Source organism: Vitreimonas sp., from assembly GCF_036392335.1.
Taxonomy (GTDB): domain Bacteria; phylum Pseudomonadota; class Alphaproteobacteria; order Caulobacterales; family Aquidulcibacteraceae; genus Vitreimonas.
In genome coordinates this window covers 1-54,690 of sequence record NZ_DASVYD010000053.1, presented here as the reverse complement: position 1 = coordinate 54,690, position 54,690 = coordinate 1, and the positions used below count along the sequence as shown (strand labels likewise).

The window sequence follows — 54,690 nt, the reverse complement described above, 5'->3', positions numbered from 1 at the left end:
GGAAATCCGACGCGAGCTGGATCGCCAACATCGCAAACAGCCAGCTCCACGGTATGGAAGGCGGCGACCTTCGCTCCGCCGTGTACGAGACAAGCGTCGTCGCTTCTCAGGCATTCACCACCCTCCTGGCAGGTCGGACGTTCGAGCGCTGGCAATCCCCGATCTCTTCCTTGCTGATGATTGAAGAGACATCCGAGGGCGTTGCCGGCATCGATCTGGGCGATAGCCGTTTGTTTGCTTTGGACGCGACCGGGATAGTGCATGTGACTGGCGGGCCAAAAACGGGGCGCGAAGCAGAGACGCGCGCGGCGGCGCAGCAGACCGATGCGGATAAGCCATTATTGGAACGCACGGCGACGATTGAGATGTTGCGGCGGGGGCGCGCGGCGCTGAACCAAGACGGCGCGCACTGGACGTTTGGGATTGATCCCAAATGCGCCGATCATGCGCGGGCATGGTCATTCAAACTCGCGCGGCCGGCGCATGTGCTTTTGATGACGGATGGGTTCGCGGCGCTGACGGATCAATATGGCGCGTATGATGCGGCCGGCTTGGTGCGCGCGGCCTTGGATAAGGGTCTGCAGGAACTTGGGCGGGAGCTTCGCGCGATCGAAGCTCAAGATTCGGGCGGGACGCTGCATCCGCGGTTCAAGAAGAGCGATGATGCGACAGCGTTGCTGATGCGTCTGTCGTAAGGGTGTTGACGCCGGCTTGGGGCTTCCCCGAACTGGCGGGCATGAATAGACGTGAACTTCTCCAAGCCAGCGCCGCGCTGCCGGCGCTTGCCCTTCTCCCCGCTTGCGCAAGTACGGATGCCGCAATGACCCTGACGCCCCCGATCGCCCGCCGCGAGCCCAAGCGCATCGAACAATTGGGGCGCGTGCGCACCGACGATTATGCCTGGATGAAGGACGACAATTGGCAGGAGGTGATGCGCGATCCATCGCTGCTGCGCGCCGATATTCGCGCGCACCTGGATGCGGAGAACGCCCATCGCGAACAGGTGATGGCGCCGACGGCTGAATTGCAGGAGCGGCTCTATCAAGAGATGCGCGGGCGCGTGAAGGAAGACGATTCCACCGTGCCGGCCGCGGACGGGCCATGGGAATATTATCGCCGCTTCGAGACGGGCGCGCAGCACCCGATCCATGCGCGGCGCCCGCGCGGCGGCGGCGCCGAGCAAATTCTAATCAATGTCGATGAGCAGGCGCGCGGCAAGACGTTCTACAAAGTCATCGCCGGCGAGCATTCGCCGGATCACGCGCTCTATGCCTATGCGGTCGATGAGCAAGGCTCGGAAATCTACACGGTGTTTGTGAAAGATCTGGCGAGCGGCGAGACGCTGGCGGGGCCGATCACCAATTGCACCGGCGATTTTAGCTGGTCGCCGGATTCGCAATTCATCTTCTGGACGTTCCGTGATGATAACGGCCGCCCTTCCCGCATCTTCCGCAGGCCAGCGCGCGGTGGCGAGGACACGCTTGTTTATGACGAGCCGGATGACGGCTTCTTCTTGAGCGTTGGCAATACGGAAAGCGACGAATTCATCGTCATTTACGCTGGCAATGGCAGCCAATCGGAAATCTATACGATCCCGGCGGCGACACCGACCGCGGCGCCGACACTGTTCGCGGCGCGCGAAGAGGACATGCTCTACACGCCGACCCATTGGAACGGACGTTGGTACGTCCTGACCAATGCCGATGGCGCGGTGGACTTCAAGGTGATGATCGCCGAGCCCGGCCGCACGGCGCGGGCGCACTGGCGTGATTTCATCCCGCACGAGGCGGGCCGCTACATTCTGGGCTTGGGCGCGACCAAGGATTATCTCGTGCGCGCCGAGCGCATTAACGCGCTGCCGCGGATCGTCGTGCGCCACAAGGCGGGCGAAGAGCACACGATCGCGATGGCGGAAGAGGCCTACAATCTCGAACTCGTCGGCGGCTACGAGTACGACACGACCAATCAGCGCTTCGTCTATGATTCGCCGACGACGCCGCTGCAGACCTACGATTACGATCTGGCGGCGCGCACACGGGTGTTGCGCAAGACGCAGGAAATCCCGAGCGGCCACGATCCGGCGGCGTATGAGGCGCGGCGCTTCTTCGCCACCGCGAGCGACGGCAAGCGCGTGCCGATCACGGTGCTGATGAAGCGCGGCACGCCGCTCGACGGCTCGGCCCCGCTCTATCTTTATGGCTATGGCTCGTACGGCATTTCGATGGACGCGGATTTCTCGATCCGGCGTCTGAGCTTGGTCGATCGCGGCTGGGTCTATGCGATCGCGCACGTGCGCGGGGGTTCGGAAATGGGCTTCGGCTGGTTTCAGGACGGGCGGCGTTTCGCGAAGAAGAATTCGTTCAGCGATTTCGTGGCGTGCGCGGAAGAGCTGATTTCGCGTGGCTACGGTCGCGCGGGCAACATCGTCTGCGAAGGCCGCTCGGCCGGCGGGCTGCTGATGGGCGCGATCACCAATATGCGGCCTGATCTGTGGGCCGGCGTGATTGGCGGCGTGCCGTTCGTGGATGTGTTGAACACGATGAGCGACACCTCGCTGCCGCTGACGCCGCCGGAATGGCCCGAATGGGGCAATCCGCTGGAGAGCACGGAAGCCTACGATTACATCGCCTCGTACTGCCCGTACTCGAACATTACGCATAAACCCTACCCGGCTGTGTTGGCGACGGGAGGTCTGACCGATCCGCGCGTGACCTATTGGGAGCCGATGAAGTGGGTGGCGAAGCTACGCCCGCACACGACGAGCGGACGGCCTGTGTTGCTGAAGATGAACATGGGCGCGGGCCACGCAGGCGCGGCGGGGCGGTTCGAGTTCTTGCGTGAACTGGCGCACGATTACGCGTTCGCGATCAAGGCGATTGGTGCGGAAGAAGCGGGCGGCGCGTTCTAGCGCTTTGTGCTCCCCCGTTTACGGGGGAGCTGTCGCGAAGCGACTGAGGGGGCGAGAGGCGCGCGCAAGCGTCTACCGGACTTACCCCTCCGGCTCGCTTCGCTCGCCACCTCCCCCGCTTGCGGGGGAGGAGTTAGGTGCGGATGCCGAACCAGCGGGCGCGGTGATAATCGTTGATGTTGTCTTCGTAGCCGGTGAGGTCCGGGTGCACGAGATTGGTCGAGTTGATGAACACGCTCATGCAAATGGGCGCTTCATCAAGCGCGAGCTGCTCGGCCGCCGACATGATCTCGCCGCGGCGCGCGGCGTCCATCTCGAAATCGGACGCATGCACCAGACGATCATATTCGGGGTTTGAATAGCCCGGATAGTTTTGCGGCCCGGTGCGGGTTTCCAGCAGATAGAGATAGATTTTCGCGTCGTTATAGTCGGCGATCCAGCCGCCGTCGCCGACGTCGAAATTCTTGGCGCGCAGATTGGCGTAATGCACCTGCGTTTCCGTGCCGCGCAGCTCCACACTCACCCAGGGCGCGATCTGGCGCCAATTGCTTTGCACGATGACGGCGACGCGGGGATTGTCGCTGGTGTTGCGGTGCGAGAATTCGAAACGCAGCGGATTGTTCGGACCGTATCCAGCGGCCGTGAGCAGACGGCGCGCTTCTTCGCGACGTTGCTCGATCGGTTGATCGGCCCAGCGATAGCGCGCCGTGCCCGGATAATTCGCGATGCCCGGCGGCACGAATTTGTAAGCCGCCTGCTCGCCGGTGCGATAAATATTGGCAGCCACCCAGTCGCGGTCATAGGCCATGCATAAGGCTTGGCGCACGCGTTGATCATTGAACGGCGGCTTGGTCATGTTGAACGAAAAATAATTGCAGGTGAGGTACGGCGCGACGCGCACATAGCCTGGCAGCGCGCGGCGCAATTCGTTGACTTGGTTGGAAGGAAAGCGGGTCGACCAGCCCGCCTCGCCGCTCATCACCTTCCGCGCCGCCGCGTTCACGTCGTTCGAGGGATAGAAATAGAGATTCTCCATCGCCACGTTGGCGGCGTCGAAGAAATTCGGATTGCGCTGCAGGTGGACAATGTAGTTCGACCACCATTTCACCAGCGTGAAGGCGCCGTTGACGGCGATGTTGTCGGGGTGAACCCATGAATCGCCATGGCGTTCGACGATGTGCTTCGGCACCGGGTACGCCGTGTAGTGCATGAGCAATTCAGGCAGGTACGGCGCCGGGTGTTCGAGTTGAATCTCGAAGGTGAGATCATCGAGCGCGCGCACGCCGACATTGTCCGGGCTCATCTCGCCCGCGTTCACCGCCTGCGCATTCTTGATCGGATAGAGGATCGCCGCGTACTCGGCGAGATTGTTAGGATCGAGGATGCGCTTGATCGCGAATTCGAAATCGTGTGCGTCGCAGGGTTCGCCGTCAGACCACTGCGCCTGACGCAGGAAGAAGGTCCAGGTGCGCCCGTCTTCGCTCACTTCCCAGCGTTCGGCCATGCCGGGGATCGGTTCGGCCTTGGCGTTTTCGGTGGTGAGGCCGACGAACATGTTGCCGATGATGTTGTTCTCCCACGACCCAGAGGCTTTGTGGGGATCGAGCGACAGCGGCTCGCCTTGATTGCAGATATCGAGCGAGCGATTGGCTTTATCGAAGCCGATCACGCGGCCATTGCTGCAGGCGCCCAGCGAGGCGGCGGCGGTCAAACCGCCCGCGCCGGCCAGCAAGGCGCGGCGACTGGTCCAAAACGGTTGGTTACTCATCACCGCTCCTTCGGGTCGAGCGCATCACGCAGACCGTCGCCCAGGAAATTCAGCGCCAGCAGCGTGATCAACATGGTCACGGCGGGCGCAATCAGCATCCACGGCGCCTGCATCTGCCCCATGCCGCGCGCCAGGAGGCTGCCCAACGAACTCAACGGTTCCTGCACGCCGAGACCGATGAAGGACAAAAAGCTCTCCGCCAGGATAATCACTGGAATGTTGAGTGTGGCGAAAACCACCACCGGCCCCAGCACATTGGGCACGATGTGGCGCAACACGATTTGAATGGGCTTGGCGCCCGAGGCGCGCGCGGCTTCAACGAATTCCTTTCGCCGGAGCGCAATGGTTTGACCGCGCACGATACGCGACATGGTGAGCCATTCCACCGCGCCAATGGCGCAGAAGACAAGCACCAGATTGAGCTCAGGACTATCGAGCTGCACGACGGTCATCAGCACGATGACGAAAAACACGAACGGGATGGAATACATCACATCCACAAATCGCATCATCAGGTCGTCAACAATGCCGCCCGCGAAGCCCGCGATAGCGCCGTAAAGGACACCAATGGTCAGCGACACGGCCGTCGCGCACGCGCCGACCAAGAGCGAAATCCCAAGCCCAGCGATCACGCGCGCGACCATGTCGCGACCTTCGGTGTCGGTGCCGAGCAGATGCATGTTCTCGAAAGTGGGCGCGATGCCGACGCTATCGCGGAAAATCTCGTCGTACTTGTGCACCCACAGCATTGGGCCAAAAATCGCGATCAGCACCAGCAGCGCCACGACGTAGAGGCTGACCACAGCCGCAGGATTGCGCATCAGGCGACGGCGGGCGTCCTCCCACAGCGAGCGGCCTTTGATCGCGCGCGGCGCTTGTGCGTCTTCGATAAGAAAATCGGTCATGTGCGGGACCTCGGATCGAGCACGCGGTAGAGAAGATCGGACACGAGGTTCAACACGATGATCAGGAAGGAATATATCAGCACCACGCCCATCACCATCGTGTAGTCGCGCTGCTGGGCGGCGATGACGAATTGCTTGCCGATGCCCGGCAGCTGAAACACCGTCTCGATCACGAACGACCCGGCCATGACGCCGGCGAGCGCGGGGCCCGCATAAGAGACAATTGGCAGCAGCGCGACCGGCAGCGCGTGCTTCAGGATGACCTGCATCTCGGGCAGGCCCTTGGCGCGGGCGGTGCGGATGGCATTGGAGCGCAGCGCTTCGATCATCGAGGCGCGCATCAGACGCGAGATCACCGCGATGAGCGGCAGTGACAGCGTCAGCACCGGCAGAAAGAGGTATTGGAGCGCGTATTGGTCGCGGTAGAGGCCGGCGGTCGGCAGCCATTGCAGCTGCACGCCGAGGATGAGCTGCAAGACGGGGCCAACCACAAGGGGCGGCAGACACACCCCAGCGATGGCAATGGCCATGACGGCGTAGTCCTGCACCTTATTTTGCCGCAACGCCGCCAGCACGCCGAGGCCGCCGCCGACGAATAGCGCCAAGAACATCGCGCTCAGTCCCAGCACCGCGCTGGTGGGGGCGCCTTCGGCGATGATGTCGATGACGTCCTTGTCCTTGTAGGCCATCGACGGGCCTAGATCCCCGCGAACCAAACCGGCGATGTAATGGCCCAGCTGCTCGTGGATCGGCAGATCGAGCTTGTACTCCGCCAGCAGACGCCGCTCGATCTCGGCGGGCATCTGCCGCTCCTTCGTGAACGGTCCGCCCGGCGCTAAGTGCATGAGCACGAACGCCGCGGCGACAATTGCGAGGAGCGTGGGGATCGCGAACAGAAGGCGCCTGACGGCTTGTGCGAGCATCCCTAGGTCCTGACAACGCCGAAGCAGCGGCTACGTGAATTGTGCGAAACCTTGCTTCCCGGGCAAGCCGTGTCAACTTGTGTGCGACATGTCTGAGTTCCATCGCGTCACACCGCACTTCGCCGTCGCCGGACAGGTGACCTTGGACGATATCGCCCGCGCCAGCGCCGAGGGTTTCAAGGTGCTGGTGATCAACCGGCCAGAAGGCGAGGACCCGGATCAGCCCAGACTGACCGATGTGAAAGCCGCGGCCGAGGCGGCGGGGCTCCAATTCCACGCCCTCCCCTTCACCGGGCCGCCCCCGCCGGCCGCCGTGGCGGAAACGGCGGAAATCATTGAACAAGCCCCCGGGCCTGTGCTGGCCTATTGCCGAACCGGCCGCCGCTCAATAATGGCGTGGGCGATGGCGGAGGCTCTGGCCGGGAACAAGACGCCCGACCAGATTATCGCCTTGGCGGCAAAGGCAGGGTACGACTTGGCTGGGGCGCGGGGGGCGCTCGATACATTAGCGCCGAAACCTTAAGCGGGCGGCGGCGTAAGCATAACCCAGGCAAGTTTCATCAATACGATCAGGGACAGGGCGAGCAGCACAGTGCGCACGCGATCTAATGCGAACAGGCACAAGGCGATGGCTGCTTCCATAGCGCCCGTCCAAGCAAAGCACGGGCCGCGCGCGTGACCGACGCCACGCCACGCGTCTTCCAGACCTCCGGCAAGGTTTGGCTGAAGGACTTCGAGTTCGGGTTAACCGGCTTGAAGGTGCGCAAGACGGGCGCACTCGTACCCTATTCACCCTCTGTGATCGCGCAGGTTACGGCGTGGTTTCGCTATTTCTTCGCCGCCCAGCGCATCGAACCGATGCAGCCGCGCTTCAAAATCTTCTTCGCGCCGGAGCGCGCACGTCCCTGGTATCTGATTTGGGCTGTTTCGCGCGCCGCGGGCGCCAAACTCGCCAAGGAGGCCGCCGACGCCGACGTGGTGATGCATTTCGAAGACGCGACTTACAGCCCCAACGATCCGCCCGCCAAACTGAAGCCAGGCGTGAAATTGGTGAATTTCGGCTGCCGCGATGTCTCAAAAACGAACGTCGCCCGCGCCTGCAAAGCCGCCTTCGGCAATGAATTAGCGGTCGATCCGCTCCAATATTCCGGACTCGCGGTCGAGAAATCTGAGATCAATGCGGCGCATGACGGCCGCATCGTGCAATGTCCCACCACGCCCGTGCCGGGGCGGGTTTACCAGCGTGTGGTCGACAACCGGATGCCGTCGGACCTCAATCTTGTGGAGGACCTGCGCACCTCGACCGTCGGCGGCAAGCCGGTCGTGGTGTTCATCAAGCGCCGCGAAGTAACCAAGCGCTTCCTCAATACGAACGTGGACGTGCAGTTACGCACTCCGGAGGAAATGTTCACGGCCGAAGAACTCGAGCAGATTTCCGCGTTTACGCGCGAGATCGGTTTGGAATGGGGCGGCGTGGACGTGCTCCGCGACCGAACTGACGGCAAGCTCTATATCGTCGATGCGAACAAGACGGATATGGGCCCGCCGATCGGCTTGAACTTGCCGGACAAGATCGTAGCTACGCGTAGGTTATCCAAGGCGTTCCGCGAATTTGTGCGGGGCGCTGGCAATTGAGGTGATGCATACATGGCGGCCAAGATCCCTTTTGTCCGCGAGATGGAATTCACCTACGAAGAGCCGCAGCAAGTTAGCCCGCTGATCCGGCGCTTGGTGGCCAACAATCCCGGCCCCTTCACCTATTTGGGCACGGGCGTTTACATCATCGGCCGCGGCGATGTGGCGATCATCGACCCTGGCCCTGATAAACCCGAGCACATCGAAGCCTTATTGCGCGCCGTTGAGGGCGAACGCGTCACGCATATCTTCGTCACGCATCGCCACATGGACCACAGCCCCGCCGCACATCCGCTGGCGCGCGCCACGGGCGCGAAAGTGTATGCAAGCACGGAGCCGCCCAAGCCGAGCGATTGCGATGAATTGCGCTTGGAGGCTGGCGATGATCACATCTTCACGCCAGACCTTGATGTGAGCGACGGCGATCGTTTCAGCGGTCCGGGTTGGACGATTGAAGCGGTTTCGACGCCCGGCCATACGTCGAACCACATGGCGTATGCGTTGCTCGAAGAGAACGCCCTCTTTCCCGGCGATCACATCATGGGTTGGTCGACAACGGTGATTGGTCCGCCCGATGGCGACATGAGCGCGTATTTCGCGAGCCTCGAGAAAGTGCGCGACCGCAATTACGATACGCTGTGGCCCACCCACGGCCCGCCGGTGCGCGAGGTGCGGCCGTTCGTCGAAGCGTATTTGGCGCATCGCTTGGCGCGCGAGGCGCAGGTGCTGGCGCAGCTCGAAAGCGGCAAGCGCCTGATCAAGGATATGGTCAACGAGATGTACGCCGACGTGGACAAGCGATTGCATCCGGCGGCGTGCCATTCGGTGCTGGCGCACATGATCCGCCTGGTGGAGCTGGGCCGCGTGGCGACGGAAGGCCCGCCTTGTGTCGATAACGAATATTGGCTGAAGCGCGCCTAGTGGACGCGCGGCGCGGCGTCGTCGAACAATTCGACGCTGACGATACGACCGTTCTTGCTGAGATCGCGGATTTGCCAAGCGCGCGCGCCGTGCGCCGTCTGCGCCTGTTCAGACCACGCCTGCGCTTGGAACTCAGCCAATCGAAGATCGTGCGCTTCCGGTTCGCGCGTGAGGCACACGGACTCCTCATCGCTGGGCCGGCGGAGAAACTCGATTTGGTAGCGCATTGCAGCCTCCCTGCTGCAAAACATGCGCCACGCTCGGAACGCCGAAAATCGCCAAGGCGCGCTAGGCGAAAGGACCTAGGAACCTTCGCTTTTGTTGGGAACGAATGCGCGGCTCAGCCGTTAACTTCAAACCTGAGCAAAAGGCAGCAATGCCCGCCGCGAAGGTAAGGAACGGCGCCGAGCGATCGGCGCCGTTTTTTTCTTACTCGGCCGCTTGGGCGCTCGGGAGCTTGTAGTCCTTGAACGTCTCACGCAGCGCCAGCTTGTTGATCTTGCCGGTGGCGCCGAGCGGAATTTTCTCCACAAACACGACATCGTCCGGCGTCCACCATTTGGCGATTTTGCCTTCCAGGAACGCGAGCAATTGCTCGCGCGTCGGCTGCGCGCCGGGCTTCGGCTCGATGATCAGCAGCGGACGCTCGTCCCATTTCGGATGCAGCACGCCGATCACGGCCGCGTTCGCCACGCCCTCGGCGCCGACCGCGATGTTTTCGATATCGATCGAACTGATCCATTCGCCACCGGACTTGATGACGTCCTTGGCGCGATCGGTGATCTGCATGATGCCGAGCTCATCGATGGTGGCGACATCGCCCGTATCGAAGAAGCCGCACGGCTCCAGGCACTCGCCCTTCTCGTTCTTGGCGCCGGCATTCTTGAAATAGGCGCGCGCGATAGAAGGACCGCGCACGAGCAAGCGTCCAAACGCCTTGCCGTCGTGCGGCTTCAGCTTGCCGTCGTCGTCGACGATTTTCATCTCGACGGTAAAGGGCGGACGGCCTTGCTTCAGCTTGGTCTTAATCTGCGCTTCGTGATCCATGGCGGCGTGCTCAGGCAGCAATTTGCCGACAGAGCCCATCGGGCTCATCTCGGTCATGCCCCAACCATGCAGCACTTCGATGCCGTAATCTTCCTCGAAGGCGCGCAGCACCGCTTCCGGCACTGCGGACCCGCCAATGACGACGCGCTTCAGTGTGGTCGGCCTCAGATTGTTCTCGCGCAGGAAGGCCAGCAAGCCGAGCCAAACCGTTGGCACGGCGGCGGTGAAGGTGACGCCCTCCGTCTCGAGCAATTCATACACGCTCGGCCCGTCAAGCTTTGCCCCGGGCATGACGAGCTTTGCGCCACACATCGGACCGACGAAGGAAATCGCCCAGGCGTTGGCGTGGAACATGGGCACGATTGGCATGACCACGTCGCTTGCGCCGCAGCCGAACACATCGGTCTGGTTGGCCGCCATCGCGTGCAGCACGTTGGAGCGGTGCGAGTAGAGGACGCCCTTCGGATCGCCCGTGGTGCCCGAGGTGTAGCAGAGGCCCGCGGCCGTATGCTCGTCGAAGCCGCCCCAAGCCGCCTCCTGGGCGTGGCCGTGGATGAAATCCTCATACGCGACGAAATGAGTCACCGAGGATTTCGGCGTGTGCTCGCGATCTGTGAACGCGACATAGGTTTGCACCGTTTTCAGCAGCGGCGCGATTTTCTCCACGATGGGGGTGAAGGTCGTGTCGAAGAAGAGGATCTTGTCCTCGGCGTGGTTGATGATCCAGGCGATCTGCTCTGGGAAAAGACGCGGGTTCACGGTGTGCAGGATCGCGCCCATGCCCATGGCGCCGTACCAGGCCTCGATGTGACGTTCGGTGTTCCAGGCCAAGGTCGCGACACGGTCGCCAAGACCCACGCCGCGCTCCTGCAGCGCGTTGGTGACTTGCTTGGCCCGACGCCAGATGTTCGCGTAGGTTGTACGGGAGATCGGGCCTTCGACGCTGCGCGTGACCACCTCGCGGCGTGGGAAATTGGCCTTCGCATGGTCGAGGATACGATCGACCGTCAGCGGCCAGTCCTGCATGAGCCCGAGCATTGCCGTCACGCCTCCCTACACTTCTGTTTGGAGGCAAATAAAGCAAGCCGACGCGGACAAGGCAAACGCGGCGTCAGGCCGCCTTGGCGGTTTCTGCCGCTGGCGGCGCTTTTGCCGCGCCAAAGGCCGCGTCGAGACGGGCCTGCAAGGCGCGCGCATCGACCCGCTGCGGCGCGCCGAAGCGAAAGATCAGGCCGAAGGTCGCCGGTGCGGCGAATTGCATGAAGACGGGCGGGGCGATGCATTGGCGCGTGGGTTCGGGCCAGAGCGAGGCGATGAGCGCGGCGCGTTGCTGCGAGATGGCGGCGCGGTCGAGTTGGGCTTGGCGTGCGTCGTCAAGGGCGGGCACGAGGCGCTTCTCATGCGCCGGCGGTTTCGTCGGCATCGCCCTCAGCGCAAGCGCCGCTACCGCACGATCGAACGCCCGCACCAATGCGCCTCCTTGAGTCCCCACCAAGACTCAAACTCGGCGCGTGGCGTTGAAAGAAGCGTTAAGGGTAGAGGCGAGATTTTGACCAGGCGCTGTGCGCGGCGTCACGCGTGAACACGAGCCGATCGTGCAAGCGAAACGGCCGGTCCCGCCAAAACTCGATCGCCAGCGGAATGAGCCGGTAACCGCCCCAATGCTCCGGACGCGGCACCTCGCCCAGGCCGTACTTGGCGGCGAACTCGGCGATGCGCTTTTCAAGCGCGAGGCGATCTTCGAGTGGGCGCGATTGTTGGCTGGCCCACGCGCCGAGACGGGCGCCGCGGTCGCGACTCTGGAAGTAGGCGTCCGCCTCCTCCGCCGGCACGCGTTCAATCAGACCGCGCACGCGAACTTGGCGGCGCAAGCTCTTCCAGTGAAAGACCACCGCCGCGCGCGGGTTCGCTTCAAGTTGGCGGCCTTTGGCGCTTTCGGCGTTGGAGTAGAAGGCAAAGCCGCGGGCGTCGAAATCCTTGAGCAGGACCATGCGCACGTCAGGAAAGCCTGAGGCGTCGGCGGTGGCGAGCGCCATGGCGTTCGGGTCGTTGGGCTCCTTCTCCTTGGCGTCCTTGAACCAACGGCCGAAGAGCTCAAGCGGCTCGCCCTCCGCGAACAGCGCCGCATCGTCCGGGGGCGGCTGGGCGGCGGGATCGTATTTTGGCGAGGGCGGGATCAGATCGTTGGACAAGGCGGCGGCTCCAGCGCGAGCGCATAGCACATCCGCATCCAGACGCGCGACCGGCTGCATCCTCTGGGCCACAGGGGCTCGGAAATTCGGCAGCTATCATGCTTGTGACTTGAACAAATCTGCCGGCTCCCGATTTGGCTAGCACAGCGACCGGCCCCGCTTGGGCCTCATGAGACCATTATGATTGTTTATTCCTTGCACGGCGAACGGGTCGCCGAAATCAGCCATCGCGGCGCGGCGCTCGAGAGCGAGCGCGACGCGACCGATTTGATCGCCGAGGCGCTGAGTTCGGATGCGCGGTTTGTCGCCATTCCGGCGGAGCGGCTGAGTTCGGATTTCTTCCAGCTCAGCACGCGCAAGGCCGGCCATTTCATCCAGAAATTCATGAATTACCGGTTGCGCGTGGCGATCCTGGGCGACATCAGCGCGCATGTCGAAGCGTCTGAGCCGCTGGCGGATTTCGTACGCGAATCCAATCGGGGTCAAAATGTTTGGTTTGTGCGTGACAGCGCGGAATTAGGCATGCGGCTCGCGCCGGCGAAGTGAGCAGCGTTGCCCGCGCAAGCGGCTTGTGTCACTGACGGGACACGATGTCCCACAACACGTTTGGCCACCTTTTCCGCGTCACCACCTGGGGCGAAAGCCACGGGCCGGCGCTGGGCTGCGTGATCGATGGCTGCCCGCCCGGGCTGCCCTTGTCGGTTGCGGACATTCAATACTGGCTGAACCGACGCAAACCCGGCACCAGCCGCTTCGTGACGCAGCGCCAAGAAGCGGACGAAGTGAAAATCCTCTCCGGCGTGTTCGAAGATGATCGCACCGAAGGCCCCGTCACGACTGGCACGCCGATCTCGCTGCTGATCGAAAACACCGATCAACGCAGCAAGGATTACGGCGACATTCGCGACACCTATCGGCCGGGCCACGCGGACTATGTGTATGATGCGAAATACGGCGTGCGCGATTATCGCGGCGGCGGCAGATCGTCCGCGCGCGAAACAGCGGCGCGCGTGGCTGCCGGGGCGGTGGCGCGGCGCATCCTCGGCGATGAGGTCGTCATCCGCGCGGCGCTGGTGCAGATCGGCAAGGTGAAGATCGACCGCACGCGCTGGGATTGGAACGAGGTCGAAAACAATCCTTTCTGGTCGCCCGACGCGGAAGCCGCGAAACAATGGGAAGCCCTGCTCGATGCGACCCGCAAGGACGGCAATTCGGTCGGCGCAGTTCTCGAGGTCGAAGCGACGGGCGTGCCCGCCGGCTGGGGCGCCCCGATCTATGGCAAAATCGACGCCGAGATCGCCGGCGCGATGATGAGCATCAACGCGGTGAAGGGCGTCGAGATTGGCGCGGGCTTTGAAGCTGCGGAGCTCACTGGCGTTGAAAACGCCGACGAAATGCGCGCGGGCAATGATGGAACGCCAATCTTTCTCTCGAACCGCGCTGGCGGCGTGCTCGGCGGCATCTCGACCGGCCAGCCGATCGTCGCGCGTATCGCGATCAAGCCCACCTCGTCCATACTTACGCCGCGCCTGTCGATCACGAAGGACGGCGCGAACACGGAAGTGATGACCAAGGGCCGCCATGATCCGTGCGTGGGCATTCGCGCCGCGCCGGTGGCGGAGGCCATGCTGGCCTGTGTGCTGGCGGACGCGAAGCTGCGCCATCGCGGCCAGACGGGACGATAATCGGGCTTCCGGCTTGCCAGCCCCAGGTTTTGCCGCCAATTCCTACCCCCAAAGAAGAGCTGAGCGCACGGCGCTCGCTTGTGGGAGAGGTTCAGCGACATGGCGGAAGCGACGCAGGAACGACAGAAGGGCATTCTTGGCCTGATCGAGCGCGCGGGCAACAAATTGCCCGATCCGGTTTTCATCTTCTTCTGGCTCATCGGCATTTTGATCGCCGGCTCCGCGATCGCGGCGGCGTTTGGCTATTCCGCACAACATCCCACGCAATTGGACGAGAGCGGCCAGCCGGTGATCATCACTGCCGCCAGCATGCTCTCGCCTGAAAACATCCGCCGCCTCTGGGTGGAGATGCCGGCGACATTCACGCACTTCCACCCGCTGGGCTATGTGCTTGTGGTGATGCTGGGCGCGGGCGTTGCCGAGCGCTCGGGCTTGTTCGCGAGCGCCATGCGCGCGGGCGTGAAGGATGCGCCGAAATTTCTGCTAACCCCCGCGGTGGCGTTCGTCGGCATGATGGGCAATCTCGCCGCGGACGCCGCTTACGTGGTGCTGATCCCGCTGGCGGGCGTTTTGTACGCTGCGGCCGGGCGTCATCCGATCGCGGGTATTGCAGCGGCGTTCGCGGGCGTTTCGGGCGGCTTTTCCGCCAATTTGTTGCCGGGCCAACTCGACGCGCTGCTGTTCGGCATCACGGAAACCGCCGCCGAGCAATTGGCGCCCGGCTGGGACGCCAACATCGCTGGCAATTGGTTCTTCATCGCCGCGATGCTGTTCGTGTTCTTGCCGGTGATCTGGTTCGTTACGGACGCCATCATCGAGCCGCGCCTGAAACGCTACGCAACCCCGGACGGCGAAGCCATGCAGAATCTGGGTGACGCCAATGCGCCGCTGACAGCCGACGAAAAGAAGGGGCTTGGCCGCGCGGGTCTCGCGGCGTTGCTGGTCGTGGCGCTGTGGGCCGCGTTCGTGTTCATGCCTGGGACGCCGCTGATCGACGAAGAAGCGGCGATCCCCGAGGCGCGACTGACGCCCTTCTATCAATCGCTGGTGGCGGGCTTCTTCGTGCTCTTCCTTGCGGCGGGCTGGGCTTATGGCGCGGCCGTCGGCACGGTGAAAAACCATCGCGACGCGGTGAAGATGATGGCGGGCGCCATGGGCGACCTCTCCTATTATCTCGTGCTTGCGTTCGCGGCCGCGCACTTCGTCGCCATGTTCAATTGGTCGAACCTCGGCCTCATCTTCGCCGTGCAGGGCGCTGCGGCGATTGAGCATTCAGGCTTGCCCCTGCCGGCGCTGCTCGTGCTGATCGTAGCGTTCACGGCGCTCATCAATCTGTTCGTGGGCTCGGCCAGCGCAAAATGGGCGTTGATGGCGCCGGTGTTGGTGCCGATGATGATGCTGCTGGGCGTCAGCCCGGAAATGACCACAGCCGCCTATCGCGTCGGCGACGGCGCCACCAACATCATCACCCCGCTCATGGTCTATTTCCCGCTCGTGCTGACGTTCTGCCAACGCTGGCGCACCGATTTCGGCCTGGGCAGCCTGACGGCGACGATGCTGCCCTATTCGATGTGGATTCTGATCGTGGGCGTCGGCCTCACCTTTGCCTGGGTCTATGTCGACCTGCCGCTCGGCCCGGGCGCCGTGGTCGATTACACGCTCCCGCAAACGCCGGCGCAGTAAGCCCCAAACGGTGCGTTCGCCACCAAGCGAACGCACCGTTACAGGGACATAATTCCGCGCTTCTTGGCTTGGCGCGCGAATGGGCGTAAGAAAAATCACGCGCCGCGCGAAATGCGTACGGCGCCGAAACGGTTTGAGCCGCCGGAGCAATCCATGTTCGAGCGCATCAGCGTCCCACGCAAACCGCTTGTGCGAGCCCGCGCGGTCGCCCGGCAATTGCGTCGCCAAGCTCGCGCATTCTGGGCCGTGCCGGCGAACCAGGAGCGCACCAAGAGCTCGGCGGTCTTTGCCGCGATCTTTGCCTTCACGCTCGTGGGCGTCGATTACGTCGTCACTGGCGGCCCGGATGTGAGCCCGGGCGGCGTCGCGTATGCAATGGAAATTCCGCAGGCCGCTCCGCGCGCCGAGCATGTGGTGCGCGCAGGCCCGCTGCCGCCCACTCGACTGGAGCAAGAAGACGCCGCTGCGCTGGCGGAACCCGTGGACTATAGCTTCACTACCGAGGTTCTCCTCGGCGGTCCCGACACCGTGCTGGCGGCCTACGAGCCTTTCGCGGGCGGGGTGACGCGCGTCGGCGACAAGCCGGACGTTCAGCCGGGGGCGCTTGAAGCGGACGACGCGGTGAAGAGCAAGGCCTCGTAGACGCCGCGCGCAGCTCGACGCGGAACCCCAGGGCGACAGCTTGGTTACACGGGCGGAGGCTCGCGCCCATGCTCGATGATCGCCCCGTTTTGAAAGAACGCCTGCTCGCCTGCGCTGTATTTGGCGCCATCGCCGTGGGCGTTGTCGCCGCGTCCGATCTGATGATCACCGGGGGTTTTGACTTTCCGTCTGCAGAGCGCGACGCGCTTGCCGACACGCCGAACTATTTCCAAATCGCGGCCGAGGCGTGGTCGGAGAATTGGACCCCGGAAGCCCAAGTACGGCCCGCCGCATGGACTGGTGCTGCGCCGCCAGAGGCGCATTACACCTCTTATGATTATGAGCCCCAGACCCTGGTGGGCGCAGCGGACGAGCAGGCCCTCCAATTCGACCGATACCAAGCGCCGAGCGAGGAGGAACTGCGCCGCGAAATCGCCGAACTATACGCCGCGCTGCCGAGCAACGACGAGACGAACGCCGACGACGCAGAGGTCCATGAGCCAGGGTACGGCGATGAGAGCTATGTGGAAGCGGCGCCCACGAATGAAAAAGGCGAATTTAGCGCTTCCGGAAACGCGTCACCTTGGTGAGGAAGGCGGTCTCGACCTCCTCCACGTCAAAGCCGTGCTCGCCAAAGATCGCGGCGAAATCCTCGTTGAGATAGCTCCCATAATAAGGCTCGTGAAAGCCGATCGGGAAATATTCGAGCATCTGATCAAGATCGGCAGTGTCGCCAGTCTGAATTGAATCCGCCAGCACAAACACGCCGCCCGGCTTCACGATACGGGCAATCTCACGCGCGGCGTCGCGGCGAATGCGCGGCGGCAATTCGTGGAAGAGATAGACGCAGGTGGCGGCGTCAAAGCTCGCGTCTTCAAACGGCGCCTGCTCCACCGCGCCATTGATCACTTCGACCTGGCGCCAATCGCTCAACCGCTTGCGCGCCTCCTCGCAATAGGCCGGAGATAGATCCAGCCCGGTCGCATTGATGCGCGGATACGCTGCCAGAATCTGGCGCAGGAAGCGACCGTTACCGCAGGCGAGGTCGATGAGCTTCACGCGCCGCTGGTCCGTACCGCGAATGGCGCGCGCCAGTGAACCCATGGCGATGCGGCGCATCGCGTCGGCCGCGCCGCCAAACAAGATTTCGACCTGTGTGTCGTAAAGCTTGGCGCTGTCGGCGCTCAGCCAGCCGTCGGTCTGGTAATGGAAGTTCTGCAAATAATAGGTCGGGTAGCGGCCCTCGCCCTTGGCTTGCTCGCGCACTTCCGTGCCGTCGCGTTCGAGCCGGCGCTGATCGACCTTGGGCAGATCGCGGAAGAAATTCGCGGAATTGCGCAGCGCGCTGATGGCGCGCTCAAGGCGCACGTCCTGTGGGGCGGGATAGAGCCCCGCTTCGATATTGGCCCGATCCTTGGCGAAGAGATCGAGAAAGGCGGCGCGGATGCGGGCGGGATCACCGCTCTCGGCTTGCGGTTTGAATTTGGGCTCGCCCGGCCGATCGAACGGCCCGGATATGCGGCGCGCCAGCAGATACTGGCTGAGATACCAAGCCACGCGCGCGCCTTGAGCGGCGGCGTAACGCGCACGGCCAATGTCGCGCATCAAGCTCATGATCGCGATATTATTCGCTCGCGCCGCCGCGTCGAGGCGACGTTTTGGCCTTGCGCCAGCCTTTCGGCGGTTGCTCCAGAGGTTCGGGCCAATTGATGATGCGCTTCATCAGGCCCGCCATTTTCAGCCGGCCTTCGGGGCGGGTTTTGTTCTTGGCCGACGCGTTGGCGATATGCACGCTTTCGAACGTGCCCGAGATCAAAGGGTGCCACCAATAGAGGTCGCGGCCTTCGGCGACGAGGCGATAGGCGCAGGTGCCAGGCAGCCAATCGAGCTTTGGCACATTTTTCGGCGTGAGCTGCACGCAATCGGGGACGTATTGCTTCCGCTCGGCGTAGTTGCTGCATTGGCAGGCGGCGGTGTCGAAAAGCTTGCACGAGACGTCGGTGCGATAGAGCACGCCAGTATCGGCGTCCTCTAAGCTTATGACGCAGCATTTGGAGCAGCGATCACAAAGCGCCTCCCACTCAGCCTTATTCATTTCCTTGAGCGATTTGGTGCGCCAGAAATTCGGCGCGATCGTCTCCGGCTCTTTCGGCTTTGCGCGGCGATCGAGCAGCGTGATCTTTTTCATCGCTCGAACGCCCCCACGACTTCAGTGTGCGGGCTCCAGCGGAACTGATCGACAGGCGTGACGTGTGTGAGCGTGAAGCCGTGCTCGATCAGCACTTTGATGTCGCGCGCGAATGAAGCCGGATCGCACGAGACATACGCCAGCTTGCGGATCGGCGCGCGGGCGATCTGTTCGGCTTGCAGGCGCGCGCCCGAGCGCGGCGGGTCGATGATCGCGCCATCGAATTTCTTCATTTCAAGCGCGGAGATCGGCGTGCGCAGCAGATCGCGGCGCAGCGTGCTCACCTCTTTCAGCGCGCCGCCCGCGCCGTCGGCGGCCTTCTTCAAAGCGATCAGCATTTCGTTGTCTGTTTCGGCGGCGACGACTTCCGCATGCTCGGCGGCGCGCAGCGCGAAGGTGCCGATTCCCGAAAAGAGATCGATGACGCGGTTCGAACCCTTGACGGCGTCCAGCGCGAGGCGTGCGAGCGTCTCTTCGCCAGCGGCGGTGGGTTGCAGGAAAGCGCCCGGCGGCGGCGCGACCATCGCCTTGCCCATACGTAGCAGCGGCTTTTTGCGTTCGACGATCGGTTCGCCGTCGATGGATAGACGCGCGAGGTCGAGATCGTTGGCGATGGCGCTGAGCGCTTCCAGGGCGGCGCGATGCAAAAGCTCAGCGCGGCCAGCGCCCTTCACGGCGACATCAATGCCAGTATCAGTGAGCAAGCAATGGATCGTGATCTCCCCGCGCTGCGGCAGTGTCATCTCCGCAAGCGGGGCGAGCTTGAGCGCCAATGCTTCAAGCGGGGGCGCGAGCACGGGGCATTGGCTGATCGGCGTAAGCTTGGCGCCGCCGCGTTCGATAAAGCCAATGCGCACTTGGCCGCCCAAACGGGCGGCATGAAAGGCGGCGCGACGCCGGCCTGCGCCCCAGGCCGCGATGGTGGGCTCCACTTGCACGGCGCCGAAGCCGCGCTTGTTGAGCGCGTCTTGCACCTGGGCGCGCTTCCACTCCAAGTACGGCGCGTCTTGCCAATGCTGCAGCTGGCAGCCGCCGCAGCGGCCGAAATGGCGGCATGCCGGCGCTTGGCGCTCGGCGCTGGGCGCCAGCACTTCCAGCACCTCGGCGCGGTCGCCGATGACGCGGGCGCGGATTTTCTCCCCAGGCAGCGCGAACGGCGCATAGATGAGCCCCGCCCCGCCCTCGGCGGTGGCGTCGCCGCGCGCGCCGACGGCCGTCACCTCCAGGATTCGCTCCTCGGGCGCAGGCGGCGCACGGCCCCCGGCCTGGTTCGGCCGGCTCCTCGACATGCGGTTCACTCGCTTCATGCGCCGTTCAGGTTGCCTCTGCTTTGTTCCGGGCCGACAGACAGGAGCGCATCATGCGAGGTCAAGCTTTCTTCGCCGCAACGGCCATGGCGGTCGCCCTCGTGGGCGCAGTCCAGCCCGCCGCCGCGCAGCAATACCCCACCTACCACGATGCGCACGTCGCCAACCAGCAACAGTGCCAGCAATCTCGCAATAACCGCACCGTCACCGGCGCGCTGATCGGCGGTATCGCCGGCGCCCTGCTTGGCCGCGAAGTCGCGGATCGCGGCGTACGCGGCGAAGGCGCACTTCTGGGTGCGGTCGTCGGCGCAACAGCCGGTGGCGCGATCGGCCGGACCTCGGCGCAATGCGGACAGGTCCCGCAAGGCTCCTACGATCCGTATTACGGCCAATCCTACCAATACAATCAGGACGACCCCTATCGTTCCAGCGACGACAGCGGCCTCTATGGCGGCCCGTATCGCGAGTCGAACTATCGCGGCGATTACAACCGCGACTGCCGCATGGGCGAACAAATCACGCGCGACCCGTACGGGCGCGAGTATCGCGAGCAAGTCATGATGTGCCGCGGCTCCGACGGCGTGTGGCGCCCGGACTATTAAGCTCCATAGTACGAACCCTCGTACAAATGACTGGCCCCGGTGTGCAAACGCCGGGGTCAATTTTTTGCTCTTCGGACCGCCGGCTTCCAGCCGGCAACGGTCCTTGATCCTGCACCTTGCGTGCAAATCTGAACAAAGATGCCGGCTGGAAGCCGGCGGTCCGAAGGGTTTAGCGGCGCGCGTGCGCGAGCAGTTCGAGATTCCCGTCGCCGCCGCGGATCGGGGAATCCATCACGCCTTTGATGCGAAAACCGCTGAGACCATCGAGCGCTTCGATCGCGGTATTCGCCGCGGCGCGGGCGATGTCTTCGCTAGGCAAACCGCCATGGCCGGGGCCGGTTTCGAATTGGGGTTTGATCAGCGTGACAAGATCCGCATGCTTCGCGGCCAATGCGAGTGGCGCGGCGAGCACTTTGGCGGCGCCGATGAAACTGGCGTCGCACACGATAAGCGTGGGCGGCTCGGGGATGAGTTCACGCGTCAGCGTGCGCGCATCGGTGCGTTCGAGATTCACGACGCGCGGATCGTCGCGCAAGCTCGCATGCAATTGGCCTTGGCCGACATCGACAGCATATACTTTGGCTGCGCCGCGCGAGAGCAGCACATGCGTGAAGCCGCCGGTCGAAGCGCCGACATCAAGACAGATGCGGCCCTCGGGATTTATGCCGAAGGCCTCTAGCGCCGCCGCCAATTTCACGCCGCCGCGAGACACCCACGGGTGCGGCGGAATAAGTGCGAGCGCGGCGTCCTCGGCGATCAGGTCGGCCGGCTTATCCACAGGCGCGCCGTTGGCCGTCACCCCACCCGCTTCAATTGCGGCGCGCGCCTTGGCGCGGCTCTCGGCGAGGCCGCGCGCGACAAGCAGGAGGTCGGCGCGCATCCGGGTCATCGCGCTCTCGTGACGCGCGCTTGCCGTCGAGGCAAGCCTTGATCGTCGGCGCCGTACGGGCAAGTGTCCCCTCGAAGCCGCGCCGGGACGAGCACGGCCAAGGGGAGCACGCTCATGGGATTTTCACGTCGCGCCTTAATGGCGAACGCCGTCGCGCTGACCGCCATGGTCGCCGGCTGCGCCAGCAGCGAGACCCCCGCACCTTCTTCCACGAACACCGACGCGCTGGGTGATCACGACGCCACCGGCGTCGCAGCGCGCATTCGCTCTGGCGAGATCACGGCGGCCGAAGCCCTAGAAGCGGCGATCGCACGTAGTGAACGCGTGAATGGGCAGCTGAATTTCATCGCCACGCCGATGTTGGACTACGGCCGTGCGCGCGCCGCCGCGCGGCTGAGCGGACCGTTTGCGGGCGTGCCCACTCTGATCAAGGACTTGATGCCGATGGTCGGCCAGCCGACCAAGTACGGCAGCCGCGCGTTCGCGAATTTCGTGCCGACCGAGCAGCCGCCCTACATGGATGCGCTGCTGGCCGCCGGCCTCGTGCCCTTCGGCAAATCGACCACGCCCGAGTTTGGTTTGACGGCGACGACCGAAACCTTGATCAGCGGCGACACGCATAATCCGTGGGACGTCACGCGCTCTTCCGGCGGCTCCTCCGGCGGCGCGGCCGTGGCGGTGGCGGCGCGCGTGGTACCGATCGCGCATGCGAGCGATGGCGGCGGCTCGATCCGCATTCCCGCCTCCTGCAACGGCTTGTTCGGCCTCAAGGCGTCACGCGGGCGTAGCGTATTGGGCGGGCGGCCCGACAGCGGCATCGACATCTCCGTAAACGGCTGCGAGAGCATCAGCGTGCGCGATACCGCGGCTTGGATTGCAGCGACGGAGCAGACCGGCGCGGGCGCGGCGTTTGCTCCCGTGGGGTTGGTGTCTGGCCCGAGCACGCAAAGGCTGCGCATCATCGTCGATATTCCGAACGCGCTTGGCAACGATCCCGACCCGGAAGTGCGCGCCGCAATTGAAGGCGTGGCGGAGCTTTGCCGCTCGCTCGGCCACCACGTGCGCGAGCAACGTGTGGCCATCAATGGCCGTCAGTTTAGCGACGACTTCACGCTGCTCTGGGCGGCTGGCGCGGCGGAGGTTGTGGCGATGGTGCAAAGCCAAGCGCCGAATGTGCCGCTGGAGCATTTGCTTGAGCCGCTGACGATTGATTTGGCGCGGCATGCACAACAGCAAGGCGAAGCGGCGCTTGGCGCCGCCGTCGGCCGCCTGCGCGCGATCGAAGCGCAATACGCGGCTTTGTTCGAGAGCGTGGACGTGATGCTGACGCCCGTGTTGGGCAAGCCGCCGGTGCCGCTTGGCCAAATCGGCGGCCCGCGCGGCATCGCCGTGTTTGAGACGCTGCCGGATTATGTCGGCTACACGCCGCTGCAGAACGTGGCCGGCGCGCCGGCGATGAGCGTGCCGCTGGCGTGGTCCGCGGCCGGATTGCCGATCGGGGCGCATTTCTCGGCCGCCAAGGGCCAGGAGCGGCGGCTTTTGGAACTGGCGTATGAATTGGAACAGGCTAGACCGTGGGCCAGCCGTCGGCCCGGGGTGAACGCCGGCTGAGTTTTCGTTCCATACTCCCGCCCCGTTTGGATTTTACCGGGAAGCCCATGAAGCTCCGTTCTCTTGCTTGCGCAGCCGTGCTTGCCGCCGCCCTGGCTGCGCCCGCCTTCGCGCAACAACAGCCGGCGCAACCGCGCCAGGGCGAACCGGTGCGCGGCGAGGATTGGTATCGCGGGCAGCTGGTTGAGCTCTCCGAGGTGCTGGGCGGCGCGCACTATCTGCGCATCCTGTGCGACGGACGCGGTGATCAGCGATGGCGCGATTACATGCGCGGCGTCATTGAACGTGAGCCGACCTACAACGCCCTGCTCGTGGAAGGCTTCAACCGCGGCTATCGCAACGAAGAAGCGCGCTTCCCGACCTGCGATCAGACCACACGGCAGATGGAGGCCGAATTGCGCGCGCGCGGCCTGCGCGTGGCGCAGGGCTTGAGCGCACGGCACGCCAACTGATGGCCGAGCATGATCCAGATAAGAAGGGCCGCGCGCTGGCGCTGATCCTTGATGCGTGGGAGGCGGCGCTTGCCGAAGGCGCAGAGCCCGAAGTGATCGCGTCCGTGGCGATCTATGCTGCGTTGGCGGATATGGTCGATCGGCACGGCGCGGAAGCGGTCGCGGATTTTTGCGAAACGCTGCCGGCGCGCGCGCGCGCGGGCGAATTCACTTTGAAATGAACCCTCTCCCTTGCGGAGAAGGGGAATCAGCGCGAAGCCCACACATCTTCCAGCCAGGCACTCTCCGGCATGCCCGGCTCGCGATAGCCGTTGCGCGCGAGATAGAGGTGACGCGCGATTTCGGCTTGGCGTTCGATGTTGTACTTCGCGAGTTTCTGCGGCAGCGGTTTGTAGCGATAGGCGCGTTTGCCGAGTGCGCGCAATTTGGCGCCGGCGAGCACGACGCCTTTTGCGGCCTGCCAGACGTGCGTGAGTTCGTGCACGAACCAGCCCTGCTCATCAATCGAAGCGCTCGAGAAGTCGCGACGCGCGCGCCAGCGCGAAAACACAATCGTATGGCCGCGCGGCACCATCGCGCCGAATCCCAGCGCGCGCGGCGCTTGGAGCACGCGCACACGCGGCCAATCGATCTCGTCGCCGAACATCGTGCGGCCGAGTTTGATTTCGCCAGGCGTCAGCGCGCGCCGGCCCCAGGTGGGCATGAAGTCCGCCATGGGCGTGATTGTGCGCGCAAGCATGGCGAAAAAGAAGCGGCCCGGCGGTGGGGCCGGGCCGCTCGAAGGCGCGCGTGTGGGAGCGGGAGGCGCGCGCCGGGGCAAGACTTACGGTTCGCGGGTGACCTGATATTCCCCAGTTTGTGTGCGGGTTTCGCCGTTGCGGCCGGTGATGGTGCGCGAGACGACGCCCGTGCCGTCGCCATTGCCGACGCGTTCTTGATCGACTGAGCGGCTCGTGCCGTCGGCGTAGGTCACATCGCGGGACCGCGTGGCGCCGTTCTCGGTGCGGGTGCGGGTTTGATCCCAGCTGGTTTGGCCGCCGCTCCGGTTGGTGACGGCGCCCGAAGAAGAGCACGAACCATCCGCACAGGATGCGCTGGATGAACGGTTGATCGATGTGCCGTCCTCAAATGTGGCTGAGGAATTCACGCTACGCACGCCGTCTTGGCGGCTGACATCGCGCTGATAATCGACTTGGCCGGCGTGCGTGGTGTTGATGTCGCCGCTGATGGTGCGACCGGTTTCGGTTTGTGTCGCGGTGAATTCGCCCGTTTGGATACGGGTCTCGCCGTTGCGGCCGGTGACTTCGCGCGAGGCGGAATACGTGCCCTCGCCCGTGCGCAGCACGTCGGTATCGACGCTGCGTTGTGAGCCGTTGGCGTAAGTCGCGGTGCGATCACGCGTGTATGTGCCGTCCTCGCGGCTCCAAGCGCGGTCGTCTTGCGTCGAGCGGGCACGGCCGTTCGGGCCGGTGACGCTGCTATCGCGCGAGCGTGAGCCGCGTTCGCGTACGGTTTCGGCGGCGCCTGTGAACGTACCACGTTGCGTGGCGACTTGGCCCTGCGCGCGGCGCGTACGGGCGTCGGCATAATCAAACGCGGCCGAAACGGTCAGCGTCGCCATGGCGATGGCGGCGACGGCCGCAAAATTCTTCAGGAGCATCTGTCCCTCTCCGGTAAGCAATGTCCTCGCTGCTTCTCAAACGGGAGACGTCGCCAAACCCGTCGCGACTTTTTGGGTTAAAGCGGCTAACCTTGCGGACATGAGTGCGCCGTTCGAAATCATGGTGGGCCGTATCGAGACCCTGGCGGTGGACGCCGTGGTCAACGCCGCCAATCGCCAGCTCATGCCGGGCAGCGGCGTCGATGGCGCATTGCGCCAAGCGGCTGGCCCCGAGCTCACCCGCTACACCGCGACCCTTCCGCCGCTCGATGTGGGCGATGCCGTGCTAACGCCGGGCTTCGGGCTCCCCGCCAAATACGTGATCCACACAGCCGCACCAGTCTGGACCAATCCGGGGCCTGAAGGTGAGAAGGTCGCAGGGCTAGCGCGGTGTTATATGAAATCGATCGAGCTTGCGGCGGCGCGGTCGTTCACATCGATGGCGTTTCCCTGCCTCGGCACCGGCAATTATGGTTGGCCGCGCGGTTTTGCTTGCGGCATCGCCATTGCGGCGTGCGAGCAAGCGTTGCCGCAGGCGCCCTCACTCACGCGCGTGATCTTCTGCTGCTTCACTGAAAGCGACGCGTCGCTCTATCGCGCGGCGTTTGAAGGCTGAAGACGCCACGCGAGCGTAGCGCCTGCGTGGAACGGCACAATCTCGGTTCCGCCGGCGCTGATCCGGTCGGGGACGGATTGAGCCTCGCGCACGAGCGTGATGCGCTCTTCGTTGAGCGGCAGCCCATAGAAACGCGGGCCGTTCTCCGAGGCGAAAGCCTCAAAGCGATCCATCGCGCCTTCTTCGTCGAACACCTTGGCATAACTTTCGAGCGCGTGCGGCGCACAGAAGACGCCGGCGCAGCCGCAAGCCGCCTCCTTGGCGTGGACAGCGTGCGGCGCTGAATCGGTGCCGAGGAAAAACTTAGGCGAGCCGGAAATTGCGGCTTTGCGCAGCGCCAAGCGGTGATGCTCGCGTTTGGCGACGGGCAGGCAATAAAAGTGCGGGCGGATGCCGCCCTCGAACATGGCGTTGCGATTGTAGTCTAAATGATGCGGCGTGATCGTCGCCGCGAGCGTAGCCGGGCCTTCGGCGACAAAATTCGCCGCCTCCTCCGTGGTGATGTGCTCAAGCACGATCTTGAGCGCGGGAAAATCGCGCACGAGCTTGGACAAGATGCGATCGATGAACACGGCTTCGCGGTCGAAGATATCGACGTGCTTATCCGTGACCTCGCCGTGCAGCAGCAACGGCATGCCGATGCGCTGCATCGTTTCCAGGGCGGCATGGATATTCTTGATGTCCGTCACGCCGTGGCTGGAATTGGTCGTCGCGTGCGCGGGATAGAGTTTGCACGCGGTGAAGACGCCAGCGGCGAACCCGCGCTCGATCTCGCCGGCGTCGATATTGTCCGTCAGATAGCACGTCATCAACGGCGTGAAGGAAAGCCCCGGCTCAAGTGCTGCTAGAATGCGCGATCTGTAGGCCTCGGCCGCCGCGACCGTGGTGACGGGCGGATTGAGGTTGGGCATCACGATGGCGCGCGCGAATTGCCGGGCGGTGAAGTTCACGACACCAGCGAGCATCGGCCCGTCTCTGAGATGGACGTGCCAATCGTCAGGCCGGCGCATCATGAATGTGCTCATCTTAAGCCCCCGGCATGCAGCAGATCGAGCGCGGCGGCTTCCACCGCGTCGATGCTGACATCCTCCATTGCGCCGCGCCCGTCTAGCTCCGGCTGCGCGGCGATTTGCTCCAAAGAACGGCCGCGCAGCGTGCGCGTACGCGGGCCATAGGGCGCGCGGACACGTTCGTCCGTCGGGCCGAACAGCGTGAGCGTCGGCGCGCCGACGGCGGCGGCGATGTGGGTCAGCGCATTGTCGTTGCCAAGGCAAAGCGTGGCGCGCTCCATGAGGGCGGCGGCGGCGAGCAGATCAACGCCCGCGCCGAGATCGGTGGCGGGTACGCCGTCGGCGTCCAGGCTTGAGGTGATCAAGCGCGTGATCTCCGCGTCGCGCGGGGCGGCGCCCATGCTGAGCACACGCGCGTTGGCGATGGCGCCGGTGGCGAGACGACGCGCGACAGCCGCGAAGCGCTCGTGCGGCCAGCGTTTGGCGCTTGAGACGCCGCCGGGCGCGAGGATGATGAGCGGCGCGGCGTCCGGCGCGATCTCGGCGGCGCGCTGACGCGCGGTTTCATCAAGCCAAAGTTTCGGCTCCAGCCCACGTTCGGCGCCGACGAGTTCGGCCCAATCCTCCACGCGGTGGCGCAAGCGTTCGGGCGGCTTAAGCGTGAGACGGCGCGCTGCGGCAAGCGTGCGCCCGAGCAGGCCGTTCCGTGCATCGATCAGGACGTCGAAGCGTGTGCGCATCAGGCTGAGCCATAACGTGAGACCCTCCGTCTGGTGCAGCGCGATGAGACCCGGCGCAGCGCGGAAGAGTGGCGCGGCGTCGGGGGCGCAGACGACAGTAAGCTTGTCCCCGTCGTGCAGCTCATGCGCCAAAGCGCCCGTGGCGAGCACGGTTTCGCCGAGATCGGCGGGGGCGAGGAAGAGCACGTTGGCCATAGCTATGCGGGGGTTAGGGGCGCCCCTCGTAAAAGCCAAGTCAACAAGCCGAAGGGTTGCAGCGGCTGGGCCGGCGGGCCAAGTGGTCGCCATGACCGGCCCCACCCGCCTCGACCGCACCCTGATCCGCATTTCTGGACCGGATGCGCGCAAATTCCTGAACAACGTGCTGACGCAGGAACTCGACCGGCTGGAGCAGGCGCCGGTGGTTTACGCTGCCCTGCTTAGCCCTCAGGGCAAGGTGCTGGCCGATATGTTCGTTTGGGCCGACCCGGATGGCGTGCTGCTGGATGTCGATCCAGCGCGCGGCGAGGACCTCTTCCGCCGCCTCTCGATGTATAAGCTCCGCGCCGAGGCGAAGCTGGAAGATGTGAGTACGCAGTTCGACGTGCTGGTGAACGACGCGCCGTTTGAGGCCGCCGTCGCTGATCCGCGCTTGGCGGCGTTGGGCTGGCGCAAGATTGGGGCGAAAGACACGACAATCACGGATGGCGCGGCAGCGTACGAAGCGCGGCGCATCGCGCTTGGCGTGCCGGATTTGGCGCGGGATGCGGGGCCGGATGAGGTGTTCGCACTCGAAGCCTTGCTCGATGAGCTGAACGGCGTCGATTTCCACAAAGGCTGCTTCGTCGGCCAGGAGAACGTCAGCCGAATGAAGCGGCGGGCGACGACGCGGAAGAAATTCTGCCCGATCGTGTTCGAAGGTGAGCCGCCGGCCTACGGGACGCCGGTGCTGGCGGGCGCGGCGGAGCTCGGCAGCGTGCGGACGGGCGCGAACGGCCGGGCTTTGGCCCTGCTCCGGCTCGACCGGGCGCTGGCGGCCGAGGCGCCGCTGACCGCCGGCGGCAAGGAAATCAGGCTCGATCCCCCGGATTGGCTGCTTCTACCCCCTGCCGCTGGGGCGGGTGATTGACGGAACTTGCCCCCAGGGTCTAACCGCGTGGACCGCAGGCGGCTGGGGGCCGCGCCAGGGGACAGAGCGCTTTGACCGTCGTCATCTCCGCAACCGGCCTCTACACGCCGCCCTTCTCGATTTCGAACGCCGAATTGGTGGCCTCGTTCAACACCTATGTTGAGCGCTTCAACGCCGAGCACGCCGCAGCGATCGCCACTGGCGCGAAGCAGGCGCTGTTGCCGTCGAGCGTGGAATTCATCGAGAAGGCCTCCGGCATCAAGCATCGCTTCGTGCTCGAAAAAGACGGCATGCTCGATGTCGACCGCATGGTGCCGATCATTCCCGAGCGGCCGAACGAGGCGCTCTCGCTGCAAGCCGAAGTCTCCGTTGCCGCCGCGAAGCAAGCCTTGGAGCGCGCCGGCCGCGATCCGGCGGACGTGGACGCTGTGATCTGCTCGTGTTCGTCGCTGCAACGGCCTTATCCGGCGTTGGCGATCGAAGTGCAGAACGCTTTGGGCGCGGGCGGCTTTGGCTATGACATGAATGTCGCCTGTTCATCGGCGACATTCGCCATCCAAAATGCGAGCGACATCATTCGCGCCGGCCATGCGCGTTCGGTGCTGGTGGTGAACCCGGAGCTCTGCACCGGCCATTTGAATTTGCGTGACCGCGATACGCATTTCATTTTCGGCGACGCGGCGGTGGCGATCCTGGTGGAGCGCGCCGATATGGCGCCGCCGGGGGCGTGGGCGATCCTAGGGTCGAAGCTGCAGACGCGCTTTTCCAACAACATCCGCAACAATTTCGGCTTCCTCAATCGCGGCGACGAAGCCCATCGCGATGATCCCGACAAACTGATCACGCAACAGGGCCGCAAAGTGTTCAAGGAAGTGGTGCCGATGGTGTCGGAGATGATCCTCCAGCACATGGCCGAGCTTGATCTGAAGCCCAGCGATCTGAAGCGGCTCTGGCTGCACCAGGCCAATTCAAACATGAACCGGCTGATCGCCGAGCGGGTGTTGGGTCACGAAGCCAGCCAGGAGGAAGCGCCGACCGTGCTCGACACCTATGGCAACACCGCCGGCGCCGGCTCGATCATCGCGTTCCATCTGCACTCAAACGATTTCAAGGCCGGCGACCGCGGCCTCATCTGCTCGTTTGGCGCCGGCTACAGCGCGGGTTCGATCTTCGTGCAGCGCGCCGCTTAGCAGCGCTGGGAAATGCCGACCGAGCCGTCCGGGTTGCCGATCAGGATCTGATTCTGATTCAGCACCTGCGCGCGCAGTGGGAAAGAGCCAGCCGCGCCCGACATAGTGATGATGTCGCCGGCAAGCGTCCAACGGCCCGGCGCGCCGCCGATCTGGTAGGTGCCATCCGCATTGAACACGACCGCAGCGTTACAATCGCCATTGTCGCCCCAACGGCCGACAAGAAACTCCCGCGTCAGCGGGATGGCGCCGGCTTGCTCACCGACGGGCGCCGCCGCGGCCGGCGCAGCGGCTTGAGGGGCCGCCGGCGCCTCGGCGGCAGGCGAACAGGCGGCGATCACCAACGCAGCCGCAACAACACTCAAACGCTTCATAGCTTCCCCCAAATACAAAACGGGCGCTCCGAAGAGCGCCCGCTTCTCTTATCACCAGCCGCAATCTTGGCCGCGATTTTGTTCTTCCATGTAGGTCATCAGCGGCTGGAAATAGCGGACCATTGAGCCGCCGTCCATTTGACGCGTGCCGGTGAAGGCTTCCAGCGCATCCGGCCAGGGTTGCGACGAACCCATTTCCAGCATGCGGTTGAAGCGTTCGCCGACTTCGCGATTGCCATACACGGTGCAGCGATGCAGCGGGCCTTCCCAGCCAGCTTGCTGGCAAGCCGCTTCGTAGAATTGGAATTGCAGGACGTACGAGAGGAAATAGCGCAGGTACGGCACGTTGTTGGCGATGTGATATTTGGCGCCAGGGTCGAAGCCCGCCGCCGAACGCTCAACCGGCGGACGGATGCCCTGATAGCGCTCACGCAGCTCCCACCAGGCAGTGTTGTATTGATCCGGCGTGATGCGGCCGTCGAACACTTGCCAGCGCCATTGGTCCATCGCCAGAGCGAACGGCAGGAACGAGATCTTGCCGAGCGCTTGCTCGAGCAAGAGGTTCGTGTCGGCCGCGGCGGACGGCACTTGGTTGCGGCGCAAGAGGCCGATCTCGACCAGATATTCCGGCGTGATGTTCAGCGCGATGAAATCGCCAATGGCTTCGTGGAAGCCATCGTGCGCGCCGTCACGGAAGAGGAACGGCTGCTGATTGTAGGCGCGCTGATAGAAATTGTGACCGAGCTCGTGGTGGATGGTCTGGAAGTGTTCGGCGTTGATCTGGATGCATTGCTTCACGCGTAGATCGTCGACGTTGTCGACATTCCAAGCTGACGCGTGGCAGACGACATCGCGATCGCGCGGACGCGTCAGCAGCGAGCGTTCCCAGAACGTATCCGGCAGCTCTTCCATGCCGAGCGAGGTGTAGAAGCGCTCAGCCGCTTCCGTCATCGTCACCGGCGTGTAGCCGGCGCGGGTGAGCAGCTGCGTGGTGTCGTAGGTTTGCGCGCTGCCGCGCGGGCGGACGATCGGCATCAGCGCCGTCCAATCTTGCGCCCACATATTGCCCAACAGGTCAGCGCGGATCGGCTCGCCCAACGGCACGACGGAATCGCCGTAGCGCGCGTTCAAGCGGGTGCGGACGAAGCAATGCAGCTGCTCGTAGAAGGGCTGCATCTGGCCCCAAAGCCGCTCGACTTCGCGCTCCATGTCGTCAGCGGGCATGTCGTATTTCGACAGCCACATCTGCGCGACGTTCTCGTAACCCAGATCGCGTGCGCCTTCGTTTGCGATGGCGACCATGCGGGCGTAATCCTCGCGCATCGGGGCCGCGACGTCGTGCCATTCGGTCCACATCTCTTGCAGACGCGCCGGGTCACGTTCCGTGCCCATGAGCGTTTCGAGCTCGTCGAGCGTGACTTCGCGGCCTTGGTAATCGATCCGGCCAGTGGAGTAGATCGAGGCAAGGCGCGTGGTGATTTGCGAGAGTTCAGTGGCGGCGCCTTCGCGTTGCGGCGCGGGCAACGTGAGGCCCAAGCGCAGCATGTTAAGCTTGCGCTGCGTTTCCGCTGGCAGATCGAGGCCCTGATAGCGTGCGGCTTCGCTGGCGATGCGCACGCGGGCCTCGGTGCCCTCGGCGTCGGCGCGCTGGAGCAGCCATTCGGTGTCGTAATTGATGTTCGTGCTGTACACCCAGGCGACGCGGCCTTCGTACTCGGAGCGCGCCATCAATTCGCGTTCCGAATTGTCCACGAATTCTTGCGCGGCTTCCGGCGTAGCGGCAGGCGTCGCGGCGCCCTGTTGCGTCGGCGTGGTCGCGCACGCTGCCGCGAATGCAGCGATGGCGACCCAGGACGCCGCCGCCTTCAACAACGGTTTGGCGATCATTTTATCCCCTCTCGTAACTCAAAGACCTTCAGCAGCCAGCCATTCGATGCCGTCAGCCGACATCATGAACACCGCCGCTTGGCGCGGATGCGCCCCTATGGCGGCGAAGAAGCGCTGCGCGACTTCGTTTTCAACCCCTGTTGTGATCGCCAGCTCCCGCGCGCCCAGATCGCGCGCCCGGCGCGCCACCGCCGACATCATCTTGCGGGCGAGCCCCGAGCGGCGGAACTCCGGTGCGACGTACAGCTCACATAGCACGATGCTTGGGCAGCCGCGGCGCATGTCGTAGCTCTTGGTGATCACCGCATGCGCCACCAACGGACTGTTGTGCCGCTCCTGCGCCACCCAGGCTTCAAACAACGCGCTTGAACCAAACGCATGCGCCTTGATGCGATCCGCATCGAGCACCGAGACCGCGCCCTCCTCAGCCGCCGCCGCCGCCGCCAGTTTGGCGATCGCATCGGCGTCGCGGGAAACGGCGCGGCGGATTTGGAGGGGCGAATTCATGCGTCTTGGTCATGTAAGACGCCCGAATACCTTGGTGGCAAGCGAAACGTGAGCCGACAGCTAGTGATCCGTCCACGGCCCCATCGGTCCATCGTCGCCCCAGCCGCTGTCGCGGCGCGCCAAGAAGGCGCCAATCAAGGTGAGGCCGACGACAATGCCAACCGCGACAAGGAACCAAAAGAACATCTCTTGCTCCAGGCGGCGGGCTCCAGGACCCGCCAGGGGCTAACGCGCCTCCCCTATGAGGATGTCGGCCTTGGTAGCACGGACGTCCACCCCCTTCGAGGGCAAACCGATCCAAACGCGCAGCCAAGGAACTCGGCGCCCCAAATCGAAGAAAAGCCAGCAGCCCAAAGCGGTGGTTCCGATCAGCACTGGCGCTTCGATCCAAAGCGGCAATTGCAGATCATCGAGATAGAAGCCGGTGACGACGATGATGGTCTGGTGGATCAGATAAAAGGGGAAGATCGCTTGTGTGAGCAGGCGCCGCATGGGGCCGTCCGCATCGCGCAGATGGTGATGGGCAAAACCGATGCACGCCACGATCGCACACCAGGCGTCCAGTTCGCGTACGGCGCGGAATATCGTGTGCATCCATTCGGGCGGCACGGCGTCTTCAGCCGAATAGGCGTTGAAATACACCATCAGGGCCGCCCAGGAGGTGAGCGCGAGCGCGAGCGCGATCCAACGCAGCCTCACGCAGCGCTCGAAGAAGGGCTCGTATTTCGCGATCGCGAAGCCGAACAGGAAGATGCTGAGATAGAGCGCGTGCAAATACCAATCTTGGCGGAAATCGTGACTCTCACCGAAGATCGGCATCAGCGTCACGCGCAGCGCGGCCATCACAAGCCACGGCGTGAGGATGAGGCCGGGCCCCGAGATCAGCACCGAAACGATCTTCGGCACACGACGCAGCAGCGGCAAAACAAGCACCAGCGCCAGCGTGTAGAGGATCAGATACGCGACGAACCACATGTGATTGTAGGTCGGCGTCGTCAGGCAGCCGTCGCTGTCGCACCAATTGCCGGAGGCGGTGACGTATCTCTGGTAGAAATTCTCGACCGTTAGCGGAAATTGCGCAGCTTCCGCCGGCGGATTGTTTCGGATCGCCTCGACCACTTCGTAATAGGCTTGGGGCGGCACAATCACGAACACGGCGAGCAGCAGCGGCGGCCAGAGCCTGCCCATGCGCGCCCAGGTGAATTTGGCCACACTCATCTTGTCGATCATGAAGCGCGAGGCGGCGCCGGCCACCAAAAAGAGCAAGGAGAGGCGCCAAGGATTGGTGAGCATCATGAGCGGCTCGATCGCGTCGCTCGCCCGGCTCGATTTCACGTGCCAGTCCCAGGTCACGTAAAACATACCGCAATGGTAGAGAATAAGCAGGCCAAAGGCGATGATGCGGAGCCAATCCAGGTCGTAGCGGCGGTCAGTCATGGGCGGGAAATCTCCAAATGCGCCCTGCTTCTTCCGCGCACCTCTCCCTCCGGCTAGTTTGGCGCCATATACGGCGGGCTCCTGGGACGAGCGGAGAGGCTTAGGTGACCAGCGGCGAGGCTAGCGGGACGAACGGCGGCGGTGGATTCCGACCAGGACCTTGGGCAACCGTGGCCCTGATCGGCGCCTTGGTCGCGTTCGTGAACGTGACCTCGGTGATTACCGAGCTGCGCCGCGCTGGATCTGACCTGCATTGGGCGGCGCCCCTGCTCTGGGAGACCACGAGCGCCATCGTGGTGATTGGGCTTGCGCCGCTGATCGGCATGGCGGTGCGCCGTTGGCCGCCGCGCGGCGACAATCTCGTCCGCGCCGGCTTCATCCACCTGGGCCTCACCTTACCGTTCGCACTGGCGCACGTGCTGTCTGTGTTCGTGATGCGCGAGGCGGCCTACGCCGCCGTGGGGCAACGCTACGGCTTCTTCGATGACGGGGTGGCGGAGACATTCCTCTACGAGTGGCGCAAGGACGTTCTGGTCTATGGCGCTATCGCCGCCACCTACGCCTGGTTCCAGTACCGCGCGGAGCGGCCGCCGCCCGAACGCCCCGGCGACGACCGGGTCGAGATTCGCGACGGCGCCACGGCGATCTTCCTCGCTCCTGTGGATATTTTGTTCGTGGAGGCGGCCGGCAATTATGTCGAATTCCACACGGCGGCGCGGGCCTACCTCGTCCGCGGGACGCTGGCGGCCTGGGAGGCGCGCCTAAACGGGCGCGGCTTTATCCGCGTGCACCGCTCGCGGCTGGTGAATCGGACCAGCATCGCGGCGATCAAACCCACGCCCGCGGGGGACGTCGAGATCACGCTGACGGACAACCGCACGCTGGCCGGCAGCCGCCGTTATCGCGACGCTCTGGACGGCGCGACGGCGGCTGCGCGCTAGCCCTCCATCTCTTCGCGGATGGTCTTGCGCGCCATCCAAAACAGCACGGCGGCGGCGAGACCGGCGAACGCCGATACGAGCAAGGCCCAACGCACGCCCTCCGCTTCGCCCATGCCAAGCGTGATTGCGAACATGTCCGAGAGCGCCCCGACCGCCAGCGGCCCAAGCCCCAACCCGATCAGATTGATGATGAAGAGCAGGACCGCCGAGGCGGTGGCCCGCATGTGCGGCGGCACGATGGTTTGCGCGGTCGCATAGACCGGACCGTACCAGAGCGTGCCCAGCACGGAGCCAATCAGCAGCGAACCGAGCGCAAAGGTGGCGAATGGCGACAGGATAGCCATCACGTAGATTGGGATCACGGCGAGCGACGCGATCGCCGGCACGCTGACATAGGCGCGATAATCGCGTGCGCCGTATTTGTCCGCGATGACGCCGCCGAGGAACGCGCCGATCGCGCCGCCAATGCCGCCCATGAGTCCGAGCGCGAGTCCCAGAAATCCACCTGATTGCAGACCGAACATGGTCGCCAAGCTGGCGATTTCCTCGCTATGGTTGCGGTAGAAGAACGAGGCCGCGAACGGCGCTTGGCCATAGCCGATAAACGCTTTGATCGCCGCGGCGAACGACACCAGCCAGAACGTGCGTTTGCGCTTCAGCGTGGCCAATGCGGCCTTGAAGGGCTTGGCGTCGCGCATCGCTTGCGCGCGTTGCTTCAATTCAGCCGCGGTCTGACGGATGCGCGGCTCCACCAAAGTCAGCACCGCGATGATCGCGAGGACAATGCCTGGAATGCCACAGACGATGAACGCCATGCGCCAGCCATAGGCATCCGCGATGACGCCGCCGAGGCCCATGCCGACCAAGCTGCCCAGCGGCGTTCCCATCGAATAAAAGGCAAGCGCCGAGGCGCGCCGTTCCTTTGGCACGTAATCGGTAATCAGCGAGTGTGCAGGCGGCGTGCATCCCGCCTCGCCGACGCCGACGCCAATGCGCGCAAGCAGAAGCTGGGTGAAATTCTGCGCCAAGCCGCACAACGCCGTGAAGCCCGACCAGACCGCGAGCGCCACGCCAATGATGTAGGGGCGATGGCCCCGCTCGGCCAAACGCGCGATCGGCAAGCCGAGCACGGTATAGAACAGCGCGAAGGCGAGCCCGCTCATGGCGCCGAGTTGCCAATCAAGCAGACCGAGTTCGCGTTTAATCGGCTCGGCGAGAATGTTGACGACCTGCCGATCGACGAAGTTCATCACATAGATGACGAGCAAGAGGCCCATCGCATAGGAGCGATAGCCCGGCGAAACGACGCGCACCTGGGGCGCGTCCGCGGCGGCGGCGTCAGACAATCAGCTTCCTCCCATCTTATCGTTGGGAGGAAGCTTAGATTGATTGGAACGAAGGTCTAGACGCGCACCGCCTCAGCCACGCGGAAGGTCAGCACGTCGCCATCGCCTTCACGCACGGTGATGTATTCGCCCGGACGCAGCTCGTGCGCGCCGAGCTTGAAGAGCGGCTCTTCGGGACCCTCATCCGCCTCATCGTACCAGAAGTACCAATTGTCGCCACGATGCTTGAGCCAGCCGTCAGCCGGCGTTTCGTTCGGCTGGAAGCGGCGGACGGTGCAATGCTCCTTGGTCTCGCGCCACAGCGCGGCGTCAAGCTTGCCGTTCACGTCGAGCGGCGCATTGATCACATAGCCATAATCGTCGGCGCCATCGGGGTAACCGGCGTCTGGATTCCGCCCCAGACGAAGAATGATGCGGGTCAGACCCAGTTTTTGGCCAGTCATCGAAAGCTCCTTAACGCAAAATCGCTTATGTCCGCGCCGAGTACAACCTACATTGAGCCGGCGCAAAGATAAGAGGTTCCATGGCCCGCGCGCCAAGAAACGCCCTTTCCAAAGCCGCCGCGGCGCCGCGCGCGTGGCAGCGCATGCTGTCGGGACGCCGACTCGATCTGCTCGACCCTTCACCACTCGATGTCGAGATCGAGGATATCGCGCATGGACTCGCGCGCGTCGCGCGTTGGAATGGGCAGACGATAGGCACGCACGCATTCTCAGTGGCGCAGCATTCACTGGTCGTGGAAGAGATTTGTCGCAAGCTCGCGCCAGAATGGGACAAGCAGAAGCGCTTGATGGCGCTGCTGCACGATGCGCCGGAATATGTGATTGGCGACATGATCAGTCCGTTCAAGGCCGCACTCGGCATCGACTACAAGGCGTTCGAAGCGAAGCTTGAGGCGGCTGTGCATGTGCGCTTCGGGTTGCCGGCGCATCCTTCCGCGACCGTGAAAGGCGTCATCAAGCGCGCCGACATCATTTGCGCCTATTTTGAAGCCGTTCAGCTCGCCGGCTTCACCGAGGCGGAAGCGAAGCGCTTTTTCGGGACGCCGCCGCGGGCGATCAAGCTGAAATTGACCCCCATGCCCACCGCACAGGTGCAGGAGGCGTTCCTAAAGCGCTTCCGCTCGCTCATCGATCCAGCGTAAAAGGCGGCCATGTCGATCATTGTCTGCCCCCTCTCCCGTGCGCCGGTCATCGCGCGCGAACGTAAGCCGTCTCACGTCGTCAGCCTGCTCGACCCGGGGTCGGCCTTCCCTACGCTGGACGGCTATGATGATCGGCACCTGCGGTTGCCGATTCATGACATCGAACAGGAGATCGAAGGCCAAGACGCACTGTGCGACAAGCGCATGCGCGCCATTCTGGACTTTGTCGGACAGTGGGGCCGCGACGAGCCTATTCTGATCCATTGCTATGCCGGGATCAGCCGCTCCACGGCGACCGCCTACATCACCGCCTGCGCACACAATCCGAACGCCGACGAAGAAGAGATCGCGCTGGCGCTGCGCGCGGCTTCGCCGACGGCGAGCCCCAACCGCCGCTTCATTGCGCTGGCCGACGCGGAACTTGGACGCGGCGGACGCATGAGTCGCGCGATCGATAAGATCGGGCGCGGTCCGCCTTGGTATGAAGTGGGCGAAGCCGCCCCCTTCTCGATTGCGGCCAAATTCGGCGCATGAGTGACGCGCCGCGTATCGTTATCGGCCTTTCCGCTGTCATCGTCGCGGTGACCGAAGACGCGCCATTCGTGCTCGTCACACGCGAGGCCGCCGCCGATGTGCCTGGCCTTCCCTTCGGACCGTTCGATCCAGCCGGCGACCGCACGCTCGAACTCTCGCTCCGCGGCTGGGTGCAGGAGCAAACCGGTTTCGACATCGGCTATGTCGAACAACTCTACACGTTCGGCGATCGCGGGCGCGAGGCCCCGCTCGCCGACATCAAAGGCGCGGGTCCAGATCGCGTGATTTCGATCTCATACTTGGCGCTCACGCCCTCGCGCGCCGCGCTGGACCGCGTGAGCGCCCGCTGGCGCAGCTGGTATGACTTCTTCCCGTGGGAGGATTGGCGCGAAGGTCGCCCCGCCCTGATCGATGATGTGATCGCCCCTAAACTGCGCGCCTGGGCGCAGAGCGCACCCGACACCAGCGCGCAAGCGCAAAGACGCGCGCGCGCCAAGCTCGCCTTCGCCCTCGAAGGTGCGATCTGGAACGAAGAGCGCGCCCTCGAGCGTTATGAATTGCTCTATGAAGCGGGGCTAGCGCCGGAGGCGGCGCGGGACAGCGCCCGTTTTGAGGGAAGGCCGCCACTCGCGATCAGTGCGGCGCATGGCCTGGGCGAGCCCATGCAATCGGACCACCGCCGCATTCTCGCAACAGCGATCGGCCGGTTGCGCGCGAAAATCAAATACCGCCCGGTGGTGTTCGAACTGGCGCCCGAGCGCTTCACGCTCTTGCACCTTCAACGGGTCGTGGAAGCCATCGCCGGGCTGGAACTGCATAAGCAGAATTTCCGACGCTTGCTTGATCGGACCGGCCTGGTCGAAGGCACGGGCGCATTCGACACGAGCGCAGGCGGGCGTCCTGCGGAGCTTTTCCGTGCACGACGTGAGACGCTGCGTGATCGTCCCGTAGGCGGCGTGCACGTTCCCGCGCCGCGCGGCGACTAATCCTTAACCGCCGCCGCCGAATTCAGGCTTAGATTCTCCCGAGAGATTCGGGGATCGGGGACACGCGCGATGAAGACCGCGACGGCGAAACTGCCGCCAATACCGCCCATCGGAGCGCGCCTGCGCGCCGACGACCCGGCGTTCCATGCTTTCCGCGCAAGCGCAGTTGGCGGATCGCTTTCGGTGGTCGAGGTCGCTGGCGCTATTCGCGCCGGCACATGGCCGCGGGTCATCTTCGCTGCGCTCATCGCCATCGTCGCTTCGGCTGTGTTGCCGCTCGCGTTCACGATCGGATGGTGCGTGTTCATGATCGCCTGGGAATTGGCGATCCGGCTGTGGCTCGAAGAGCACCTCTTCCTGCCTGCAGCGGAGCGCTCGCAGACGTCCGGCTTTCGCGTCCTGGCCGCGATCCATTTTGTTGGCGCCAGCGCCTATACGATCTTCCCCGCCGTCGCATGGTCCTCGGACACCGCACTCGGCATGGTGCTCGCGGCCGCGTGGTTCTGCAGCTCCGCGAACCATGCGTTTGTCTATTTCTCGAGCGAGCGCTGGCTATTGATGTCCAGCATCGTGCCGCTCGGCGTCTGCGCCGTGCTGGCGCCTCTCTTCACGCAAGGCGTGTCCGTTCCAGCCGCGGCGGGCATCATCGTGCTGGCGTCGCTGGTCATCGCAGCGGGCTTGTTCGGTTATGACCGCCGCGTGCTCCTGAGCGTGCTCGCCAAACACATCGCCGCGCGCGTGGCCGCAGAGCAAGCTAATGCCGCCAAGTCGCAATTCCTGGCCACCATGAGTCACGAGTTGCGCACGCCGCTCAACGCCGTCATCGGCTACGCTGAATTGATCGAAGAGGAGGCCGGCGGCGCTCAGAAGGACATCGCCGAGGATGCACGGAAGATACGCAGTTCAGCGCGGCAATTGCTGTCGGTGATCGACGTCATCCTTGATCTGTCGAAACTTGAAACCGGCGCCACGGTGCTGGAGCTTGACCGCGTCGACGTCACGGCCGTGATCGCCAATCTGCGAGCGGCCGCCGCGCCGCTTGCCGCCGCCAACGCGAACACCATTACGTTCGAGGAGGTTGCGCCGCTCGGCGAGGCTGAGATTGACCCCGTCCGCCTGCATCAGTGTTTGATGCAGCTGATTTCCAACGCAACCAAGTTTACGAGGAATGGCCACATCCGTGTGCTGGCGTCGCGCGCTGATCTGCAGGGGCGCACGAAGCTCATCTTTGAGGTGACCGACACCGGCATCGGCATTTCACCGGAGCAACAAGCGAGGATCTTCGAGCCCTTCACACAAGTTCAGGGGGACGCCGACCGCAGCTACGAAGGCGCGGGGCTTGGCCTCACCCTGGTGCAGCGGCTTGCGCGACTGATGGGCGGAGACGTGAGCTGCCAAAGCGAGTTGGGCAAAGGCTCGACATTCATTCTCACGCTGGACGCAGGCCCGGTCTAAAGGATAGGCGGCGCTTCCCGGCCATAGGCAAGCGGATCGATCAGCAAGCCGTCGATGCTGACTTCGTAGTGCAGGTGCACGCCCGTGGCGTTGCCGGTCATGCCCATGCGCCCGATCGGCGCGCCGGCTTCAACGCGCACGCCGGGACGCAGGTTCGGATCGATTTCGTCGAGGTGCGCATAGAGCGTGCGTACGTTACGCCCATGATAAATCTCGACCACGTTGCCGTAGCCGCCGCGCGGCCCCGCAAAAACGATGCGGCCCTCGCCGGCGGCGTAAATGTAACCTCCATTCGGGTTGGCGAGATCCAGCCCGTTGTGCAGCCGCCCGCCGCCAGTCGCGCTCCCGCGCCAACCAAATCCCGAAGAGAGACAAGCCGTTTCCGTGGGATTGCGCAGCAACGCGCCCGCTGGCGTGTGGATATATGGCGTGTAGAGCAGTGTCTCACCGCGCGCGCCGACCTCGCCGATATTGGAGCCCCAATTGCCGCAGGCGAACAATTCGCTGTGCAGCGGGGCGCGCGCCGCATTGGTATAGATGTTCGGCGCCGGCGTTGCCGGCGGCGTCGCGCCATAGACGTCGCTTGGACGCGGATATGGCGTGTTGGTGACGGCGCAGCCTGCCAGCGCCGAGGCGCCGAGCACGCCGAGTGCAATTGTCCGCAGCATTTCTGAACCCAAGCTCAGACGCCCCCGCGCCCACTCTCCGCTCATCGTCTGAACGATAGCTGAACGCTCACGCCACCGGAACGCCGCGTGGCAGTAGCGTCCACCACCGCGCTGGCGCGTTCATCCGCTCAGCGCCCTGACCAGCTTGCGGACCAGAGCCGAAGAAGACATCGCCGCGCAATGGACCGCGACGAATGGCGCCGCCGGTGTCTTGCGCGACGAGCAAGCGACGAAAGGGTTGGCCGTCATATTGGCCATCGACAAACACTATCGCGCCATAGGGGTGGTAAGCGGGATCGACAGCGATGGATCCGAGTGGCGTTAACGGTACGCCCGATGCGCCGTTCGGGCCGGCGTTGGGATCGGTGATCACTTCCTCCTGGAAGAAGACGTACGAGGGATCGGCGTTCAGCGCTTGGCGCGTGGCTTCTGGTCCGCGTTGATTGCTCCAGGCTTTGAAGTTTGCCCATGTCGCACCGCCTTGCAGTTCGCCGCTGTCGCGCAGCGCACCGAGGGCCGAGCGCCAGCGATAGCCATTCTGCGCGGCATAGGCGGCGCGTGATTGCGTGCCGTCTGGAAAAGCGATGCGACCTGAGCCTTGAATCTGGAGATTATAGACATCGACAGGATGCGCGTAGGCGAAGGCTTGGTCTGATGTCGGACTAATCTGATCGCGACGCGGATAGGGGCGCACTTCATTGCCGACGATCACGCCGGTGAGCGTACGCGGGGCGCCGCGCAGCGCTTCGTTGTCATAGGCTTCCGCGAACGCCGCGAGATTCACGCTGATCATGTCGCCGGGCCGGCGCAACAACGGCGCGGAAAACTGGGCGTCAGGAAACCGGCGCGCTTCGATGATGGGCTCATAATACGCGGTGAGACGCGCTTCGCCTGGGCCGCGCACGTAGAAGGGTCTGAAGTTCGCTTCGAAGAAGGCGCGCTCGGCCCCAGGCGCCACGTTCTGCGCCGCCGCACATGCCGGCGCCCAATCGCCCACCGTGCCGCCATAGCGACCGCCGCCCGGCAAGCTCGCATCCGGCGCACGCAGACGACGTCCGTCGCACGCACGGCGGAACGCGGTGAGCGCGGGCGCGAGATCGGCGCTCGTCCAATCTGGAATGTCGGAGAAGTTCGCCGGCTGCAGCGCGAACGCGGCTTCCGGTTCGGGGCGCGGACCAGGCCCTGGTCCGCGTTCGGTCGTGGCGCATGCGGCCAAAGCAAGAGCGGCGCAAACGAGCGCGAGGCGGCGGAGCATAATCTTCTCCCAGAAGGCGGCGATTGAGCCTTCTAACTCGACGCGGCGCGCGCTTCAGCCGCGGAACACTGTCATGGCGATGAGATATTTCGCGCTTGCGCGGCGATTCCCCTGGGAGTAACGTGTCCGAGTTATGCTCAAACGAAGCATAAGGGTGGGTCGGAGCCCTTTCCGACCAATTTTTGCACCCTATATATGCTCCGATTGAGTATATACCGCCCATCCCGGGCGCGAGGAGGCCCAAGATGGCCCGGATTATTGACGCTCCCCTTACCAGCGCCGGCGAAGGCTCGGGCTGCGACCCGCGCGCGATCCACGGCCAATGGGGCGCACTGAACGCCGCCGCTGCCCGTGGTTTGGCCTACACGCCTGAAGTCCAGGCGGAGACCGCCCCGCTCTATGAGCGCGTGAAGCACGTCATCCCATCGGTGGAATGGCCGGCCTACGCGCCGCTGATCTCGGCCATCAACAAGATGAAGCGCGAGAAGAACGCGGTGATCCTCGCGCACAATTACATGACCGCCGAGATTTTCCACTGCGTCGGCGATTTCAAAGGCGACTCGCTCCAATTGGCGCGCGAAGCGGCAGAGACTGACGCCGAAGTGATCGTCCAGGCCGGCGTGCACTTCATGGCCGAGACGTCGAAGATCCTCGCGCCGGAAAAAACCGTGCTGATCCCGGACATGCGCGCGGGCTGCTCGCTTGCCGCTTCGATCACCGGCGCGGATGTGCGCTTGATCAAAGAGCGCTTCCCGGGCCTGCCGGTCGTCACCTACGTGAACACGTCGGCCGATGTGAAAGCCGAGAGCGATGTGTGCTGCACGTCGTCGAACGCCGCCGCCGTGGTCGAATGGGCCGCGCGCGAATGGGGCGTGGATCGCGTGATCCTGCTGCCGGACGAATATCTGGCCAAAAACGTGGCCGCGCAAACCGGCATCAAGATCATCGCTTGGCATGGCCGCTGCGAAGTGCACGAGCGCTTCACGGCCGAAGACATCAGCGAATTGCGCGCAGCGCACCCGGGCCTCGTGGTGCTCGCACACCCCGAATGCCCGCCGGACGTCATGGCGGCGGCAGATTTCGCCGGCTCGACGGCGGCGCTGCAAGCTTACGTCGAAGAAAAGCGCCCCGGCAAAGTCGTGCTGCTCACCGAGTGCTCGATGAGCGACAACGTCGCCGCCAACGCGCCGGACGTGGACTTCATCCGCCCGTGCAATCTCTGCCCGCACATGAAGCGCATTACGCTTGAAGCGATCTATGACTCGCTGGCCGAGATAAAGACCGAAGTGACGATCCCGGAAGACGTGCGCGTGCGCGCGAAGCTGGCGATCGATCGCATGCTGGCGCTGCCGAAGGAAAAGCCGCGAGCTTTTGCGACGGGCATGCCGCTGGCTGCGGTGGAAGTGGTCTAACCGGCCAAGTTCGCCCCATTGTCGCCCCCTTCGCCAACCACGACACGCCGCGAAACTCGTGGTCGAGAAGAGGTTGAGCATGCGTGCGATAATGGCTGCGGCGGCGTTTGGTCTAATGAGCGCGCTGGCGGCGCCCGCGCTGGCGCAAAGCAACGACGCGTTCACCGGGACGTGGGCGTTTCAGACGGCGTCCTACGGCGACGAACAAGTAGGCGCGATCATGAGTGGTGTGGCCGTGGTGACGCCGGCGACCCGCAACCGTTACGATATCCGCCTGCTCGCCAACGAACGGCTGGTCAATCGCGAGACTGGACAAACTGTGTTTCTCACGGCGCGCCAGACTTGCAGCGGGGAAAACGACAACGGCCAGTTCACCATCACTTGTCGCTTGGCCGAACCGCTCGAGGGATACCAACCGGACAGCTTCGTTTTGCAGCAAGGCGAGGCCGATCAATTGATCGGCGTGCTCAATTCCTCTGCCAACAGTCAGGTGACGTTTACGCGGCTGCGCTGAATGCTCAGCAAACCCTCTCCCTTGCGGAGAGGGTCGCCGCGAAGCGGCGGGGTGAGGGGCGCTCCGATGTGCAGGCGCCGGCTCTTTTGAACGCCCCTCATCCCCTAGCCCCTTCTCCGCAAGGGAGAAGGGGAACGTGAATACTGACAACGTCCTCATCGTTGGCGCGGGCCTCGCTGGGCTTTTCCTCGCGCTGAAGCTTGCGCCGCGACGCGTGACTGTGCTGAGCCAGGCGCCGCTTGGCGAAGCCTCCTCCTCCGCGTGGGCGCAAGGGGGCTTGGCGGCGGCGTTGTCGCCAGAAGACGATCCGAAACTGCACGCGCAGGATACGATCGCGGCGGGCGCTGGTTTGGTCGATCCCGAGATCGCGGCGTTGATCGCACGCGAAGGCCCGGCGCGGGTCATGGATCTGATCGCGCTCGGCGTGCCGTTCGATCGCACGCCGGACGGCAAGCTCGCGCAAAGCCTGGAAGCCGCGCACTCGAAGCCGCGCGTGGTGCGCGTCGCGGGCGATCTGGCCGGCAAAGCGATCATGGACGCGCTGATCGCCGCCGCACGCGCCGCGCCGCATATCGAGATTGTCGAGAATATGCGCGCACGCGTTTTGCTGCAGGACGCCAACGGCCGCGTGCGCGGCGTGTGGTGCGACGGCGATCATAGCTTCATCGCTGATGAAACCGTCATAGCCACTGGCGGCTCCGGTGGGCTTTATGCCGTCACCACCAATCCGCCGGAAGCGATGGGCCAAGGCTTCGCGATGGCCGCACGTGCTGGTGCGCTGATCGCGGACCCTGAGTTTGTGCAATTCCACCCCACCGCCATCGATATCGGCCGCGATCCCGCGCCGCTCGCCACCGAAGCGCTGCGCGGCGAAGGCGCGCATCTCATCAATGGCGAAGGCCAAACTTTCATCGCCGAACTTGCGCCGCGCGATGTCGTGGCGCGGGCGATTCATGTTGAGCGCGCCAGCGGGCGCGGCGCGTTCTTGGATGCGACCAAAGCCGTCGGCGCGCATTTCCCCGAAGCGTTCCCGACCGTGTTCGCCGCCTGCATGAGCGCGAACCTCGATCCGCGTGTGCAGCCGATCCCGGTTGCGCCCGCTGCGCACTATCACATGGGTGGCGTTGTCACGGACGTGTGGGGGCGGACAACGCTTGCGGGCCTGTGGGCTGTCGGCGAATGCGCATCGACAGGCGCGCATGGCGCCAATCGCCTTGCCTCCAATTCGCTGCTCGAAGCCGTCGTCTTCGCGAACCGTATTGCCGATGCGCTGCGCGACGATGGCGCGGCCGCGCTCGCGTCACCCGGGCCGGCTGCGCCGCCACCGATTCTGTCCGACGCGCCGCGCGCGGAGCTGCGCCAGCTTATGCAAGCGCACGCGGGCGTCGTGCGCGACGCGGCCGGCTTAAGTCTGGCGCTCGACCGCATCGACGCGCTCTGCGATGCTCATGGAATCGCAAACGCCCTGCTCGCCGCACGCCTCATCGTTACTGCCGCGCTCGCCCGTAAGGAAAGCCGCGGCGCGCATTTCCGGAGCGACTATCTCGATGCCGCCGAAAAAAAGCACCGCAGCTTCGTCACGTCTGCTGCCGCCGCTCCCTGACATCGTCCTTGAGCCGATCGTCAAACTGGCGCTCGCGGAAGATTTGGGCGCGGCCGGCGACATCACCACCGATGCGCTGATCGATCCCGAAACCGAAGGCCGCTGGGCCGTGCGTGCGCGGCAAGCGGGTATCGTTGCGGGCTTAGACGCCGCGATCCTCGCGGGCTTCTTGATCGATCCCGACATGGTGTTCGAGATCGCGGCGCCCGACGGCGCGCGCGTGAAGGCCGGCGACACGATCATGACGATTGAAGGCTATGCGCGCTCGGTGCTGATGGCCGAGCGCACGATGCTGAATTTCATCGGCCGCCTCTCCGGCATCGCGACGCTGACGCGGCTCTATGTCGATGCGGTCGACGGCATGGGTGTGATCATCGCCTCGACGCGCAAGACCACGCCCGGCATGCGCGCTTTGGAGAAGCGCGCGGTGAAGCTCGGCGGCGGCGGCGCGCATCGTTATGGCTTGGATGACGCAATGCTGATCAAGGACAATCATATTGCCGCGGCCGGCTCGATCCCGCTTGCGCTGCAACGCGCCCGTGCGGCGGCGGCGCACCTCACCTGCATCGAGATCGAGGTCGATAATCTGGATCAGCTGAAGCAAGCGCTGCCGCATGCGCCCAGCGCCATTCTGCTCGACAATTTCACGCAGGCCGATCTGCGCGCCGCCGTGAAATTGGCGAAGGGGCAAACTATGCTGGAAGCCTCGGGCGGCATCACGATCGAGAACGTGTTCGCAGTGGCCGAGACGGGCGTCGACGTGATCAGCATCGGCGCGCTGACGCATTCGGCGAAGACGTTGGATATTGGCCTGGACGCGCTGTGAACACCTCCCCCGTTTACGGGGGAGGTGCTGAGCGTAGCGAAGCGGAGGGGGGATTGCGGTTTGCGCGGCGTCCCCCTTCAGTCGCTTACGCGACAGCTCCCCCGTAAACGGGAGCGCAGTTTCATCCGGTAGGATTAACGATCGCGAACAGCAGATGGTCGCGCCAGGCGCCGTTGATCTTGAGATAGGCGCGCGCGACGCCTTCTTGCGCAAAACCGGCTTTTTCCAGCACGCGGCGCGAGGCCATGTTGTCGGGCTGGCATGCAGCTTCGACGCGATGCAGGTCCAAATCCTCAAACGCGTATCGCACAACCGCACGCACGGCCGCCGTGATGTAGCCTTTGCCAGCATAACGCTCGCCAGCCCAATAGCCGAGCGAGGCGGTCAGCGCGACGCCGCGGCGAATGTTGGAGAGCGTGACGCCCCCGACGAGCGCATCATCCTCGTCGCGAAACACGAACAGCGCATAGGCTTTGTCGTCGCGTGCATCTTCGGTGTAGCGGCGCAATTTGTAGCGGAACGAGCCGCGCGAGGTTTCGTCCTGCGCCCAAGTCGGCTCCCACGGCGTCAGGAAATTGCGGCTAGCTTCGCGGATCTCGGACCAATCGGCGAAGTCCCGCGCTTCAGGCGCGCGCAGATAGACGCCCTCACCGTCGATGCGCCGCACGCCGTCGCTGTCCTTCCGCATCAGCACCATGGTTAGGACTTTGCCCCAAACGCGGCCAGCGCGCCATGCCCAGCCTTGGGCCCAATCGTAGCCGCACAGGCGGGCCCCGCCAGGGCGGCGCGCGCGATCGCCTGCACGTCCTCAGCTGTGACAGCATCCAACCTTGCGCGAACTTCATCAAACGAGATCAGCCGGTCGCGCACCAGCACCTGACCCACGCGCGCCTCGGCGCGGGCGGACGGCGCTTCCAGGCCCATCAGCATCTGCGCGCGCGCGACCGCCTTGGCGCGTGCGAGCTCGGCGTCCGTGGGGCCGTGATCGGCCATGATCGCGAGCTGCTCGCTGACGATTTTCGCGACCGTGGCCGCATTGTCAGCCGAGCAGCCGGCATAGACGCTCAGGCGCCCGTCATCTTCGAACGTGTCGAGGAAGGAATCGATCGCATAGACGAGGCCGCGTGACTCACGGACTTCCTGGAAGAGCCGCGAAGACATGCCGCCGCCGAAAATCTCCGACATCAACCGCGCCGCAAAGAGCTTGTCGCTGCCCGCTTCGGGCGCCGGCCACGAGAACACAAGATGGGCTTGTTCAAGCTTGCGCGTCTCGCTGGCGCGGCCGGCGAAGGACTTGGCGGCGGGCCGCTCTTGGACGGGGCCGGCTTTGAGGTGGCCGAAGCGACGTTCCGCGGTTTCCAGGAACGCATCGCGATCGAACGCGCCGGCAATGGAAACAATCACGCGCTCCGGCGTCATATGGGCGTCGTGAAAGGCATGCAGCGTTTCGACGCTGACATTCTTAAGCGTTTCGTCTTCGCCCAGGATCGGCCGGCCGAGCGGCTGATCGGGATAGAGCGCGGCTTGATGCAGCTCGAACACGCGGTCGTCCGGCACGTCGAAAGCCTCGCCGCGCTCCTGCGCGACAACGCCCTTTTCTTTCTCCAGATCGTCCGGCGCCCAATGCGGCGCGAACAGGATGTCGGCGATCATGTCGAGCGCGAACGGCGCGTGTTCGGCGACGACGCGCGCATAATACGAGGTGCGCTCATAGCCGGTGCCGGCGTTCATGGCGCCGCCGACATTCTCCATCGCCTCGGCGAATTGGCGCGCGTCGCGGGCGCCCGCGCCTTTGAAGGCCATGTGTTCGAAGAGATGCGCGATGCCGTTGTGCTCAGCCCGCTCCCAGCGTGCGCCGACGCGCTGCCACACGCCAAGCGCTGCGGTGCCGAGGCCCGGCATCGGATCCAGTGCAACACGCACGCCGTTCGGCAAGCGATAGAGTTCTAGCTCCATGCGCGCGATCGCTCTTGGATGTAGCGCTTTACGGCCTGCGCATCATTGGCGAGCACGTCAGACTTTTCCTCACGCTCAAACAGGTCCGCGCACTTCGCTGGCAATTTCGCGCGCACACCCGTTGCGGCTTCCACGGTGTCGGGGAATTTCGCCGGATGCGCGGTTGCGAGCGTCACAATCGGCGCATCGATCAGCGTTACCGTCTTGCTTAGCGCGCGCAGCGCCACCGCCGTGTGCGGACAAACCACATGCGCCTCATCACCCGCCGACCAGCCCACCCGCATCGAGTGGCGCGTTTCCTCATCACTCACCGCAGCCGCATCGAAATCCGCGCGCAACTTATCCAAAGCCGGCTTCGGAATATCGAAACCGCCCGATTGCGCAAAGCTTGCATAGAGCGCGCGCACGGCGCCGCCATCGCGATCGAGCGCCTCGAACAATATGCGCTCGAAATTGCTGGCGACCTGAATATCCATCGCCGGCGAGAGCGTCGCGTGCGAGTGCGCAGCGCGTTCGTAGCGGCCCGTCTCCAGCGTGCGCGCGAGAATGTCGTTCGCATTCGTGGCGATCAGGATTTTGCCGACGGGCGCGCCGCATTGTTTGGCGACCCAGCCGGAGAACGCATCGCCAAAATTCCCCGTCGGCACAGCAAAATTCACCGGCCCATGTGCAGCAAGCGCTTCCGACGCCACATGGTAATACACCGATTGCGCAACGATCCGCGCCCAATTGATCGAGTTCACGCCTGAGAGCGAAGCTTGCGCCGCGAAGCTCTGATCCGCAAACAGCGATTTCACGATCGCCTGGCACGCATCGAAATCGCCATCAATCTCAATAGCGTGCACATTCGCCGCGCCGCTGGCCGTCATGAAGAAGCGCTGTACGTCCGAGACGCGCCCCTTTGGCAGCAGCACGAACAGATCGACGCGGTCGCGCCCCTTCAAGGCCTCCACTGCCGCGCCGCCCGTATCGCCCGAGGTTGCGCACACGACGCTCAAGCGTCGTCCGCGCTTGGTCAGCGCAAGATCGTAGAGCGGCCCAATGAGCTGCATCGCCACGTCCTTGAACGACAAGGACGGCCCGTGAAACAGCTCTAGAATCCATTGGCCTGGGCCGATATGGCGCAGCGGCGTCACCGTCTCTGGCCATGGCGGAGACCAATGCTCGTTCGCGGAGCGCGGCGGGCTGATGTAAGCGTCGGTCGCGAGTGCGGCGACTTCCTCAGCGGTGAGATCATCGCCAGCGAACGCCTTCAGCGCGACAGATGCCGTGACCGCATAATGGCCGTTCGCGGCGCTCTTGCGCGCGGCTTCATCGGCGAAAAGCACCGGCCAGCTCTCCGGCACATAAAGTCCGCCATCCGGCGCGAGCCCGGCGAGCACCGCGTCGAGAAACGAAACAGCCGGCGCTTGGCCGCGTGTGGAGATGTAGCGCATCAGTCTTCAGGTCGGCGCGGAGCTTTGAGCACCAATCTACCCACACTCATATGAAAGGCGAAATAGATCACGATCAGCACGATCGCGAGGCCGTACCAGGTAATCGCATAGCCCATATGCCGCTCGGGCGGCAGCGCATCGGCGCCGGGCGCAAGCGCGAACGGGTTCGGCGTGGCGCGGCCGTCGGCGCCGACATAAGCGCTCGCGACATAGAAATCCGCCACGTTCTCGAGCCCAGCATTACGCCCCATCGCCGGCAGATCGACGGCGAACCAGAGCCGCTGCAGCGGCCGAGGCGCCAGCGTCATGGGCGCCGGCGGTTCAGGACGGATCGAGGCGCCGATGATCGGCGCGTTGAAGCGAAGCGCCGCGGGAAACCGGAGCTCATCGGCGTTCGGCGGTTCGACGCCAGCAATGAAATCGGAATCTACGAACAGGACATTCTCGCCGTATTGCACCGGCGCGAACACGCGCCAGCCCTGCTCACGCGTATCCGTGCGCACGCCAAAAACGAATTGAATGCCGCCTTCGATCGGCTGGTAATCCTCGATCGTCATCTGCGCGACCGGCTCCTCGGCCAGCGCCATTTTGGTGTCGTACTTTTCCCACTGCCAGCGGCCGAGCGACACCAACACCGCGAACGCGATGATGGAGAAGATCGTCATCAGCCAAAGGGGGCGGAACTGGATCATTCGATATCTGCGTGGGTGGCTTCGCGGGCCTTGTGCTTCCATTGGAAGGCGAAGAGCACGGCCTTGAAGGGCGGCAGGAACGCCAAACACAGCGCCACCGCTGCGACCATGGTGATGGTGAGCGCAGCCAAGCCCGGCAACTTCAGCCCAAACTGGAGAATGATCAGCAGCGGCGCGACAATGGCGCCCACGATCAAGATCACGAACACAGCCGGGCCATCCCCGGAATCCGCGGCCTTGAAGTCCGCCCCGCACGCCGCGCAACTGTCGCGAAACTTGAGATAGCCCTGAAACAGCCTGCCTTGGCCGCATTGCGGGCAGCGGAGCCTAAGCCCCGCCACCCAAGCGGAAGGCGGCTGCGTGGCCGTCAATTCTGCATCGTCAGGTACGGCATCACGTAGACGAAGGTGAACAGGAACAGCCACACCACGTCAACGAAGTGCCAATACCAGGCCGCGGCTTCAAACCCGAAATGCTTCTGCGGCGTGAAGTGCCCCGCCATCAGGCGCAGCAGACAGACGAACAGGAAGATCGTGCCGATCACGACGTGCGCGCCGTGGAAGCCCGTGGCCATGAAGAAGGACGCGCCGTAGAGCGTCGCATTGGTGACGTCGCCCTGGTTGCCGAAGGCGAAGCCCGCCAGCGGATATTCGACCACGAACTGAACCCAGCTGAAGACGAGGCCCAACAGCACCGTGAGGATGAGGCCCAGGCGCGCGCCGTTGCGGTCGCCCTGTTGCAGCGCGTGGTGCGCCCACGTCACCGTCGTACCCGACAGCAGCAGGATCAGCGTGTTGATCAGCGGCAGATGGAAAGGATCGAAGGTTTCGACGTGCGGCGGCGGCCAATTCGCCCAGGCGGCGGCTGTCGCTTCGTCCCAGGTCGGGATGATCCAATCGGCGCGGTGACCGTGGAAAATGGCGAGCTCGAAAAAGGCCCAGAACCACGCCACGAAGAACATCACTTCGGACGCGATGAAGAGGATCATGCCGTAGCGCAGGCCGATATCAACGACAGGCGTGTGGTCGCCCGCACGGCTTTCCTTGATCACATCGCCCCACCAGCCAATGCAGGTGAGCGCCACGATGGCCGTGCCGATCAGGAACAGCGTCCAATGGCCCTTGCCGAAGAAGAAATCAGCTTCGTTGGCCGAGAGGCCGCGCATCAGCACGACCGCGCCGATCGCCATCACGAATGCGCCCACCGAGGCCGTGAACGGCCACGGGCTCGGGTTCACCAGATGGTAGTCGTGTTTGACTTCGCCGTGCGCCATTTGACCCCTCATGCGCCTTTGCCGAAGCGCTTAACGCGCGCCGGCAACAATGCCAAATCCATTACCCCGCCGGCGCCAACGCCGCGGCGGCGTCGGTCGAGCGGAAGAACGTATACGAAAGCGTAACCGTGCCGATCTCGGTCGTGTCGGCGTCCGACACAATTTCCGGATCGACGAAATACACCACTGGCAGCTCGGCTGCTTCTCCCGGCGCAAGCACGCGATCCTGGAAGCAGAAGCATTCGAGCTTCGCGAAATATTGACCGGCGACGTGCGGCGTCACGTTGTAAGTGGCGCGCGCCACGACTGGCTGATCCGAGGTGTTGTGCACGCGATAGAAAGCGAGCCCCGTCTCGCCGATGCGCAGATTCTGATTGATCTGCGACGGCGCAAACTCAACCGGCAAGCCAGGCGCGACATTGGCGTCGAAGCGGACTTCGATGCGGCGATCCAGCGCCTGCGCAGGCGCGGACTGCGCTTCCTGGGTGGTGCCGCCATAACCGGTGATCTTGCAGAACGCGTCGTAGAGCGGCACCGCGGCGAAGGCCATGCCGGTCATGCCGACGACGACGCCGGCCACGATCGCGGCGGTCCGCGCCATGCGCTTCTGGTTCGCGGGCGTCGGCGCGTTCATTGCCCGCCCCCGAGCAGACTGAACGCCTGCATCTTGGACACCGTGATCGCGAACACCAGCACGACGAATGCAATCAGTGACAGCGCCAGCCACATGTTGCGGCGCTTGCGCGCTTTCAGCTCTTCAGGCGTGAGGGTCACGGTCTCGTTCATGCGAAGCCTCGTTCGATGAACACGATTGCGAATAGCGTGAAGAGATAGAGGATCGAGAAGCCGAACAGATCGCGCGCCCGCTTATCCTCTGCGGGGACCCCCTCGCCCGCGTTGGAGCGCAACACCCGATAGGCCAGCGCGACGAACGCCAGCCCGCCCAGCGCCGACACCGCCAGATAGATGGGGCCGCCGAGGCCAGTCAGCACCGGCGTCACCGCCAGAGGCGCGAGCAGCAGCGAATAAAGGAAAATCTGAAGGCGCGTCGCCTTTGCGCCGTGCGTCACCGGAAGCATCGGCACCTTGGCGGCGGCGTAATCGTTCTTCTGCAACAGCGACAGCGCCCAGAAATGCGGCGGCGTCCAGAAGAAAATAATGGCGACAAGCAAGATCGGGTCGAGCGTCAGCGAGCCGGTCTTCGCCGCCCACGCGATCGCGGGCGGCAGCGCGCCGGCGAGACCGCCAATGACGATGTTCTGTGGCGTCGCCCGCTTCAGCCACATCGTATAAACGACGGCGTAGAAGAAGATCGTGAACGCCAGCAGCCCGGCGGCAAGCACCCCGGCGGCGAGGTACATCGTCACCACCGACAGCGCCGACAGCGTCAGCCCCAGCATCAAGGCGTCTTCGCGATCGACACGCCCCGACGGAATCGGGCGCGAGCGCGTCCGCGTCATCACCAAGTCGATGTCGCTATCGTACCACATGTTGAGCGCGCCGGACGCGCCTGCGGCGACCGCGATCGCGAACACCGCCGCAAAGCCCAGCACCCAATCTCCCGGCCCGGGCGCCGCCACGTAGCCGACGAGCCCGGTGAACACCACCAAGCTCATCACGCGCGGCTTCAGCAGCGCGAGATAATCGCTCGCGCTTGCTGTGCGTAGCTGGGAGGCGGTGACATCAACCAAGACTTGGCTTGCCTCGCAATCAGTGATGCGTGTCCGGCTTGATCACCGGCAGCTCATTGAATTGGTGGAACGGCGGCGGCGACGACAGGGTCCACTCGAGCGTGGTGGCGCCCTCACCCCACGGATTAGCCCCCGCCTTGCGACGCGCGACGAACATCTCAACCACGGTGATGAGGAAGATCAGCACCCCCACAGCCGTGATCGCGTAACCGATCGACGAGATATGGTTCCAGTAGGTGAACGCTTCCGGATAGTCGATGTAGCGCCGCGGCATGCCCTGAAGGCCGAGGAAATGCTGCGGGAAGAAAATGACGTTCACGCCGACGAACATCACCCAGAAATGCAGACCGCCGAGGAAGCCGTTATAGCGATAGCCGCTCATCTTCGGGATCCAGTAGTAGAAGCCCGCGAAGATCGCGAACACCGCGCCCAGCGACAGCACGTAATGGAAGTGCGCGACGACGTAATAGGTGTCGTGCAGCGCTGTATCGATGCCCGAATTCGCCAGCACGACGCCGGTAACGCCGCCGACCGTGAACAGGAAGATGAAGCCGATCGCCCATAGCATCGGCACTTTGAACTCGATCGAGCCGCCCCACATCGTGGCGATCCACGAGAAAATCTTGATGCCCGTGGGCACCGCGATGACCATCGTGGCGGCGATGAAGTACGCCTCAAGATCGAGGCCCATGCCGACCGTGTACATGTGGTGCGCCCACACGACGAAGCCGATCACGCCGATGGCGACCATGGCGTAAGCCATGCCGAGATAGCCGAAGATCGGCTTCTTCGAGAACGTCGACACGATGTGCGAGATCATGCCGAAGCCCGGCAAGATCAGAATATACACTTCGGGGTGGCCGAAAAACCAAAACAAGTGCTGGTACATGACGGGGTCGCCGCCGCCGGCCGCTTGGAAGAATTGCGTGCCGAAATTGCGGTCCGTCAGCAGCATCGTCAGCGCGCCGGCGAGCACCGGCAGCGAGAGCACGAGCAACCAAGCCGTCACCAGCACCGACCATGCAAACAGCGGCATGCGGTGCATGGTCATGCCCGGGGCGCGCATGTTGA

60 protein-coding genes (1 of these 60 only partly in view) are annotated in these 54,690 nt (G+C 64.2%); 26 read left to right on the top strand and 34 right to left on the bottom strand.

Translation table 11 applies throughout. From position 1 onward, the window contains the following. A protein-coding gene (locus VF769_RS12515; protein ID WP_331008751.1) for a hypothetical protein crosses the window boundary here: on the top strand, nt 1-695 show its 3' portion. The gene continues 136 nt to the left of window position 1, outside the view; 695 of the gene's 831 nt are visible here — the last part of the coding sequence; its start codon lies off the left edge, out of view; the stop codon is at nt 693-695. 41 nt (nt 696-736) lie between these two features. After that, nucleotides 737-2,908: a S9 family peptidase gene (locus tag VF769_RS12510; RefSeq protein WP_349258136.1), complete on the top strand. Its 2,172-nt coding sequence runs from the start codon at nt 737-739 to the stop codon at nt 2,906-2,908. A gap of 133 nt (nt 2,909-3,041) precedes the next feature. Here the strand turns inward: VF769_RS12510 and VF769_RS12505 are convergent, their stop codons facing one another. The 3 genes from VF769_RS12505 to VF769_RS12495 are packed head-to-tail and all read right to left on the bottom strand — an operon-like array spanning nt 3,042 to nt 6,504. Then, complete coding sequence (locus tag VF769_RS12505; protein ID WP_331008749.1) at nt 3,042-4,676, bottom strand: peptide ABC transporter substrate-binding protein; 1,635 nt, start codon at nt 4,674-4,676, stop codon at nt 3,042-3,044. Further along, nucleotides 4,676-5,581 carry an ABC transporter permease gene (locus VF769_RS12500; RefSeq protein ID WP_331008748.1) on the bottom strand — a complete coding sequence of 302 codons (906 nt, stop codon included), beginning with the start codon at nt 5,579-5,581 and terminating at the stop codon, nt 4,676-4,678. The genes VF769_RS12505 and VF769_RS12500 overlap by 1 nt, the downstream gene beginning before the upstream one ends. After that, nucleotides 5,578-6,504 (bottom strand): ABC transporter permease, encoded by a 927-nt coding sequence (locus VF769_RS12495; RefSeq protein WP_331008747.1) that lies wholly within the window; start codon nt 6,502-6,504, stop codon nt 5,578-5,580. The genes VF769_RS12500 and VF769_RS12495 overlap by 4 nt, the downstream gene beginning before the upstream one ends. A gap of 88 nt (nt 6,505-6,592) precedes the next feature. On the opposite strand from VF769_RS12495, the gene VF769_RS12490 reads away from it, so the two are divergent. From VF769_RS12490 to VF769_RS12480, 3 genes are all read left to right on the top strand, one after another. Beyond that, on the top strand, nt 6,593-7,027 hold the full coding sequence (locus tag VF769_RS12490; protein ID WP_331008746.1) for a TIGR01244 family sulfur transferase: 435 nt from the start codon (nt 6,593-6,595) through the stop codon (nt 7,025-7,027). A 152-nt stretch (nt 7,028-7,179) separates the two neighbouring features. Continuing rightward, nucleotides 7,180-8,139, top strand: a complete 960-nt coding sequence (locus VF769_RS12485) for a hypothetical protein (protein ID WP_331008745.1) — start codon at nt 7,180-7,182, stop codon at nt 8,137-8,139. A gap of 12 nt (nt 8,140-8,151) precedes the next feature. Beyond that, nucleotides 8,152-9,060 carry an MBL fold metallo-hydrolase gene (locus tag VF769_RS12480; RefSeq protein WP_331008744.1) on the top strand — a complete coding sequence of 303 codons (909 nt, stop codon included), beginning with the start codon at nt 8,152-8,154 and terminating at the stop codon, nt 9,058-9,060. Here VF769_RS12480 and VF769_RS12475 read toward each other — a convergent pair. From VF769_RS12475 to pdxH, 4 genes are all read right to left on the bottom strand, one after another. After that, entirely contained in the window at nt 9,057-9,287 is a 231-nt protein-coding gene (locus VF769_RS12475) for a hypothetical protein (RefSeq protein WP_331008743.1), read from the bottom strand. The two genes, VF769_RS12480 and VF769_RS12475, sit on opposite strands and share 4 nt — an antisense overlap. Before the next feature lie 202 nt (nt 9,288-9,489). Then, nucleotides 9,490-11,145: a long-chain-fatty-acid--CoA ligase gene (locus VF769_RS12470; protein WP_331008742.1), complete on the bottom strand. Its 1,656-nt coding sequence runs from the start codon at nt 11,143-11,145 to the stop codon at nt 9,490-9,492. A 73-nt stretch (nt 11,146-11,218) separates the two neighbouring features. Next, nucleotides 11,219-11,575 (bottom strand): hypothetical protein, encoded by a 357-nt coding sequence (locus VF769_RS12465; protein ID WP_331008741.1) that lies wholly within the window; start codon nt 11,573-11,575, stop codon nt 11,219-11,221. Nucleotides 11,576-11,636: 61 nt separating this feature from the next. Then, the gene (gene pdxH / locus VF769_RS12460) at nt 11,637-12,299 is read right to left on the bottom strand and encodes a pyridoxamine 5'-phosphate oxidase (RefSeq protein ID WP_331008740.1); all 663 of its coding nucleotides are present in this window, start codon (nt 12,297-12,299) and stop codon (nt 11,637-11,639) included. 180 nt (nt 12,300-12,479) lie between these two features. Here pdxH and VF769_RS12455 point away from each other — a divergent pair, with 180 nt between their 5' ends. The 5 genes from VF769_RS12455 to VF769_RS12435 all read left to right on the top strand — a co-directional run bounded on the left by VF769_RS12455 (nt 12,480) and on the right by VF769_RS12435 (nt 16,899). Further along, nucleotides 12,480-12,845, top strand: coding sequence for a DUF4180 domain-containing protein (locus VF769_RS12455; protein ID WP_331008739.1), 366 nt, complete (start codon nt 12,480-12,482; stop codon nt 12,843-12,845). 44 nt (nt 12,846-12,889) lie between these two features. Further along, nucleotides 12,890-13,984, top strand: a complete 1,095-nt coding sequence (gene aroC, locus VF769_RS12450; protein WP_331008738.1) for a chorismate synthase — start codon at nt 12,890-12,892, stop codon at nt 13,982-13,984. A gap of 99 nt (nt 13,985-14,083) precedes the next feature. Next, complete coding sequence (locus VF769_RS12445; RefSeq protein WP_331008737.1) at nt 14,084-15,667, top strand: AbgT family transporter; 1,584 nt, start codon at nt 14,084-14,086, stop codon at nt 15,665-15,667. Nucleotides 15,668-15,820: 153 nt separating this feature from the next. After that, nucleotides 15,821-16,309 (top strand): hypothetical protein, encoded by a 489-nt coding sequence (locus tag VF769_RS12440; protein ID WP_331008736.1) that lies wholly within the window; start codon nt 15,821-15,823, stop codon nt 16,307-16,309. Between the two features lie 68 nt (nt 16,310-16,377). Next, nucleotides 16,378-16,899 carry a hypothetical protein gene (locus VF769_RS12435; protein WP_331008735.1) on the top strand — a complete coding sequence of 174 codons (522 nt, stop codon included), beginning with the start codon at nt 16,378-16,380 and terminating at the stop codon, nt 16,897-16,899. Here VF769_RS12435 and VF769_RS12430 read toward each other — a convergent pair. The 3 genes from VF769_RS12430 to VF769_RS12420 are packed head-to-tail and all read right to left on the bottom strand — an operon-like array spanning nt 16,868 to nt 19,804. After that, complete coding sequence (locus VF769_RS12430) at nt 16,868-17,923, bottom strand: class I SAM-dependent methyltransferase (RefSeq protein ID WP_331008734.1); 1,056 nt, start codon at nt 17,921-17,923, stop codon at nt 16,868-16,870. The genes VF769_RS12435 and VF769_RS12430 overlap by 32 nt on opposite strands. 10 nt (nt 17,924-17,933) lie before the next feature. Continuing rightward, the gene (locus VF769_RS12425; protein ID WP_331008733.1) at nt 17,934-18,497 is read right to left on the bottom strand and encodes a YcgN family cysteine cluster protein; all 564 of its coding nucleotides are present in this window, start codon (nt 18,495-18,497) and stop codon (nt 17,934-17,936) included. Next, nucleotides 18,494-19,804: a hypothetical protein gene (locus VF769_RS12420; protein ID WP_331008732.1), complete on the bottom strand. Its 1,311-nt coding sequence runs from the start codon at nt 19,802-19,804 to the stop codon at nt 18,494-18,496. Before VF769_RS12420 ends, VF769_RS12425 begins: the two co-directional genes overlap by 4 nt. A 53-nt stretch (nt 19,805-19,857) precedes the next feature. Between VF769_RS12420 and VF769_RS12415 the strand changes: the two genes are divergently transcribed. After that, nucleotides 19,858-20,406 carry a YMGG-like glycine zipper-containing protein gene (locus VF769_RS12415; protein ID WP_331008731.1) on the top strand — a complete coding sequence of 183 codons (549 nt, stop codon included), beginning with the start codon at nt 19,858-19,860 and terminating at the stop codon, nt 20,404-20,406. 169 nt (nt 20,407-20,575) lie between these two features. On the opposite strand, the gene VF769_RS12410 is transcribed toward VF769_RS12415, so the two are convergent. Continuing rightward, nucleotides 20,576-21,295, bottom strand: coding sequence for a TlyA family RNA methyltransferase (locus tag VF769_RS12410; RefSeq protein ID WP_331008730.1), 720 nt, complete (start codon nt 21,293-21,295; stop codon nt 20,576-20,578). Nucleotides 21,296-21,409: 114 nt separating this feature from the next. Between VF769_RS12410 and VF769_RS12405 the strand changes: the two genes are divergently transcribed. The 3 genes from VF769_RS12405 to VF769_RS12395 are packed head-to-tail and all read left to right on the top strand — an operon-like array spanning nt 21,410 to nt 23,579. After that, complete coding sequence (locus VF769_RS12405) at nt 21,410-22,906, top strand: amidase (RefSeq protein WP_331008729.1); 1,497 nt, start codon at nt 21,410-21,412, stop codon at nt 22,904-22,906. Between the two features lie 47 nt (nt 22,907-22,953). Then, nucleotides 22,954-23,358, top strand: coding sequence for a TIGR02301 family protein (locus VF769_RS12400; RefSeq protein ID WP_331008728.1), 405 nt, complete (start codon nt 22,954-22,956; stop codon nt 23,356-23,358). Continuing rightward, nucleotides 23,358-23,579, top strand: coding sequence for a hypothetical protein (locus VF769_RS12395; RefSeq protein WP_331008727.1), 222 nt, complete (start codon nt 23,358-23,360; stop codon nt 23,577-23,579). Before VF769_RS12400 ends, VF769_RS12395 begins: the two co-directional genes overlap by 1 nt. A gap of 26 nt (nt 23,580-23,605) precedes the next feature. On the opposite strand, the gene VF769_RS12390 is transcribed toward VF769_RS12395, so the two are convergent. Both VF769_RS12390 and VF769_RS12385 read right to left on the bottom strand, forming a co-directional pair. Beyond that, nucleotides 23,606-24,061 (bottom strand): hypothetical protein, encoded by a 456-nt coding sequence (locus VF769_RS12390; protein WP_331008726.1) that lies wholly within the window; start codon nt 24,059-24,061, stop codon nt 23,606-23,608. A gap of 120 nt (nt 24,062-24,181) precedes the next feature. Then, nucleotides 24,182-25,018: a hypothetical protein gene (locus VF769_RS12385; RefSeq protein WP_331008725.1), complete on the bottom strand. Its 837-nt coding sequence runs from the start codon at nt 25,016-25,018 to the stop codon at nt 24,182-24,184. Nucleotides 25,019-25,118: 100 nt separating this feature from the next. Between VF769_RS12385 and VF769_RS12380 the strand changes: the two genes are divergently transcribed. Then, complete coding sequence (locus VF769_RS12380; RefSeq protein WP_331008724.1) at nt 25,119-25,634, top strand: macro domain-containing protein; 516 nt, start codon at nt 25,119-25,121, stop codon at nt 25,632-25,634. Here the strand turns inward: VF769_RS12380 and pyrC are convergent. Beyond that, the gene (gene pyrC, locus VF769_RS12375) at nt 25,610-26,659 is read right to left on the bottom strand and encodes a dihydroorotase (protein ID WP_331008723.1); all 1,050 of its coding nucleotides are present in this window, start codon (nt 26,657-26,659) and stop codon (nt 25,610-25,612) included. The genes VF769_RS12380 and pyrC overlap by 25 nt on opposite strands. Further along, nucleotides 26,656-27,579, bottom strand: coding sequence for a glycosyltransferase family 9 protein (locus tag VF769_RS12370; RefSeq protein WP_331008722.1), 924 nt, complete (start codon nt 27,577-27,579; stop codon nt 26,656-26,658). The genes pyrC and VF769_RS12370 overlap by 4 nt, the downstream gene beginning before the upstream one ends. 91 nt (nt 27,580-27,670) lie before the next feature. On the opposite strand from VF769_RS12370, the gene VF769_RS12365 reads away from it, so the two are divergent. Together VF769_RS12365 and VF769_RS12360 are read left to right on the top strand one after the other, a co-directional pair. Beyond that, nucleotides 27,671-28,492 (top strand): hypothetical protein, encoded by an 822-nt coding sequence (locus VF769_RS12365; protein ID WP_331008721.1) that lies wholly within the window; start codon nt 27,671-27,673, stop codon nt 28,490-28,492. A 71-nt stretch (nt 28,493-28,563) separates the two neighbouring features. Further along, a complete protein-coding gene (locus tag VF769_RS12360) occupies nt 28,564-29,682 on the top strand; it encodes a beta-ketoacyl-ACP synthase III (RefSeq protein ID WP_331008720.1) in 1,119 nt (372 codons plus the stop codon). On the opposite strand, the gene VF769_RS12355 is transcribed toward VF769_RS12360, so the two are convergent. Genes VF769_RS12355 through VF769_RS12335 form a run of 5 tightly spaced genes read right to left on the bottom strand, consistent with a single transcriptional unit; the run spans nt 29,679 to nt 33,887 of the window. Further along, the gene (locus VF769_RS12355; RefSeq protein ID WP_331008719.1) at nt 29,679-30,056 is read right to left on the bottom strand and encodes a hypothetical protein; all 378 of its coding nucleotides are present in this window, start codon (nt 30,054-30,056) and stop codon (nt 29,679-29,681) included. The genes VF769_RS12360 and VF769_RS12355 overlap by 4 nt on opposite strands. A 51-nt stretch (nt 30,057-30,107) precedes the next feature. Continuing rightward, on the bottom strand, nt 30,108-31,943 hold the full coding sequence (locus VF769_RS12350; RefSeq protein WP_331008718.1) for a M2 family metallopeptidase: 1,836 nt from the start codon (nt 31,941-31,943) through the stop codon (nt 30,108-30,110). An 18-nt stretch (nt 31,944-31,961) separates the two neighbouring features. Beyond that, nucleotides 31,962-32,450 carry a GNAT family N-acetyltransferase gene (locus VF769_RS12345; RefSeq protein ID WP_331008717.1) on the bottom strand — a complete coding sequence of 163 codons (489 nt, stop codon included), beginning with the start codon at nt 32,448-32,450 and terminating at the stop codon, nt 31,962-31,964. Between the two features lie 60 nt (nt 32,451-32,510). Further along, on the bottom strand, nt 32,511-32,636 hold the full coding sequence (locus VF769_RS12340; RefSeq protein WP_331008716.1) for a hypothetical protein: 126 nt from the start codon (nt 32,634-32,636) through the stop codon (nt 32,511-32,513). Nucleotides 32,637-32,675: 39 nt separating this feature from the next. Beyond that, nucleotides 32,676-33,887: an acyltransferase family protein gene (locus tag VF769_RS12335; protein ID WP_331008715.1), complete on the bottom strand. Its 1,212-nt coding sequence runs from the start codon at nt 33,885-33,887 to the stop codon at nt 32,676-32,678. Between the two features lie 170 nt (nt 33,888-34,057). Here VF769_RS12335 and VF769_RS12330 point away from each other — a divergent pair, with 170 nt between their 5' ends. Next, nucleotides 34,058-34,828, top strand: a complete 771-nt coding sequence (locus VF769_RS12330) for a LytTR family DNA-binding domain-containing protein (RefSeq protein ID WP_331008714.1) — start codon at nt 34,058-34,060, stop codon at nt 34,826-34,828. Here VF769_RS12330 and VF769_RS12325 read toward each other — a convergent pair. Continuing rightward, on the bottom strand, nt 34,825-36,105 hold the full coding sequence (locus VF769_RS12325; protein WP_349258138.1) for an MFS transporter: 1,281 nt from the start codon (nt 36,103-36,105) through the stop codon (nt 34,825-34,827). The genes VF769_RS12330 and VF769_RS12325 overlap by 4 nt on opposite strands. A gap of 125 nt (nt 36,106-36,230) precedes the next feature. Further along, complete coding sequence (locus tag VF769_RS12320; protein ID WP_331008712.1) at nt 36,231-36,617, bottom strand: hypothetical protein; 387 nt, start codon at nt 36,615-36,617, stop codon at nt 36,231-36,233. 80 nt (nt 36,618-36,697) lie between these two features. Here VF769_RS12320 and VF769_RS12315 point away from each other — a divergent pair, with 80 nt between their 5' ends. The 4 genes from VF769_RS12315 to VF769_RS12300 all read left to right on the top strand — a co-directional run bounded on the left by VF769_RS12315 (nt 36,698) and on the right by VF769_RS12300 (nt 40,293). Next, on the top strand, nt 36,698-37,318 hold the full coding sequence (locus VF769_RS12315) for an HD family hydrolase (RefSeq protein WP_331008711.1): 621 nt from the start codon (nt 36,698-36,700) through the stop codon (nt 37,316-37,318). A 9-nt stretch (nt 37,319-37,327) separates the two neighbouring features. Then, nucleotides 37,328-37,852, top strand: a complete 525-nt coding sequence (locus VF769_RS12310) for a hypothetical protein (protein WP_331008710.1) — start codon at nt 37,328-37,330, stop codon at nt 37,850-37,852. Further along, nucleotides 37,849-38,838, top strand: coding sequence for an NUDIX hydrolase (locus tag VF769_RS12305; RefSeq protein WP_331008709.1), 990 nt, complete (start codon nt 37,849-37,851; stop codon nt 38,836-38,838). The genes VF769_RS12310 and VF769_RS12305 overlap by 4 nt, the downstream gene beginning before the upstream one ends. Nucleotides 38,839-38,907: 69 nt before the next feature. After that, entirely contained in the window at nt 38,908-40,293 is a 1,386-nt protein-coding gene (locus VF769_RS12300) for a HAMP domain-containing sensor histidine kinase (protein WP_331008708.1), read from the top strand. Here VF769_RS12300 and VF769_RS12295 read toward each other — a convergent pair. Beyond that, complete coding sequence (locus VF769_RS12295; RefSeq protein WP_331008707.1) at nt 40,290-40,961, bottom strand: M23 family metallopeptidase; 672 nt, start codon at nt 40,959-40,961, stop codon at nt 40,290-40,292. The two genes, VF769_RS12300 and VF769_RS12295, sit on opposite strands and share 4 nt — an antisense overlap. A 67-nt stretch (nt 40,962-41,028) precedes the next feature. Further along, nucleotides 41,029-42,216, bottom strand: a complete 1,188-nt coding sequence (locus tag VF769_RS12290) for a murein transglycosylase A (RefSeq protein WP_331008706.1) — start codon at nt 42,214-42,216, stop codon at nt 41,029-41,031. Nucleotides 42,217-42,461: 245 nt separating this feature from the next. Between VF769_RS12290 and nadA the strand changes: the two genes are divergently transcribed. The 4 genes from nadA to nadC all read left to right on the top strand — a co-directional run bounded on the left by nadA (nt 42,462) and on the right by nadC (nt 46,571). Beyond that, nucleotides 42,462-43,628 (top strand): quinolinate synthase NadA, encoded by a 1,167-nt coding sequence (gene nadA, locus VF769_RS12285; protein WP_331008705.1) that lies wholly within the window; start codon nt 42,462-42,464, stop codon nt 43,626-43,628. A 79-nt stretch (nt 43,629-43,707) separates the two neighbouring features. Beyond that, the gene (locus tag VF769_RS12280) at nt 43,708-44,142 is read left to right on the top strand and encodes a hypothetical protein (protein WP_331008704.1); all 435 of its coding nucleotides are present in this window, start codon (nt 43,708-43,710) and stop codon (nt 44,140-44,142) included. A 136-nt stretch (nt 44,143-44,278) separates the two neighbouring features. Next, nucleotides 44,279-45,745, top strand: a complete 1,467-nt coding sequence (locus tag VF769_RS12275; protein WP_331008703.1) for an L-aspartate oxidase — start codon at nt 44,279-44,281, stop codon at nt 45,743-45,745. Next, nucleotides 45,690-46,571, top strand: a complete 882-nt coding sequence (gene nadC, locus VF769_RS12270) for a carboxylating nicotinate-nucleotide diphosphorylase (RefSeq protein ID WP_331008702.1) — start codon at nt 45,690-45,692, stop codon at nt 46,569-46,571. The genes VF769_RS12275 and nadC overlap by 56 nt, the downstream gene beginning before the upstream one ends. Nucleotides 46,572-46,692: 121 nt before the next feature. Here nadC and VF769_RS12265 read toward each other — a convergent pair whose 3' ends face one another. The 10 genes from VF769_RS12265 to VF769_RS12220 form a co-directional block, all read right to left on the bottom strand. Continuing rightward, nucleotides 46,693-47,268 carry a GNAT family protein gene (locus VF769_RS12265; RefSeq protein ID WP_331008701.1) on the bottom strand — a complete coding sequence of 192 codons (576 nt, stop codon included), beginning with the start codon at nt 47,266-47,268 and terminating at the stop codon, nt 46,693-46,695. A 2-nt stretch (nt 47,269-47,270) separates the two neighbouring features. Beyond that, nucleotides 47,271-48,527: a pitrilysin family protein gene (locus VF769_RS12260; protein ID WP_331008700.1), complete on the bottom strand. Its 1,257-nt coding sequence runs from the start codon at nt 48,525-48,527 to the stop codon at nt 47,271-47,273. Beyond that, nucleotides 48,518-49,966: a threonine synthase gene (gene thrC, locus VF769_RS12255; RefSeq protein ID WP_349258137.1), complete on the bottom strand. Its 1,449-nt coding sequence runs from the start codon at nt 49,964-49,966 to the stop codon at nt 48,518-48,520. Before thrC ends, VF769_RS12260 begins: the two co-directional genes overlap by 10 nt. Continuing rightward, nucleotides 49,963-50,655, bottom strand: coding sequence for an SURF1 family cytochrome oxidase biogenesis protein (locus tag VF769_RS12250; protein WP_331008698.1), 693 nt, complete (start codon nt 50,653-50,655; stop codon nt 49,963-49,965). The genes thrC and VF769_RS12250 overlap by 4 nt, the downstream gene beginning before the upstream one ends. Further along, the gene (locus VF769_RS12245) at nt 50,652-51,026 is read right to left on the bottom strand and encodes a DUF983 domain-containing protein (RefSeq protein ID WP_331008697.1); all 375 of its coding nucleotides are present in this window, start codon (nt 51,024-51,026) and stop codon (nt 50,652-50,654) included. The genes VF769_RS12250 and VF769_RS12245 overlap by 4 nt, the downstream gene beginning before the upstream one ends. Next, nucleotides 51,023-51,928 carry a cytochrome c oxidase subunit 3 gene (locus tag VF769_RS12240; RefSeq protein WP_331008696.1) on the bottom strand — a complete coding sequence of 302 codons (906 nt, stop codon included), beginning with the start codon at nt 51,926-51,928 and terminating at the stop codon, nt 51,023-51,025. Before VF769_RS12240 ends, VF769_RS12245 begins: the two co-directional genes overlap by 4 nt. 61 nt (nt 51,929-51,989) lie before the next feature. Then, a complete protein-coding gene (locus tag VF769_RS12235; protein WP_331008695.1) occupies nt 51,990-52,562 on the bottom strand; it encodes a cytochrome c oxidase assembly protein in 573 nt (190 codons plus the stop codon). Next, complete coding sequence (locus VF769_RS12230) at nt 52,559-52,714, bottom strand: cytochrome C oxidase assembly protein (RefSeq protein WP_331008694.1); 156 nt, start codon at nt 52,712-52,714, stop codon at nt 52,559-52,561. The genes VF769_RS12235 and VF769_RS12230 overlap by 4 nt, the downstream gene beginning before the upstream one ends. Beyond that, on the bottom strand, nt 52,711-53,619 hold the full coding sequence (cyoE, locus tag VF769_RS12225) for a heme o synthase (protein ID WP_331008693.1): 909 nt from the start codon (nt 53,617-53,619) through the stop codon (nt 52,711-52,713). Before cyoE ends, VF769_RS12230 begins: the two co-directional genes overlap by 4 nt. A gap of 19 nt (nt 53,620-53,638) precedes the next feature. Further along, nucleotides 53,639-54,690: cbb3-type cytochrome c oxidase subunit I (locus VF769_RS12220; RefSeq protein WP_331008692.1), on the bottom strand; the 1,052-nt coding region annotated here is incomplete at its 5' end.

Coding starts and splice junctions, on each gene's coding strand:
- VF769_RS12480 (WP_331008744.1), top strand. CDS start 8,152: ATGGCGGCCAAGATCCCTTTTGTCCGCGAGATGGAATTCACCTACGAA.
- VF769_RS12490 (WP_331008746.1), top strand. CDS start 6,593: ATGTCTGAGTTCCATCGCGTCACACCGCACTTCGCCGTCGCCGGACAG.
- VF769_RS12430 (WP_331008734.1), bottom strand. CDS start 17,923: ATGAGCTTGATGCGCGACATTGGCCGTGCGCGTTACGCCGCCGCTCAA.
- VF769_RS12320 (WP_331008712.1), bottom strand. CDS start 36,617: ATGACTGGCCAAAAACTGGGTCTGACCCGCATCATTCTTCGTCTGGGG.
- VF769_RS12495 (WP_331008747.1), bottom strand. CDS start 6,504: ATGCTCGCACAAGCCGTCAGGCGCCTTCTGTTCGCGATCCCCACGCTC.
- VF769_RS12445 (WP_331008737.1), top strand. CDS start 14,084: ATGGCGGAAGCGACGCAGGAACGACAGAAGGGCATTCTTGGCCTGATC.
- VF769_RS12455 (WP_331008739.1), top strand. CDS start 12,480: ATGATTGTTTATTCCTTGCACGGCGAACGGGTCGCCGAAATCAGCCAT.
- VF769_RS12280 (WP_331008704.1), top strand. CDS start 43,708: ATGCGTGCGATAATGGCTGCGGCGGCGTTTGGTCTAATGAGCGCGCTG.
- VF769_RS12400 (WP_331008728.1), top strand. CDS start 22,954: ATGAAGCTCCGTTCTCTTGCTTGCGCAGCCGTGCTTGCCGCCGCCCTG.
- VF769_RS12345 (WP_331008717.1), bottom strand. CDS start 32,450: ATGAATTCGCCCCTCCAAATCCGCCGCGCCGTTTCCCGCGACGCCGAT.
- VF769_RS12350 (WP_331008718.1), bottom strand. CDS start 31,943: ATGATCGCCAAACCGTTGTTGAAGGCGGCGGCGTCCTGGGTCGCCATC.
- VF769_RS12295 (WP_331008707.1), bottom strand. CDS start 40,961: ATGCTGCGGACAATTGCACTCGGCGTGCTCGGCGCCTCGGCGCTGGCA.
- nadA (WP_331008705.1), top strand. CDS start 42,462: ATGGCCCGGATTATTGACGCTCCCCTTACCAGCGCCGGCGAAGGCTCG.
- VF769_RS12230 (WP_331008694.1), bottom strand. CDS start 52,714: ATGAACGAGACCGTGACCCTCACGCCTGAAGAGCTGAAAGCGCGCAAG.
- VF769_RS12355 (WP_331008719.1), bottom strand. CDS start 30,056: ATGAAGCGTTTGAGTGTTGTTGCGGCTGCGTTGGTGATCGCCGCCTGT.
- VF769_RS12425 (WP_331008733.1), bottom strand. CDS start 18,497: ATGAAAAAGATCACGCTGCTCGATCGCCGCGCAAAGCCGAAAGAGCCG.
- VF769_RS12475 (WP_331008743.1), bottom strand. CDS start 9,287: ATGCGCTACCAAATCGAGTTTCTCCGCCGGCCCAGCGATGAGGAGTCC.
- VF769_RS12365 (WP_331008721.1), top strand. CDS start 27,671: ATGACCGGCCCCACCCGCCTCGACCGCACCCTGATCCGCATTTCTGGA.
- VF769_RS12250 (WP_331008698.1), bottom strand. CDS start 50,655: ATGATCCAGTTCCGCCCCCTTTGGCTGATGACGATCTTCTCCATCATC.
- VF769_RS12305 (WP_331008709.1), top strand. CDS start 37,849: ATGAGTGACGCGCCGCGTATCGTTATCGGCCTTTCCGCTGTCATCGTC.
- VF769_RS12415 (WP_331008731.1), top strand. CDS start 19,858: ATGCGAGGTCAAGCTTTCTTCGCCGCAACGGCCATGGCGGTCGCCCTC.
- VF769_RS12380 (WP_331008724.1), top strand. CDS start 25,119: ATGAGTGCGCCGTTCGAAATCATGGTGGGCCGTATCGAGACCCTGGCG.
- VF769_RS12510 (WP_349258136.1), top strand. CDS start 737: ATGAATAGACGTGAACTTCTCCAAGCCAGCGCCGCGCTGCCGGCGCTT.
- VF769_RS12265 (WP_331008701.1), bottom strand. CDS start 47,268: ATGGTGCTGATGCGGAAGGACAGCGACGGCGTGCGGCGCATCGACGGT.
- VF769_RS12310 (WP_331008710.1), top strand. CDS start 37,328: ATGTCGATCATTGTCTGCCCCCTCTCCCGTGCGCCGGTCATCGCGCGC.
- VF769_RS12435 (WP_331008735.1), top strand. CDS start 16,378: ATGCTCGATGATCGCCCCGTTTTGAAAGAACGCCTGCTCGCCTGCGCT.
- VF769_RS12340 (WP_331008716.1), bottom strand. CDS start 32,636: ATGTTCTTTTGGTTCCTTGTCGCGGTTGGCATTGTCGTCGGCCTCACC.
- VF769_RS12235 (WP_331008695.1), bottom strand. CDS start 52,562: ATGAACGCGCCGACGCCCGCGAACCAGAAGCGCATGGCGCGGACCGCC.
- aroC (WP_331008738.1), top strand. CDS start 12,890: ATGTCCCACAACACGTTTGGCCACCTTTTCCGCGTCACCACCTGGGGC.
- VF769_RS12410 (WP_331008730.1), bottom strand. CDS start 21,295: ATGACCCGGATGCGCGCCGACCTCCTGCTTGTCGCGCGCGGCCTCGCC.
- VF769_RS12440 (WP_331008736.1), top strand. CDS start 15,821: ATGTTCGAGCGCATCAGCGTCCCACGCAAACCGCTTGTGCGAGCCCGC.
- VF769_RS12390 (WP_331008726.1), bottom strand. CDS start 24,061: ATGCCCACCTGGGGCCGGCGCGCGCTGACGCCTGGCGAAATCAAACTC.
- VF769_RS12325 (WP_349258138.1), bottom strand. CDS start 36,105: ATGGGCCTCTTGCTCGTCATCTATGTGATGAACTTCGTCGATCGGCAG.
- VF769_RS12240 (WP_331008696.1), bottom strand. CDS start 51,928: ATGGCGCACGGCGAAGTCAAACACGACTACCATCTGGTGAACCCGAGC.
- pyrC (WP_331008723.1), bottom strand. CDS start 26,659: ATGAGCACATTCATGATGCGCCGGCCTGACGATTGGCACGTCCATCTC.
- VF769_RS12335 (WP_331008715.1), bottom strand. CDS start 33,887: ATGACTGACCGCCGCTACGACCTGGATTGGCTCCGCATCATCGCCTTT.
- VF769_RS12500 (WP_331008748.1), bottom strand. CDS start 5,581: ATGACCGATTTTCTTATCGAAGACGCACAAGCGCCGCGCGCGATCAAA.
- nadC (WP_331008702.1), top strand. CDS start 45,690: ATGCCGCCGAAAAAAAGCACCGCAGCTTCGTCACGTCTGCTGCCGCCG.
- VF769_RS12420 (WP_331008732.1), bottom strand. CDS start 19,804: ATGAAGCGAGTGAACCGCATGTCGAGGAGCCGGCCGAACCAGGCCGGG.
- VF769_RS12395 (WP_331008727.1), top strand. CDS start 23,358: ATGGCCGAGCATGATCCAGATAAGAAGGGCCGCGCGCTGGCGCTGATC.
- VF769_RS12260 (WP_331008700.1), bottom strand. CDS start 48,527: ATGGAGCTAGAACTCTATCGCTTGCCGAACGGCGTGCGTGTTGCACTG.
- VF769_RS12385 (WP_331008725.1), bottom strand. CDS start 25,018: ATGCTCCTGAAGAATTTTGCGGCCGTCGCCGCCATCGCCATGGCGACG.
- VF769_RS12300 (WP_331008708.1), top strand. CDS start 38,908: ATGAAGACCGCGACGGCGAAACTGCCGCCAATACCGCCCATCGGAGCG.
- VF769_RS12470 (WP_331008742.1), bottom strand. CDS start 11,145: ATGCTCGGGCTCATGCAGGACTGGCCGCTGACGGTCGATCGTATCCTC.
- VF769_RS12505 (WP_331008749.1), bottom strand. CDS start 4,676: ATGAGTAACCAACCGTTTTGGACCAGTCGCCGCGCCTTGCTGGCCGGC.
- VF769_RS12405 (WP_331008729.1), top strand. CDS start 21,410: ATGGGATTTTCACGTCGCGCCTTAATGGCGAACGCCGTCGCGCTGACC.
- VF769_RS12315 (WP_331008711.1), top strand. CDS start 36,698: ATGGCCCGCGCGCCAAGAAACGCCCTTTCCAAAGCCGCCGCGGCGCCG.
- VF769_RS12290 (WP_331008706.1), bottom strand. CDS start 42,216: ATGCTCCGCCGCCTCGCGCTCGTTTGCGCCGCTCTTGCTTTGGCCGCA.
- VF769_RS12370 (WP_331008722.1), bottom strand. CDS start 27,579: ATGGCCAACGTGCTCTTCCTCGCCCCCGCCGATCTCGGCGAAACCGTG.